Below are 57,671 nucleotides of genomic sequence, written 5' to 3'. Positions count from 1 at the left end.
CCAGGTCGCCGGCCAGCCAACTGCTGGTGGTCGGCGCCTTGAGGCTCAGCAAGTACACCGGCGAACCGCTGCTGTCCGGGTTGAGTAGCTCTCGATGTGCCAGGATCCAGTTGTCGTAGCTCGGTGCTTGCCAGGTGTTCGCCGGCATTTGCCCGGTCAACTGACCGAGTTGTTGCTGCCAGTGACGTAAGGCGTAAGGGTCACCGCTGTCGACTTCCACCGGGGCGAACAAAGTCTTGCCGCCGTGCTCGCCGAGCCAGGTGTGCAAGCGCCGGGCGAAACCGCAGAAGTGTTGATACTGCCGATCACCGAGGCCGAGTACGGCGTAGTTCAGGCTTTCCAGGCTCAGCGCGCGACCCAATACCTTGCGTTCAAAACCACGGGCGCTGTCCGGTGCTTCGCCGTCGCCGAAAGTGCTGACTACGAATAGCGCGTTGTTCGAATCACGCAGGTCCTGCTCGCTGACCGTCGCCAGTGCCTGAACTTTCACCGGCAGGCCGGCCGCCTGCAATTGACCGGCGGTTTGCCACGCCAGTTGTTCGGCAAAGCCGCTCTGGCTGGCGAAACCGATCAGCCACGCCGGGGCGTCGCTGCCCGATTGGGTGAGGCCTTGGCGGGCGTCCTTGATCTGGCGTTTTTTGCGTCGGCGATCGAGGTACAGCAGCCAGCCAGTGATGAAAAACAGCGGCATGGTCAGGGCGCTGATGGTCAGGATAATCCGCCCGGCGATGCCGAAGTAACTGCCGACGTGCAGCGCATAGATGCTGGTCAACAACTGCGCTTTGAAGCTCTTGTCGCTGTAGCGTTCATGCCGTTTGATCGCGCCGGTGACGGGATCGAGGGTGAGCTGGTTCAGCGCGCGGTCGTGGGGTGAATCTTTGAGCAGGTAGAAAACGGTCGCCGGTTGTCCGGCCACCGCAGGCATGCGGGTGTTGTAGAAACTCAGGTCGGGACCGGCAGCGCTGTAGATGCTGCTCCACATCGCCGAGTAATCGACGGTCGGTGCCGGACCACTTGGCGCAGGGCCTCGACCGCCGCGAACGCGTTCGTTCTGCGGCGAATCGGAGAGCAATCGGGTCAGGCCTTTGTTGTACCACTCGTAGGACCAGGACAGCCCGGTCAGTGCCGCCAGGAGGTAGAACACCAGGCACCAGGTGCCGGCGACCGAGTGCAAATCCCAGTTGAAGCTGCGACCTTTTTTCTTCCAGTCGAGGGTCAGCCAGGCACGCCAGCTTTTCCACTGGCGCGGCCAGCGCAGGTACAGGCCCGACAGGCAGAAAAACACCAGGATCAGCGTGCACGCACCGGTGATTTGTCGACCGGTATCGCCCATGGCGAGGAAGCGGTGCAGTTGCAGCATAAAGCCGAAGAAGCCCTGGCCGGTGGCGTCGCCCATGAGTTCAGCGGTGTACGGGTCGAAGAAACGCATCTGCCCGCGCCGCTCGCCCGGTGGCGGGGTGAAGAACACTTTGGCGGCAATGTCGCTGTCGATGCCGACCGAGAGCATCGCCACTTTTTTGCCCGTGGCCGCTTCGATTTTCTCCACCAGTTCGGCAGGCGGCAAAACACCGGCGACCTGTTTCTCGACCTGCAACACCGAAGGGTTCAGGGCGTACAGGATCTCATCCTGAAACGATACCGTCGCCCCGGTGATGCCCATCAGGGCCAGGACCAGTCCGGCGCTGATGCCAAAAAACCAGTGCAACTGGAACAGGGTTTTCTTCAACACGTCGCTCGCCTTGTTCGTTCAAAAGTGGTCATCACGGCGCGCATTATGCCGTGGGTTGTCGAGAAACATTCTGTTTACACACAAAAGCCCCATTCACCTGGATGAACGGGGCCTACCTCTGTAGGAGCTGCCGCAGGCTGCGATCTTTTGATCTTTTAAAAGCAAGATCAAAAGATCGCAGCCTGCGGCAGCTCCTACAGGTTTGTGTTCACGCTTGTGTCATCAGAAGTGGAAGTTGGTACTCAGCAAGGCAGTACGGCCCGCCGCCTGGTTGGCGAAGTGAGTCGAGAAGGCTTTGTCGTAGTAGGTTTCGTCGGTCAGGTTCTGTACGTTCAGTTGCAGGTCGACGTTTTTGGTCAGCTTGTAGGCGGCCATCGCATCGTAACGAACGTAGGAATCAACCATGGTGGTGTTGGCCGCGCTACCGAACACGTCGTCGACATAGAACGCGCCACCGCCGATGGTCAGCTTCGGCGTGACCTGGTAAGTCGTCCACAGGCTGGCGCTGTTTTTCGGTGTGTTCGGCAGTTCGTTGCCATCGTTGGCTTTGTTGGCCGGCAGGTCGCCGCCATCAACCTGCTCGCTGTCCATGTAGGCGTAACCGGCGAACACCTGCCATTTGTCAGTGAGCTTGCCGGTGGCCGACAGTTCGAAACCTTGAACGCGGGTTTTGCCGACGTTTTCGTAGGTGGTGGTGTTGGTTTGCACACGAGCGTTGTCTTTCTCGGTGCGGAAGATGTCTGCCGTCAGCGACAGGCGATCGTTCAGCAGATCCCACTTGGTGCCGATTTCGTAGTTCTTGGTGGTTTCCGGCTCCATGTCGCTGCTCAGCAGGTTGCCGCTGCGATCAGGGGTGCCGCCCAGCGGGTTGCCATCCTGGCCTTCGCCGAGGGTAGCGCCCGGTGGCGTTGCCGAGGTTGCGTAGGACGCATAGATGCTGCCGTTTTCCGCCGGCTTGTAGACCACACCGAACTGACCGGTCACGAACTCGCTGACATCATCGCCCTTGGCGGTGGTGGTGCCGGCTGCGTTGTAGGTTTTGTAGTCGGTGTCGAAATGGTCGTAGCGCAGGCCCATGTTCACCAGCCACTGCTCGGACAGCGTCAGGGTGTCGAACACGTAGAGCGCGTAGGTTTTGCCCGTGGTGTCGGTGCCGGCATAGTTGCGCGAGATGGCACCGTTCCATGGATCGCTCGGGGTCGGGTTGGACAACGAGGTGCAGTTGTAGCCGCTTGGCGCGCCGATCATCGCCGGGGTGCAGTTGGTGCTCGAAGCCGGCACCGTCGTCAGTGGAGTGGTGTCGGAGTTGACGGTGTACGAGGATTTCTGGCTTTCCTCACGGCTCAACTCGATACCGGTGGCGAAGCTGTTCTTGAAGCCGGCGATGTACACGTCACCAAACAGGTCGGTCTGGTTGGTGGTGGTCTCGGTGTTGCTGACACGGCTGTTGGGCCGGCGCCAGACGCTGCCATTGTTGACGTTGCCCTTGCTGTCGTCCGGCTGGGTCAGGATGTAGTCCTGCATGCTGTTGCCATGACGCAGGGTGTTCTTGATGGTCAGCGCGTCGCTCAGGTCGTGCTCGATGGCGATGGTCGCGGTATCGGTGCGGCCCTTGCGGAAGTCGCGGCCATCGAGGCCGTAGAAGTTGCTGCTGTCGCCGCCGTCGTCAGGCTTGTCCGGGTTGGACTTGGTACGGGCAGCGGAGCCAGCGGTCGGGATCGAATACGGAATGCCCGAGTCCGGCGTGTCGTTACTTTCCAGATGGTAGTAGTCGAGGTTGACGCGGGTATCTGTGCCCAGGCCGAAGGCCAGCGATGGCGCAATGCCCCAGCGATCGTAATCGACGCTGTCACGCCCGGCGACGTTGCTCTCGTGGCTCATCAGGTTCAGACGGCCAGCGGCGGTGTCAGTGAACTGATAGTTGCCATCCAGGGTGTAACGCTGGGTGTGATCGGAGCCCCAGGTGAAACCACCGTCGAACGAGTTGCCCAGGTGCGCTTTCTTGCTCACCAGGTTGATGCTGCCGCCAGCCGCGCCACGGCCGCCGATGGCCGAGTTCGGGCCTTTGCTGACTTCGATCGATTCTACGGCGAAAATCTCGCGGCTCTGCGAACCGGTGTCGCGCACGCCGTCGAGATAGGTGTCGCCCTGGGCATCGAAGCCGCGAATGAATGGACGGTCGCCCTGCGGGTTACCGCCTTCACCGGCACCGAAGGTGATGCCGGGAACAGTACGCAGCGCGTCCTGCATGTTCATCGCGCCAGTGTCTTTTAGCACTTGCTGCGGGATAACGGTGACCGAGCGTGGTGTGTCGACCAGCGGTGCGGTGTACTTGGGAGAGGACGCTTTTTCGACGTTGTACGAGGTTTCGTCCTGAGCTTCGCCGGTGATGGCAGTGGCACCGAGGGAGATGGTGTTGCTCGGTGCTTTTTCGTCGGTCTTTTCAGCCGCGAAAACCATGTGGCCCGCGGAGCCGGCAGTGATCGCCACGCCAATTGCAGAAGCGAGCAAACGCGGTGAACTGACAGGTAATTGTGCTTGTTGGCGTGACATTTTAATTCCCCTCCCCAAGGATTTGAGGCCGCGGAATATAGGGTAAACACGTATTCGTATCAATTGCGAAACATTACTATTCGCACTGAATTTACAATCTTTACAATTTAACCTTACGGTTTTTGCTGTTTCGTTCGTCCCGTGGGTTTTACACAGTCAATAAGAATCAATACCATTGGCACCCCTTTGCTCCCAGGTGTCTCTGCCATGCTGCTGCACATCCCCGGCTTGTTCGATAAAGAAGAAGTGCAGCGCGTTCGCGAGGCTCTGGAGCAGGCCGATTGGGCCGATGGCAAGATCACCGCCGGTTATCAGTCGGCCAAGGCCAAGCACAATCTGCAATTGCCCGAAGGTCATCCGCTGGCCAAGGAGATTGGCGCGGCCATGCTGGAACGGTTGTGGAAAAATCCGCAGTTCATGTCAGCGGCGTTACCTCACAAAGTCTTTCCACCGCTGCTGAACTGTTACACGGCCGGCGGCAGTTTCGACTTCCACATCGACAACGCCGTGCGTCAGCCCAAGGGCAGTATGGAGCGGGTGCGCACCGATCTGTCGGCTACCTTGTTTTTCAGTGAGCCGGAGGATTACGACGGCGGTGAGCTGGAAATCCAGGACACCTACGGCACCCAGCGCGTGAAGCTGCCGGCCGGTGACATGGTTCTTTACCCCGGCACCAGCCTGCACAAGGTCAACGCGGTCACTCGCGGGACGCGCTACGCCTCGTTTTTCTGGACCCAAAGCCTGGTGCGCGAAGACAGTCAGCGCGCCTTGCTGTTCGAGATGGACGGCGCGATCCGGCAACTGACGCAGGATGTGCCGGATCACCCTTCGCTGATCCGCCTGACGGGCACCTATCACAATCTGTTGCGCCGCTGGGTCGAGGTATGAGTTTTCAATTGCGACGCGAGGAAGTCCTTGACGGCGATGCGCTCAAATCCATGCTCGAAGAAAGCCCGGCCCGTGCCGCCCAGGCGATTCTGATGGCCGCGCGCGAGGACGTTCTCGATGCGCAGGCGCTACTCGGGCAGATTCTGCTGGACGGGCAGGGCATCGCTCAGGATCAGCTGCTGGCGGTGCGCTGGTTCGACATCGCGGCGCGGCGCGGGCATTTGATGGCGCGCAACATGCTGGGGCGTTGCCATGAGCATGGGTGGGGGTGTGAGGCCGATGCTGCGCTGGCCGCACGGCATTATCAGGTTGCAGCCGAGGCTGGGCTGGATTGGGCGATGTACAACTACGCCAACCTGTTGGCGACCGGGCGCGGAGTGGTTGAGGATCAGCTCAAGGCATTGAGTTTTTATCAACAGGCCGCCGACATGGGCCATGCGAAATCGATGAACCTGCTGGGCCGATATCTGGAAGAAGGGCGCGTTTGCCCGGCAGATCCGGCAGCCGCCCGTGACTGGTATCGGCGTTCCGCCGAGGGCGGGGACTTTCGTGGGCAGTTCAGCTTTGCGGCGGTGTTGGCTGATGAAGGCAATGTCGATGGCGCGTTGGACTGGCTGCGCAAGGCGTTGGTCGCCGGAAATCTTAATTTCCTGCGGGTGGCGAGCGAGGCGCTAAAGAGCGCCACCGACCCACGTATTCAAATGCTGGCGAACGATTACCACCGCCGCTGCACCGAACTCACGTCGACCCTGTAGCGGCCGCAGGCTGCGATCTTTTAAAAGCAAGATCAAAAGATCGCAGCCTGCGGCAGCGCCTACAGGGGGATGGTGTACAGGCATTCGAACTTCTGTAGGAGCCGGCTTGCTGGCGATCCAGGCGCTCCGGTCAACCAGATACACCGCGTGACCGTTGATCGCCAGCAAGCCGGCTCCTACAGGATTGTAATCAGCCACAAAAAAGCCCATGACTCGTCATGGGCTTTTTACTTGCAGCTTGTGGCTGCTCTTACACGTAGAACGACTTCAGCGGCGGGAAGCCATTGAACTCAACCGCGCTGTAGCTGGTGGTGTACGCACCGGTCGACAGCCAGTACAGGCGATCACCGATGGCCAGGTTCAGTGGCAGGCCGTACTTGTAGTTTTCGTACATGATGTCGGCGCTGTCGCAGGTTGGGCCGGCGATCACGACTTCTTCCATCTCGCCTTTCTTTTCGGTCCAGATCGGGAACTTGATGGCTTCGTCCATGGTTTCGATCAGGCCGGAGAACTTGCCCACATCCGTGTACACCCAACGCTCAACGGCGGTACGGGATTTACGCGCGACCAGCACCACTTCACTGACCAGGATGCCGGCGTTGGCGATCAACGAACGGCCTGGCTCCAGGATGATTTCCGGCAAGTCGTCACCGAAGTCTTCCTTGAGGAAACGGATGATTTCTTCAGCGTAGGTTTCCAGGCTGTTGGTACGGGTGATGTAGTTGGCCGGGAAGCCACCGCCCATGTTGATCAGTTTCAGCTCGATGCCGTCTTCTTCTTTCAGACGCTCGAAAATCACTTTGACCTTGGCGATCGCCGCGTCCCAGACGCTGATGTCGCGCTGTTGCGAACCCACGTGGAACGAGATGCCGTACGGCACCAGGCCCAGGTCGCGAGCGAGGATCAGCAGGTCCATGGCCATGTCGGTCTGGCAGCCGAATTTGCGCGACAACGGCCAGTCAGCGGTGGTCGAGCCTTCGGTCAGGATGCGTACGTAGACTTTCGCGCCCGGCGCAGCCTTGGCGATGTTGCGCAGGTCGGCTTCGGAGTCGGTGGCATACAGGCGCACGCCCTTCTCGTAGAAGTAGCGGATGTCCTTGGATTTCTTGATGGTGTTGCCGTAGCTGATCCGGTCGGCGCTGACGCCGCGGCCCAGCACTTTGTCCAGCTCGTAGATCGAGGCGATGTCGAAGCTCGAGCCTTTCTCTTTGAGCAGGTCGATAATTTCCACGGCCGGGTTGGCCTTGACCGCGTAGTAGACCTTGGCGAATTCGAAACCGGCGCGCAGGTCGTCATAGGCCTGGCTGATCATCGCGGTGTCGATCACCACGAACGGGGTTTCTTGCTTGTCGGCGAACGCCTTCATTTTCTGGAAGGTTTCACGCGCGAAATAGTCTTCGACCTGGATCGACATACCTGGGAGCTCCTACTGGCAAACGTTAATAATCAATGGGTGCAAATGAACGTCCTCCGTATCCCCACTTTGGTTCGCCTACTTCCCAAGGCATGTCGCCGAAAGCAAAAAGGCCATGGGAAGTGCAGCTTTCCCTTGGCCTTGCTGTCTCGTCGTCAGTACTTGAGCCGGATGGATCGTTTCCAGCATGGACGTTCGGCGCGAACTTTAGGGCGTGAGGGGCTTGAGATCAACAAAAAATGTCGCGTTTTTGCACGCTTCCGTCGTGTGGTCCCTGACAGCTACTGATGTAACCGACCTGTGTGACGGTGTGATGTTCCCCGGATGGAGAGTTTTGGCGGGATTTGTATTGCCTTTGTGGCGAGGGAGCTTGCTCCCGCTGGGCCGCGCAGCGGCCCCAAATTTGCGGCTGCTGCGCAACCGAGCGGGAGCAAGCTCCCTCGCCACAGGGTCAGGTCAGGCGATGGCAGTCTCAGCTGGGGAAACGATGCTGGTCTTGCCGCCACGGGACTTGCCCGAGCTCAAATACTCAGCAATCGATTCCTGGGTCACTTCCCCAAGGAACACCCGCTCCGCATCCATCACCGGCAACCACGAGCGATTGAACTCGTACATCCGCGACAACAGGATGCGCAAATGCTCGTCGTAGGCCGCCGTGGCATTGAACTCGCGCAGGTATTGCCCGCAAGTGCCGGTCTGACGGTGCAGGTCGCGGCGGCGCACGTAGCCCAGCGCCTTGTTCTCGGTGCAGGTCACCACCACGTAGCGGCGGTCGTGCTCATCCATCAATTCCAAAGCATCGGCTACCGGGGTTTCCGGACTGACGGACGGCGCGTTGTCCGCTGCGTCTTCGGCCTTCACCAGCAACAGGCGTTTCAACGTGCTGTCCTGGCCGACGAAGTTACTGACAAAGTCGTCCGCCGGATGCGCGAGCAAGGTGTCTGGATGGTCGATCTGCAGCAGCTTGCCGGCGCGGAAGATCGCGATCTTGTCGCCCAGCTTGATGGCTTCGTCGATGTCGTGGCTGACCATGATCACGGTCTTGTTCAGCGCCCGCTGCATCTCGAAAAACTCGTTCTGGATCATCTCGCGGTTGATCGGGTCGACCGCGCCGAACGGTTCGTCCATCAACAGCAGCGGTGCATCCGCTGCCAGCGCCCGAATCACGCCGATCCGTTGCTGCTGGCCACCGGACAATTCCCGCGGATAGCGATGCAGGTACTGCTTGGGCTCAAGCTTGATCATGCTCATCAACTCGCGGGCGCGGTCGTGGCATTTCTGTTTGTCCCAGCCCAGCAGGCGCGGGACCACGGTGATGTTTTCCTCGATGGTCATGTTCGGGAACAGGCCGATCTGCTGGATCACATAACCGATGTTGCGCCGCAGGGTCACTTCGTCGAGGCCGGTGGTGTCTTCGCCGTTGATCAGGATCTTGCCCGAGGTCGGCTTGATCAGGCGGTTGATCATTTTCAGCGTGGTGCTTTTGCCGCAACCCGATGGCCCGAGGAACACGCAGATTTCGCCTTCATTGACGGTCAGGCTCACCGAGTCCACGGCTTTCACATCTTTGCCGTTGCTTTGGAAGGTCTTGCTGAGGTTTTGAAGTTCGATCATTTGAGCAGTCCTTTTGGAGTCAGCGAACGTTGCAGCCATTGCAGAAGCAGGTCAGCGAAGATGGCCAGAAGACTGACCAGCACGGCGCCGACGATCAGCATCGACATGTCGCTGCGGCTGATGGAAGCGAGGATGAGCACGCCCAGACCACCGGCGCCGATGGTCGCGGCGATGGTCATGACGCCGATGTTCATCACCACGGCGGTGCGCACACCGGCGAGGATCACCGGCACGGCGATGGGCAGTTCGACCATGCGCAGGCGCTGGCCGAAGGTCATGCCGATGCCGCGTGCGGCTTCGCGTATGCCCGGTTCGACGCCGGTCAACGCGAGGTAGGTGTTACGCATGATCGGCAGCAGCGAGTAGAGGAACACAGCGGTGATCGCCGGCATGGGGCCAAGGCCCTGACCGAACTTGGAATAGAACGGCAGCAGCAGGCCGAACAGCGCAATCGATGGCACGGTCAGCAGCACCGTGGCGCTGGCCTGCAAGGGGCCGGCGAGGGCCGGAAAGCGCGTCATCAGGATGCCCAGCGGCACGCCGACCACAATCGCCAGCGTCACCGCGATGCCGACCAGGGTGATGTGCTGCCAGGTCAGGTGTATTACCTGCTGCCAGTCGAGGTGGGAAAAGGCGTTGAGAAATTCCATGACTTTTCCTCCTTACTTGATTGGATGCTGGCGCAGGAAATCTGCGGCAACGGATGAAGGGCTTTCGTGATCGACATCGACCCGCGCATTGAGCTGGCGCATGGTCTCGTCGTCGAACAGTTCCGCCAGGGGCTTGAGCTGTTCCGCCAATTGCGGGTGTGCATCGAGGTAGGCCTGACGCACCACGGGAGCGGCGGTGTAGTCCGGGAAGTAGTACTTGTCGTCTTCCAGCAGCTTGAGTTTGAAGGCGTTGAGGCGACCGTCAGTGGTGTAGACCAGACCGGCAAACACCTGGCCGTTGCGCAGCGCTGTGTAGACCAGCCCGGCGTCCATCTGACGGATGTTTTTGCGGGTCAGGTTCATGTCGTAGAGCTTGACCATGCCGTCGAGACCGTCGGAGCGGTTGGCGAACTCGGTGTCCAAGGCCACCAGGTTGTTGGTCTTGGCCTCGTCGCGCAGCACTCTGTTCAGATCGCTGATGTTGTTGATCTGTGGGTATTGGTCAGCGACGTTTTTCGGCAGGGCGAGTGCGTAGGTGTTGCTGAATTTCGACGGGGTGAGCCAGACCAGTCCTTTCTTCGCGTCGAGTTCTTTCACCCGGGCGTAGGACTGTTCGCTGTCGAGTTTTTCCGTCACATGGTTGTAGGCCACCAGCGATACGCCGGTGTATTCCCAGAGCATGTCCAGTTGGCCGCTCTCATGAGCGCTACGGGCCAGGTTACTGCCGAGTCCGCCGGTCACTTGGGCGTCGTAGCCCTTGGCACGCAGGTATTGCGAGGTGATTTCCGCCAGCAGGGTTTGTTCGGTGAACACCCGGGCGCCGATGCGGATTACCGGTTTTTCGGCGGCTTGGGCAAATCCTGCGAACAGCAGGACGCAGCCCAGTAAAAAGCTTGATGTCTTCATGAGTATTCCTTTGCCGAGGCTTAAGACGGGCGCAAGCCGCGTTCGAGCCAGAGGCGGCTGGCGATCGTCACCAGGCCGTCCAGCAACAAGGCCAGCAGCGCCGTGCAGGCCGCGCCGAGCAATAGTTGCGGCTGATTGTTCAGGGCGATGCCGGGGAAAATCAGGCTGCCGAGACTGTTGGCGCCGATCAGGAACGCCAGCGGCGCCGTGCCGACGTTGATCGCCAGTGCGACGCGCACGCCACCGATGATGATCGGCACGGCGTTGGGCAATTCGACTTTCCACAGCACCTGGCGCGGGGTCATGCCGATGCCGACGGCGGCTTCCTTGAGCGAGCCCTGGACGTTTTTCAGACCTTCATAGGTGTTGCGCACAATGGGCAACAAAGAGGCGAGGAACAGGGCGAAAATCGCCGGGCCGCTGCCGATCCCGAGAATGCCCAGGGCGATGGCCAGCACGGCCAGCGGTGGAATGGTGTTGCCGATGTTGAAGATTTGCATGAAGCGTTCAGCACGGTCGACCCGGGTCGGACGGCTGAGGAAGATGCCGGCGGGAATGCCCACGACAAGGGCGGCCAGCATGGAAGCGAGGACGAGAATCAGATGAGCTTGCAGGTAAAACAACAAATCGTCGCGGTAGTGTTCGATCGTGTTGATGCCGATCCAGTGGATCAGCAGGGCCAGGAGGGCGATTACCAGCGCGCCTCCCATCAGCCCTTTGCCATAGCGAATAGCCACAGGCGGACTCCTTTTTTCTTTGTCGGCGAACGCAGTCCCGTGTGGCAGTGCCATACATGGCTGCCGGGATCGAAACGTTCGCGAGAAGCAGCTCTTCATGCTGATGAAACCGCATGAGATCGAGCCATAAGCGCAGCCTCGTCAGGCTAACTTGCTGATTTTTCAGCCCCTGACGAGTGGTCGTAGCAGGGGAGTGGACGCCTCCACCTTTTAAAAGGTTCCATAATTAGCAGCCTTTGGCCACCCTTGATTACCAATTGCGTCCCCGTAGGAGCCGGCTTGCGGGCGATAGCATTCCCGTGGTCTGCCAGATACACCGAGGTGATGTTATCGCCAGCAAGCCGGCTCCTACGAAGGGGTCTATTGGTCGCCGCGGTGGTCCGGGACGGTCGCTTTGCGCTATACTCGCCGCCCTTTTTTGAATCACCTGCCAGGCGATTTCCCATGACCAAACAGGCCGCCGAAGTCGCGAAACGCCGCACTTTCGCCATTATTTCCCACCCCGATGCCGGTAAGACCACCATCACCGAGAAGCTCTTGCTGATGGGCAAGGCGATTGCGGTAGCCGGCACGGTGAAATCTCGTAAATCCGACCGCCATGCCACCTCCGACTGGATGGAAATGGAAAAACAACGTGGTATTTCCATTACCACGTCGGTCATGCAGTTCCCGTATCGCGAGCATATGATCAACCTGCTCGACACCCCGGGCCACGAAGACTTCTCCGAAGATACCTACCGCACCCTGACGGCGGTGGACTCGGCGTTGATGGTTCTCGACGGCGGTAAAGGTGTTGAGCCACGGACCATCGCCCTGATGGACGTCTGCCGTCTGCGTGACACGCCGATCGTCAGCTTCATCAACAAACTCGACCGTGACATCCGCGACCCGATCGAACTGCTCGACGAAATTGAAGCGGTCCTGAAGATCAAGGCCGCGCCGATCACCTGGCCGATCGGTTGCTACCGCGATTTCAAAGGCGTGTATCACCTCGCCGACGACTACATCATCGTCTACACCGCCGGTCACGGCCACGAGCGCACCGAAACCAAGATCATCGAGAAGCTGGACTCCGATGAAGCGCGCGCGCACTTGGGTGACGAGTACGAGCGTTTCATCGAACAGCTGGAACTGGTGCAGGGTGCCTGCCACGAGTTCAACCAGCAGGAATTCCTCGACGGTCAACTGACCCCGGTGTTCTTCGGTACGGCACTGGGCAACTTCGGTGTCGATCACGTACTCGACGCCGTTGTCGACTGGGCGCCGCGCCCACTGGCACGCGTGGCTAACGAGCGCACCGTGGAGCCGGTGGAAGAGAAGTTCTCGGGCTTCATCTTCAAGATCCAGGCGAACATGGACCCGAAACACCGCGACCGCATCGCCTTCATGCGTATCTGCTCCGGCAAGTACGAAAAAGGCATGAAGATGCGCCACGTGCGCACCGGCAAGGACGTGCGGATCGGCGACGCGCTGACGTTCTTCTCCTCCGAGCGTGAGCAACTGGAAGAAGCCTTCGCCGGCGACATCATCGGCCTGCACAACCACGGCACCATCCAGATCGGCGACACCTTCAGCGAAGGCGAAGTCCTGGGCTTCACCGGCATCCCGCACTTCGCCCCGGAACTGTTCCGTCGCGTGCGCCTGCGTGATCCGCTGAAATCCAAGCAACTGCGTCAGGGCCTGCAGCAACTCGCCGAAGAAGGCGCGACCCAGGTGTTCTTCCCGGAACGCAGCAACGACATCATCCTCGGCGCCGTTGGTGTGCTGCAGTTCGATGTGGTCGCGAGCCGCCTCAAAGAGGAATACAAGGTCGAGTGCTCCTACGAGCCGATCACCGTCTATTCCGCGCGCTGGATCGAGTGCGACGACAAGAAGAAACTCGAGGAATTCTCCAACAAGGCGGTGGAAAACCTGGCACTGGACGGCGGCGGTCACCTGACCTACCTCGCACCGACCCGGGTCAACCTGGCGTTGATGGAAGAGCGCTGGCCGGACGTGAAATTCCGTGCGACGCGTGAGCATCACTAAGCATCAAGTGTTCGGGTACAGAAAAGCGAAGCTTCGGGCTTCGCTTTTTTTTTGAAGATCAAAAGATCGTCCGAACGCGGCCCGAGCCTTCGGCAGCTCCTACACAATCTCTGTAGGAGCTGCCGCAGACTGCGATCTTTTTATCTTTTCGGCATAACGGTTATTCAAAACCAGTCTCTACATCCATGGCATTTCCCTCCCATCATTAGCGTCCTATCTGGAGAACCCCGCTGATCGGAACTAGATTTCATTCAGCGCCAGACAGGCACTCTTCGAAAGGATGGATTCGGCCATGAACAGATTGTTACGCGTTTTACTGATGATGAAGGTGTTGGTGATGTTGACGCTCGGCAGCTCGGCGGTCTGGGCTGAGTGTGAGCAACATGAGACTCAGGCTTCGAGCGGGCAGTCGGGGCAGGGTGATCTGATGATTGCCAGGTCCGAATCGGAACCGGGCGACAAGGGGCAGGGCGGGGCTGAGGGTGACGACGACTCGACCACCGATGATCCGGATGCCGACGAAGGCGATAGCCAGACGTAAATCACAGGCAAAGGAAAACCCCTTTTACGCCGACTGATAATCAGTCGAAGTAGAAGGGGCTGGTTCACTCAACCCTTGTGGGAGCGGGCTTGCCCGCGATAGCTGCGTAACATTCAAAATTGAAGTTGGCTGTTACATCGTCATCGCGGGCAAGCCCGCTCCCACAGTGTTTTGTGGACGCTTTTAACCGAGGAACTGCTCGGCGTAGTGGCAGGCCACTTGGCGGCTGTCGAGCAGGCGCAGGGCCGGCTCTTCAGTGCTGCAACGCTCGGTCGCGTACGGGCAGCGCTTGTGGAACGCGCAGCCGGACGGTGGGTTCAGCGGGTTGGGCAGTTCGCCGACGATCTTGATTTTCGGTTTGTCCGGGTCCGGGTGGATGGTCGGAGTCGCCGACAATAGCGCCTGGGTATACGGGTGCAGAGGGCGAGTGTAGATGTCCTCTTTCGGGCCCATTTCCACCGGACGACCGAGGTACATCACCATCACGTGGTCAGCCACGTGACGCACCACCGCCAGGTTGTGCGAGATGAACACGTAGGCGGTGTTGAACTCTTGCTGCAGGTCCATGAACAGGTTCAACACCTGCGCCTGGATCGACACGTCCAGCGCCGAGGTCGGTTCGTCCGCCACCAGCACTTTCGGTTGCAGCATCATGGCGCGGGCGAGGGCGATCCGTTGGCGCTGACCGCCGGAGAACATGTGCGGATAACGCTGGTAGTGCTCGGGACGCAAGCCCACCTGCTTCATCATCGCCTGGACTTTCTCGCGGCGTTCCGAGGCGGACAGGTTGGTGTTGATCAGCAGCGGTTCGGCCAGCTGATCACCGACTTTCTGCCGTGGGTTCAACGAAGCGTACGGGCTCTGGAACACCATCTGCACGTCTTTGCGCAGTTGCTTGCGCTGGGCCTTGTCGGCACCGGCGACTTCCTGGCCGGCGATTTTCAAGGAGCCCGAGGATGGCTCTTCGATCAGCGTCAGGGCGCGGGCCAGGGTGGATTTGCCGCAACCGGATTCGCCTACAACCGCGAGGGTCTTGCCGGCTTCCAGCTCGAACGACACGCCGTTGAGGGCGCGCACGGTGGCGTGACCCTTGAACAGGCCACGGGACACTTCGTAGTGACGGGTCAGGTCGCGGGCGGTAAGAACGACGGCCATTACGCCACCTCCTGGTTCAGCGGGTAGAAGCAGCGGGCGAGGCTGTTGCTTTTCGGGTCAAGGGCTGGGCGCTGCGTGCGGCAGTTTTCCTGCACGTACGGGCAGCGCGGCGACAGCAGGCAACCCTGCGGCCGGTCGTAGCGGCCCGGCACGATGCCTGGCAGGGTCGACAGGCGTGAGGCGCCGAGGCTGTGTTCCGGAATCGCCTTGAGCAGCGCTTCGCTGTACGGGTGCGCGGGGATGTCGAACAGTTGCGGAACCTGACCGACTTCGACGGCTTGGCCGGCATACATCACGCACACGCGCTGGGCAGTTTCGGCCACGACCGCAAGGTCGTGGGTGATCAGCACCAGGCCCATGTTCTGCTCTTTCTGCAACGCCAGCAGCAGGTCCATGATCTGTGCCTGAATCGTCACGTCCAGCGCTGTGGTCGGTTCGTCGGCGATCAGCAGTTTCGGCTCGCCGGCAATCGCCATGGCGATTGCGACACGCTGACTCATACCGCCAGACAGTTGATGCGGGTAGGCGTCCATGCGACTGGACGCGCCCGGGATCTCAACTTTTTCCAGCAGTTCGATGGCACGCTTGCGCGCAGCTTTGCCGGACATTTTCAGGTGCAGGCGCAGCACTTCTTCGATCTGGAAACCGACGGTGTAGCTCGGGTTGAGCGCGGTCATCGGGTCCTGGAAGACCATCGACAGGTCTTTGCCGACGATTTGCCGACGCTGACGGTTGCTGAGCTTGAGCATGTCCTTGCCGTCGAAGCTGAGCGAGTCGGCGGTGACGATGCCGGGATGCTCGATCAGGCCCATCAGCGCCATCATGGTCACGGATTTACCCGAACCCGACTCGCCAACGATGGCCAGCACTTCGCCTTTGTCGACTTTCAGGTCGAGGCCGTCGACCACAGGCGTAGCGTTTTTGTCGCCGAAGCGAACGTTGAGATTCTTGATTTCTAACAGTGACATTGGAATCTCCTCAGGCGGCGTTCTTGAGTTTCGGGTCCAGCGCATCGCGCAGGCCGTCACCCATCAAGTTGATTGCCAGCACGCTGAGCAAAATGGTCAAGCCAGGCAGACTGACTACCCACCAGGCGCGTTCGATGTAGTCGCGGGCCGAGGCCAGCATGGTGCCCCACTCAGGGGTTGGCGGTTGTACGCCAAGGCCGAGGAAGCCCAGTGCGGCGGCATCGAGAATCGCCGAGGAGAAGCTCAGGGTTGCCTGAACGATCAGTGGTGCCATGCAGTTAGGCAACACGGTCACGAACATCAGACGTGGCAGGCCGGCACCGGCCAGGCGCGCGGCGGTCACGTAGTCGCGGTTCAACTCGCCCATCACCGCGGCGCGGGTCAGACGAACGTAGGACGGCAGGGACACCACGGCGATCGCGATTACGGTGTTGATCAGGCCAGGGCCGAGGATGGCGACAATCGCCACGGCCAGCAGCAGGGACGGCAAGGCCAGCATGATGTCCATCAGGCGCATGATGGTCGGGCCGAGCACGCGCGGGAAGAACCCGGCGAACAGACCCAGCAGGATCCCCGGGATCAGCGACATCACCACCGACGACAGGCCGATCAGCAACGACAGGCGCGAGCCCTGGATCAGGCGCGACAGCAAGTCACGACCCAGTTCATCGGTACCGAGCAGGAATTGTATCTGCCCACCTTCCAGCCAGGCTGGCGGGGTCAGCAGGAAATCACGGTATTGCTCGCTCGGGTCATGGGGTGCGACCCACGGGGCGAAGATGGCGCAGAAAATCACCAGCAGCATGAACAACAGGCCGGCAACGGCGCCCTTGTTCTTGGAGAACGCTTGCCAGAATTCTTTGTACGGCGACGGGTACAGCAGGCTTTGATCCACGGCGGACGCGGCGGTGGCTACTGAGGATGTTGGAGTGCTCATGGGTAATGACCTCAGCGCTGATGACGGATGCGTGGGTTGGCAAAGCCGTAGAGGATGTCCACTACGAAGTTGACCAGAATCACCAGGCAGGCGATTAACAGGATGCCGTTTTGCACAACCGGATAGTCCCGGGCGCCAATGGCTTCGATCAGCCATTTGCCGATGCCCGGCCACGAGAAGATGGTTTCGGTCAGGACCGCACCGGCCAGCAGGGTGCCGACTTGCAGACCGACTACGGTCAGGACCGGAATCAGCGCGTTACGCAGACCATGCACGAACACCACGCGCGACGGCGAAAGGCCTTTGGCGCGGGCGGTACGGATATAGTCCTCACGCAGCACTTCGAGCATCGACGAACGGGTCATCCGCGCGATCACCGCCAGCGGGATGGTGCCGAGTACGATGGCCGGCAGGATCAAGTGATGCAGGGCATCGACGAACGCTCCGACATCATCGGCCAGCAGCGTATCGATCAGCATGAAACCGGTGCGTGGCTCGATGTCATAGAGCAGGTCGATCCGCCCGGATACCGGGGTCCAGCCCAGGGATACCGAGAAGAACATGATCAGAATCAGGCCCCACCAGAAGATCGGCATCGAGTACCCCGCGAGGGAGATGCCCATCACCCCGTGGTCGAACAGGGATCCTCGCTTGAGTGCCGCGATCACCCCGGCCAGAAGGCCCAGGATGCCGGCGAACAACAGCGCGGCCATGGACAGTTCCAGGGTCGCGGGGAAGAGGGAGGTGAACTCGCTCCAGACGCTTTCACGGGTACGCAGGGATTCCCCGAGATCGCCGTGGGCCAGTTTGCCGATGTAATCCAGGTACTGGGCATACAGGGGTTTGTTCAGACCTAGGCGTTCCATTGCCTGAGCGTGCATTTCAGGGTCAACCCTGCGTTCTCCCATCATGACTTCCACGGGGTCGCCTGGGATCATGCGAATCAACGCGAAAGTCAGCAAGGTGATGCCGAAGAACGTAGGGATCAGTAACCCCAGTCGGCGGGCAATAAAACTAAACATCGTGTGTTGTACCTCATCAGCCGGTTAGGCGTGCCCGGCATGCCTGGGTTCAGGAATGCCGGGAGTTTTCTTATTACTTCACCTGGGTGGTGGCGAAGTTATTAGTGGTGAGGGGGCTAATGTGATAGCCCTCTACGTTGTTGCGCATTGCAGTGAACATTCTAGTGTGTGCCATGCTGATCCACGGCTGGTCCTGATTAAAAATAACCTGAGCCTGCTCATAGAGCGCTGCACGTTCAGCCGGATCGGTCTTCTCGCGGGCCTGGTCGATCAGCGTCTGGAACTTGGCATTGCACCAGCGCGCGTAGTTTTCGCCGTTCTTCGCCGCTTCGCAACTGAGCATAGGCGTCAGGAAGTTATCCGGATCGCCGTTATCGCCCGCCCATCCGGCGGAAACCATATCGTGCTCGCCGTTTTTAGCGCGTTTGAGCATTTCGCCCCATTCCATCACGCGGATGTCGATCTTGATGCCGACCTTGGCCAAATCGGCCTGCATCATCTGCGCGCCGAGCATCGGGTTCGGGTTGGTTGGCCCGCCACCGTTGCGGGTGAACAGGGTGAAAGTGGTGCCTTCCGGTACGCCGGCTTCCTTGAGCAGGGCACGCGCCTTGTCCAGATCGCGAGTCGGATTCTTCAGGCTGTGGTTGTAGCCCAGCAGGGTGTCAGGATACGGGTTGACCGCCACTGTCGCATTGCCTTTGCCAAACAGCGCGTTGACGTAGGCTTCCTTATCGAACGCGATGTCGATGGCTTTGCGCACCCGCACATCACTCATGTACTTGTGTGTGGTGTTCATGGCGACGTACGAAACGGTCATCGCGTTCAGTTCATCGACCTTCAGGTTCGGGTCTTTCTTGATGCTCGGGATGTCATCCGGTTTCGGATACAGCGCGATCTGGCACTCGTTGGCCTTGAGCTTTTGCAGGCGCACATTGTTGTCGGTGCCGATGGCCAGGATCAGCGCCTCGGCGGGTGGCTTGCCACGGAAGTAGTCCGGGTTGGCCTTGAAGCGAACCTGAGCGTCCTTGTTGTAGCGCTGGAAGACGAACGGACCGGTGCCGACCGGTTTGTTGTTCAGGTCGGCAGCTTTGTTTGCCTTGAGCAACTGATCGGCGTACTCGGCGGAGTAGATCGACGAGAAGGCCATGGCGATGTCGGCCAGGAACGGCGCCTCGCGACGGGTCAGGGTGAACTTGACCGTGTTGTCGTCGACTTTCTCGACGCTTTTCAGCAGTTCCTTGAAGCCCATGCTTTCAAAGTACGGGAAGCCCACGCTCGACAGTTTGTGCCATGGGTGGTTCGGGTCCAGCTGGCGCTGGAAGCTCCAGACCACGTCGTCGGCATTCATGTCGCGCGTCGGTTTGAAGTATTCGGTGGTGTGAAACTTGACGCCTTTGCGCAAGTGGAACGTGTAGGTCAGGCCGTCCTCGCTGATGTCCCAGGAGTCGGCCAGGGCCGGAATCACATCAGTGGTGCCGGGCTTGAAGTCCGCCAGTCGATTGAAGATGGTTTCAGCCACGGCATCGGCGGTGACTGCAGTCGTGTACTGGACCATGTCGAAGCCTTCCGGGCTGGCTTCGGTACAGACCACCAGCGGTTTGGCCGATACGCCCACCGCGACACTCAGCAACGCGGCCGCGATGGCCGCACGTAGGGGAAGCATTTTCATCAAGAACCCTCTGCAATCGGTTAGCAGGACAAAGCCTGACGGCCGATTCATCGCTGAATCAGCCGTTCGGCCGGTGTTTTACAGAATGTTGAACGGGATAGTGGTCACGAGACGGAACTCGTTGATGCTGCCATCAGACTGGTTTTCACTGGCGCGGTGGGCAGTGTAGGTACCACGGATTGTGGTGGCCTTGAGCGGGCCGCTTTGAACAGCGTAAGTCGCACCGATACCGTATTCGTAGTGGTGTTCGCCATCCTGTTCCTGGACGCCGTCGTAGCCTTTGCCCACCACACCTTTGTTGCCGGTGTAGTGCGTGCCGTCGATGCCCCAGCCGCGCGCCTGATAGATGTTGAACTTCAGGCCCGGCACGCCGTATTCGGCCATGTTCAGACCATAGGCCACCTGGAAGGATTTCTCGTTCGGGCCGTTGAAGTCCGACAGCAGGGAGTTGGCCAGGTAGATGCCGTTGGTTTCGTGCAGGTAGTCGAAGTACTCGTTACCGTTCACTTCCTGGTACGAGAAGGTCAGGCTGTGCGCCTGGTGAGTCAGGCCGAACGACAGGGAGTAGGTGTCGTTGTCGATGTCGCCGATCAGCGCCTTACCTTCTTCCTGGGTTTTGTAGTAGTTCAGGCCGGTGGTCAGGCTCAGGACCTGGCTGTCACCCAGCACGTGGGTGGCGCCGAAGTAGTACTGGTTCCAGATGTCTTCGGCCTGGGTCGCCCAGAGGCTGGTGGTCAGGCTGGAGAATGGGGTGTAGGTGATGCCGCCAGTGTAGATGTGGTCGGACTCTTCCCGGCCGTTGGCGTATTCGGTGCGGAATTTCTGCTGGCTTTGTTCCATACGCGGGGACACGCGGTCGAAGGTCGCGAGGTCGAAAGTCAGGTTTTCCAGTTCGGCGACGTTCAGGCTCACACCCTGGAAGCTAGAAGGCAGGGCGCGGTTGCCGATCGTATCGACTTGCGGGCTGCTGTAGCTCTGGCGGCCGGCAGTCAGGGTGCTGTTGGAGTAACGCGCCTTGACATTGGCCAGGCCCAGTTTGCTCCACTGGCCGACGGCGTCACCGCCTTTTTCGGTCAGGGTACGGTTGTTACCCGAGAACGGACCGGTCTTCGGTGCGCCACCGTTGCCGGCGGCCAGGTTCTCGCGATCCCGCTCCAGCGCGATGGCGTTGTACGCCGCGACTTCAGTGCTGAAACCTACCGCACCTTCGGTGAAGCCCGAGTTGTATTTGAGGATGGTGCCCTGCACCCAGTTGATACGGCGATCGGTTTCCGGCAACGCGCCATCTTTGCTGTAGCGGAATTTGCCCCCACGCTTGAGCTGTTCGTTGGCGTACCAGTTACGGGTCGTGCCGCTGATGGACTGGCCTTCGACAAAACCGGTGGCTTCGCTCTGGGCGCTTTTTTCTTTCACAGTAACCGGGGTGAACGCCTGGCTCTGGGTCTCCGCGTAAGCCGTGGCGGTTACGCTGCTGATGGCCAGGGCCAATAATGCGGTGCTGCTCAGTTTCATGGGTGAAGCTCCTTACTTTCTTTTTTTTATACCGGTCTTTTTTGGGTGATCCGGCTATTGGTTTGGAACTCTTGCACGCATCGCAAACGTTTGCTGTGCGCCGTTTGGGCGAATTACGGCAATACGCTTGCGTGAGGGCGCAATGCGCCCCCAGCGTTCTAGCTACACGGTTTTATTTTTCGATGCTGACACCCGAGAACACGTTGCGACCGAAAGGGCTGACTTTGAACCCTTCGATTTTGGCGCTTAACGGCTGGTTGACCGTCGAGTGGGCGACTGGCGTGATCGGCACTTGCTGCTTGAGCAATTGCTGCGCCTGTTTGTAAAGCACGGTGCGCTGCTCGCGGTCGGTCACGACCTTGGCCTGCTTGATCAGCTTGTCGTAAGCCGGATCACACCACATGGAATAGTTGTTGCCGCCAATGGCGTCGCAGCTGTACAGCGTGCCGAGCCAGTTGTCCGGGTCACCATTGTCACCGGTCCAGCCAATCAGGCTGATGTCGTGCTCGCCATTCTTGGTGCGCTTGATGTACTCGCCCCATTCGTAGCTGACGATCTTGACCTTGAGGCCGATCTTCGCCCAGTCAGCCTGGAGCATCTCGGCCATCAACTTGGCGTTGGGGTTGTACGGACGCTGCACGGGCATGGCCCAGAGGGTGATTTCGGTGCCTTCCTTGACGCCGGCAGCCTTGAGCAATTCCTTGGCTTTTTCCGGGTTGTAGGCGGCATCCTTGATGGTTTCGTCGTAGGACCACTGGGTCGGTGGCATGGCGTTGACCGCCAGTTGCCCCGCACCTTGGTAGACGGCGTGGAGAATGCCTTGCTTGTTCACCGCCATGTCCAGCGCCTGACGCACTTCGAGCTGGTCGAACGGTTTGTGGCGCACGTTGTAGGCGATGTAGCCGAGGTTGAAGCCAGGCTTCTCGATCAGCTTCAGTGCCGGGTCATTTTTCAGCGCGGTGACGTCGGCAGGGCGCGGGTGCAGGGTGATCTGGCACTCGTTGGCCTTGAGCTTCTGCACACGGACCGATGCGTCGGTGTTGATGGCGAAGATCAGGTTGTCGAGCTTGACCCGGTCAGGGGCCCAGTACTGCTTATTGCCGGTGTAACGGATGTTCGAGTCTTTCTGGTAGCTCTTGAACACGAACGGCCCGGTGCCGATCGGCTTCTGGTTGATGTCGCTCGGCTTGCCTTCGGCCAGCAGCTTGTCGGCGTACTCGGCGGAGAGGATCGCGGCGAAGCTCATGGCGAGGTTCTGGATGAACGCGGCGTCCACACTGTTGAGCGTGAACTCCACGGTCAGCGGCCCGGTCTTCTCGACCTTGGCGATGTTCTTGTTCAGGCTCATTCCGTTGAAATACGGGAATTCGGTCGGGTAGGCCTTACGGAAAGGTTGTTGCGGATCGAGCATGCGGTTGAACGTGAACAGCACGTCATCGGCATTGAAATCGCGTGTCGGTGTGAAGTATTTGGTCGTGTGAAATTTCACCCCGGGACGCAGGTGAAAGGTGTACTTGAGGCCGTCCTCGGAAATATCCCAGCTCGTGGCCAGGCCCGGTACGACATTGGTCGCGCCTTTTTCAAACTCTGCCAGGCGGTTGTACAACGGTTCGGCGGCGTCGTTGTCGGTCGCGGTCGTGTACTGCGCGGTATCGAAACCAGCGGGGCTGCCTTCGGAGCAGAACACCAGGCTGTTATTGGCGGCCTGGCTCATGGAAGTGGCGGCCAACAGGCCGGTACCCAGCAATGCGGATAAAACCAAGGTATGGCGCATGACGCTCTCTCTTGTTCAGTGTTTTAGCAATGAGCCCTCGGCCGTCCGGGGACGTGGAGGTCTCACTCGTTACCAGCCATGACGTTCAGCAAAAAACGATGACCCACGCATGAGCTGGTCGGATCTCGACGGTATGGAACCGTGAGTCCGGCAGTAAATGCGTAGAGTCCGAAAGACTCGTGGGAAAAGTCGACGCGTCCTAAACCTCTGCTGTATTACGCAGCGGGTTTGGATGTAGGCAAATTCCTGCTTTCTCGATAGATAAAGCAATGGCGACGTCAAAGACGTCGCCATTGCAATACCTTACTTGCTGACGCTGACGCTGACGCCGTAGAAGGAGTTCAAGCCAAACGGGCTGATCTTGAAGTCCTGCACATTAGCGCGCATGGGTTGGAACACCGTCGAGTGAGCGATAGGTGTCATTGGCACCGCGTCTTTGAGGACGTGTTGCGCTTGTTTGTACAGCTCGGTGCGCTTGCCTTGGTCCGAAGTACGCTTGGCTTGTTTGACGATGTCGTCAAACTTCTTGTCGCACCACTTGGAGAAGTTGTTGCCTTCCAGCGAGTCGCAACCGAACAGCACGTTCAGCCAGTTGTCCGGATCACCATTGTCACCGCTCCAGCCAATCAGCATCGCCTGGTTCTCGCCACCTTTGGAGCGCTTGATGTACTCGCCCCACTCGTAGCTCTGGATCTTGACCTTGAGGCCGACCTTCGCCCAGTCGGACTGCAGCATTTCTGCCATCAGCTTGGCGTTCGGGTTGTATGGACGCTGTACCGGCATCGCCCACAGAACGATCTCGGTGCCTTCTTTAACGCCCGCTTCCTTGAGCAGCTCTTTGGCTTTCTCAGGGTTGTACGGAGCATCTTTGATGGTGGTGTCGTAGGACCACTGGGTCGGCGGCATGGCGTTGACGGCCAGTTGGCCAGCGCCCTGATACACGGAGTCGATGATCTGCTGCTTGTTGACCGCCATGTCCAGTGCCTGACGCACTTTCAGTTGGGCCAACGGATTTGGCTCGTTGCTGCCCTTGACCTTGTCCATCACGTTGTAGGCGATGTAGCCCAGGTTGAAACCGGCCTGGTCAGGCAGCTTCAGGGTTTTGTCTTCGCGCAGCGCTTTCAGGTCGGCCGGACGTGGGAACAGAGTGACCTGGCACTCGTTCTTCTTCAGCTTCTGGATGCGAACCGACGGGTCGGTGGTGATGGCGAAGATCAGGTTGTCGATCTTGACGTCATCCGGCTTCCAGTAGTCCTTGTTCCCGGTGTAGCGGATGTTGGAGTCTTTCTGGTAGCTCTTGAACACGAACGGACCAGTGCCGACCGGCTTCTGGTTGATGTCGGCGGCCTTGCCTTCCTTGAGCAGCTGGGCAGCGTACTCGGCGGACTGGATCGAGGCGAAGCTCATGGCCATGTTCTGGATGAACGCGGCATCGACGTCTTTGAGGGTGAACTTGACGGTGTTGTCGTCGACTTTATCGATCTTGGTGATGTTGGTATCCATCCCCATGTCGGTGAAGTACGGGAATTCGGTCGGGTACGCTTTGCGGAACGGGTCATCCTTGTTAATCATGCGATTAAAGGTGAACAACACGTCGTCGGCGTTAAAGGTACGCGTCGGCTTGAAGTACGGGGTGGTGTGGAACTTGACGCCTTCACGCAGGTGGAAGGTGTAAGTCAGGCCGTCATCGGAGACGTCCCAGCTGGTTGCCAGGCCAGGAATAACGGCAGTGCCGCCGCGCTCGAACTGCGTCAGGCGGTTGAACATGGTTTCTGCAGAGGCGTCGAAGTCGGTTCCGGTGGTGTATTGACCTGGATCGAAACCGGCCGGGCTCCCTTCGGAGCAGAACACCAGGTTAGTCGCAGCTTGGGCGAACGGTGCGCTAGCTAGCAAGCTGGCACCTAATAAAAACGGAATGACCGCTTGTTTAAGCATGGTGGCCTCATGATTTGTTGTCATTTTTTGATTTTGAGGACGACCTCGTGAGTCGTGCCTGCGGATACTTATGCAGGGGCTATACCCAAAGCAAGATCCAGAGTGACTACAAGCCTTAAACGGTGGCACGAACGTACCTTAATGTCGCATATGTATAAAATTTGACGCAGTTGACCGTTTGCGCGGCATTTTTGCAGTGCATCTGGCGCACTTTTCTGGTGCGAGAAAGCCTCGGGACGCCCGTGGGTGGGGCGAGGTGTTACCTATTTATACCCCGTCCTTAAGGGGTGGGTAGGGGTTAATCGGAGTGGTTCTCGTTGCACTGGTAATGGTCGAGTTATACCAAGTGCAACTTAACCTTCAAAACAGAACACCGACCTTGTAGGCGCTGCCGGAGGCTGCGATCTTTTCAGTGACCACCAGAAGGTCTGGAGAGCATAGATCAAGATCAAAAGATCGTCCGAACGCGGCCCGAGCCTTCGGCAGCTTCTACAGGGAGATGAAAAAAAACGGCGATCATTTGGGTGATCGCCGTTTTTTGTTCAGAGGTTATCGGTTCAAGGCATAAGCACTTCAATCGAACCGTCAGCCGTCATGCTGACCTGGCTGGTGCCCGCTTCCACTTCCGGCGTCACCGGAGCGGCGTCCATGCTGGCGGCTTTCATCATCATCGGCCCGCGCATGTACGGTTGTGGATAACCGTTGCTGTTGAGGTTCAGGTTGACGATTTTGTAGCCCTTGCCGCCGAGTGCATCGGTGGCCAGTTGCGCGCGGGCCTTGAAAGCGGTCACGGCATCCTTGAGCAGGGCGTCTTCACTGGCCTTGCGGGTTGGTGTAGCGATGGCGAAGTCCATGCCGCCCATCTTCAGGTCGGTGAGCAGCTCGCCGGTCAGTTTCGACAGGGCGGCGAAGTCTGAGCTTTCGAGACGCAGTTCGGCGCGTTCACGCCAGCCGGTGATCTTCTGACCCTTGGTGTCGTAGATCGGGTAGCTGTTGCGGCTGCCCTGGCGCAAGGTGATGTCCTTGACCTGCTTGGCCTGGGCCAGCGCCTTGTTCATGGTGGTGCTGACGTCGGCGGCGAGTTTGGCCGGGTCGGCGTTTTGTTCTTCGGTGTAGAGGGTCACGATCATCAGGTCGCGGGCCACTTCCTGACTGACTTCGGCGCGCAGGGAAATCTGGTTGTAATGAAGTTCGTCGGCAGCCAGGGCCGGGAGGCTGGCGATCGCGCCAACACTCAGGGCGAGGAGGGCGGCGCTGCGGCGGAATGTGTGCATGAAAGCTCCTAGGGTGATGCGCAGGGATATGTTCCGGGCCTGCGTGAAACCATCAGACTCTAGCGCCTATGATCCGGTTCGCACAGTTACAACTTCTATACAGATGTATGAGAAACCTGTGGCGAGGGAGCTTGCTCCCGCTCGGCTGCGTAGCAGTCGTCGAATCGGTATTCGCCATTTCCCAGTGAATGGTTGGGGCCTGCTTCGCAGTCCAGCGGGAGCAAGCTCCCTCGCCACAAAAGCGTTCCCTTACAACATCGAGCCTGGCTGTGGCCGTTTGCCGCACTTTCGCCTGCCAGGCCCCGCGCTTGGTTATACTCCCTGCGATCCGCCTGGAGCGCTCATCAGGAGAGCTCATGCTCGCCCCCGTTCAAATCACTTCCGCCACGCGCCAGAATCTCTGGCGGCTGACTTTCATCCGCACGTTGGTGCTGGCTGCCCAGGCCGGTTCCGTGGGCCTGGCCTACTGGCTCGAGTTGCTGCCGCTGCCCTGGTTTCAACTGGCCGCGACCCTCGCTTGCTCGATGCTGCTGTGCGCGTTCACGGCGATTCGCCTGCGCACTTCGTGGCCGGTGACCGAGCTCGAATACGCCGTGCAACTGGCCTGCGACCTGTTTATCCACAGTGCCCTGCTGTATTTCTCCGGCGGTTCGACCAACCCGTTCGTCTCTTATTACCTGGTGCCGCTGACCATCGCTGCCGTGACTTTGCCATGGCGCTATTCGGTGATTCTGTCGGGTATCGCGCTGACGATGTACACGCTATTGCTGGCGCGTTTCTATCCGCTGCAAACCTTCCCGATCGCCCGGGAAAACCTGCAGGTGTACGGGATGTGGTTGAGCTTCGCCCTGGCGGCGGCAGTCATCACCTTCTTCGCCGCGCGCATGGCCGAAGAGTTGCGCCGGCAGGAAGAATTGCGCGCCATCCGCCGCGAAGAAGGCCTGCGCGATCAGCAATTGCTGGCCGTGGCCACGCAAGCCGCCGGTGCCGCCCATGAACTGGGTACGCCGTTGGCGACCATGAGCGTGCTGCTCAAGGAAATGCGCCAGGACCATCACGACCCGATGTTGCAGGACGACCTGAGCGTGCTGCAGGATCAGGTCAAGCTGTGCAAGGAGACCTTGCAGCAACTGGTGCGCGCCGCCGAGGCCAATCGCCGTTTGGCCGTGGAGATGCAGGACGTCACCGACTGGCTCGACGAGGCGCTGAACCGCTGGCACCTGATGCGCCCGGAAGCCAGTTATCGCTTCCAGCGTCTTGGCCAAGGCACCGTGCCACGCATGGCACCGCCGCCGGACCTGACCCAGGCGCTGCTGAATTTGCTCAACAACGCGGCAGATGCATGCCCCGAAGGTCTGCAAGTGACACTGGACTGGGATGATGAAAACCTCACCATCAGCATTCGCGACCACGGCGCCGGCGTGCCGCTGGCCATCGCCGAGCAGATCGGCAAACCATTTTTTACCACCAAGGGCAAAGGTTTCGGCCTGGGCCTGTTTTTGAGCAAGGCCAGCGTGACACGCGCCGGCGGCTCAGTGAAACTCTACAGTCATGAGGAAGGTGGCACGCTCACCGAGCTGCGCCTGCCCCGTGTCGCCCGAGGAGACCAACATGAGTGACGAAATCCAAGTCGAAGGCGAAGAGCTGCCGCATTTGCTGCTGGTCGATGACGACGCAACGTTTACCCGCGTCATGGCTCGCGCCATGGCCCGCCGTGGTTTTCGCGTCAGCACCGCCGGTTCCGCCGAAGAGGGCCTGGAACTGGCCAAGGCCGATCTGCCGGACTACGCCGCCCTGGACCTGAAAATGGACGGCGATTCGGGCCTGGTGCTGCTGCCCAAGTTGCTGGAAATGGACCCGGAAATGCGCGTAGTCATCCTCACCGGTTATTCGAGCATTGCCACCGCCGTCGAGGCGATCAAGCGTGGCGCCTGCAACTACCTGTGCAAACCGGCCGACGCCGACGACGTGCTGGCTGCATTGCTTTCCGAGCATGCCGACCTCGACAGCCTGGTACCGGAAAACCCGATGTCCGTGGACCGCTTGCAGTGGGAACACATCCAGCGCGTGTTGACCGAACACGAAGGCAACATCTCCGCCACTGCCCGTGCCCTGGGCATGCACCGCCGCACGCTGCAGCGCAAACTGCAGAAGCGTCCCGTCCGTCGCTGAACCTGCGCTGAACGAATGCGGGCCGCTCCTCGCGACAAACCGAACCGATCATCTATGATCGGTTCGTGCATGTTTTTTTCTTTATCGAGCCTTATCCATGAATCAGAACGCTGAGTATTCCGCGGTCAACGATACTGTGCGCGGGCAGTTTTTTAGCAAAGTGTGGGCGATGATCACGCCTTACTGGCGCAGTGAAGAGAAGGTCAAGGCCTGGACGTTGCTGATCGCCGTAATTGCGCTGTCGCTGATCAGCGTGGGGATCTCGGTGTGGTTCAACACCTGGTACAAGGATTTCTACAACGCGTTGCAACAAAAGGACGAGGAGGCGTTCTGGCGGCTGATCCTGTATTTCTGCGGCATTGCCGCGGTGGCGATTGTCGGTGCGGTGTACCGTCTGTACCTGACGCAGATGCTGACGATTCGCTGGCGGGCGTGGCTCACTGAAAAGCATTTCAACCGTTGGCTCGGCAACAAGAATTACTACCAGTTGGAGCAGGGTGGTTACACCGATAACCCGGACCAGCGGATTTCCGAAGACCTCAACAGCTTCACCTCTGACACCTTGAGTCTGGGCATTGGCCTGCTGCGCAATATCGTCAGCCTGGTGTCGTTCTCGATCATCCTCTGGGGTGTGTCGGGCAGCATCGAAGTGTTCGGTGTGACCATTCCTGGCTACATGTTCTGGTGCGTGCTGGTTTATGCAGTGGTGGGGAGCTGGCTGACGCATTTGATCGGTCGTCGCTTGATTGGCCTGAACAACCGGCAACAACGCTTCGAAGCCGACTTGCGTTTCTCCATGGTGCGGATTCGTGAGAATGCCGAAAGCATCGCGTTGTACAACGGCGAACCGAACGAAAACCGTCGTTTGAGCAGCCGCTTCGGCATGGTCTGGCACAACTTCTGGGACATCATGAAGGTGTCCAAGCGTCTGACGTTCTTCACCTCCGGGTATGAACAAGCCGCCGTTATCTTCCCGTTCATGGTGGCCGCGCCGCGTTACCTCGCCGGCAAGATCGAACTCGGTGAGCTGATGCAAATCAGCTCGGCGTTCGGCAATGTCCAGGACAGTTTCAGCTGGTTCATTACCGCGTACCAGAGCCTCGCCTCATGGCGCGCCACCTGCGATCGTCTGCTCAGTTTCCGTCAGGCCATGACTGACATCGAACAACGGCCGCCGGCCATTGATGTGCAAAACACCGGTTCAGTGTTGAAGGTGCACGACCTTGGCCTGGACCTGGCTGACGGCCGTCACCTGTTGACCAACGCCGACATGACCGTGGAGGAGGGCGAGCGCGTGATGCTCAGCGGCCGCTCCGGCAGCGGCAAGTCGACCCTGCTGCGGGCGATGGGGCATTTGTGGCCGGCGGGTCACGGCAGTATTCGCCTGCCAGCGGCGCGTTACCTGTTCTTGCCGCAGAAACCGTATCTGCCGATTGGCACATTGCGTGAGGCGCTGAGTTATCCACAGCCTGGCGAAACCTATCCGCAAGAGCGCTACGCCCAAGTGCTGGAAACCTGCCGTTTGCCGCATCTGGTGGCGCGTCTGGATGAAGCCAATCACTGGCAGCGCATGCTGTCGCCGGGCGAGCAGCAACGCCTGGCCTTCGCCCGCGCGCTGCTTTATGCGCCGCAATGGCTGTACATGGACGAAGCGACTTCAGCGATGGACGAGGAGGATGAAGCGTCGCTGTATCAGGCGCTGATTGATGAGTTGCCGGGGTTGAGCATTGTCAGCGTCGGGCATCGCAGCAGCTTGAAACGATTCCACCCACGGCACATTCGTATAGAGAATGGCCACCTGGTGGATCAAACCGTGCCCGCATAAACACCCTGCCCCTTTAGGAGCTGGCTTGCCAGCGATGAACGATAGCGCAGTTCCATACACAAACCGCGTTATGGCCATCGCTGGCAAGCCAGCTCCTACAGGGCGGTGGTGATCGTACAACCGCGTTGAGCTATGATGCGGTTTCAGCCGAATTTTTCGAGACAGATGTTCACCATGGAAAACCCGAACGACGTACCACGCCTCCCTCGCAAGCGCCGCAGTCTCGCGCAGGAACTGGTGACGGTGCTGTCCGAGCAGATCCGCGACGGTCACCTCAAGCGGGGCGACAAGTTGCCCACCGAGTCGGCGATCATGGATGCCCATGGCGTCAGCCGCACGGTCGTGCGCGAGGCGATTTCCCGTTTGCAGGCGGCCGGGCAGGTGGAAACCCGCCACGGCATCGGCACCTTCGTCCTCGATACCCCGAGCCCGAGCGGTTTTCGCATCGACCCGGCGACCGTGGTCACGCTGCGTGACGTGCTGGCGATTCTGGAGTTGCGCATCAGCCTCGAAGTGGAATCCGCCGGCCTGGCCGCACAACGTCGCAGCCCTGAGCAGTTGGCGCTGATGCGCGCGGCACTGGATGCACTGAACGAAAGTGTTTCCCACGCCAGCGATGCGGTGGCCTCGGACTTCCAGTTCCACTTGCAGATCGCCCTGGCGACCGGCAACCGCTACTTCACCGACATCATGACGCACCTGGGCACCAGCATCATTCCGCGCACCCGCCTCAACTCCGCGCGGCTGGCCCATGACGATCAACAGCACTACATGAATCGCCTGAGCCGCGAGCACGAAGAGATCTTCGACGCGATCGCCCGCCAGGACTCCGACGCCGCGCGCGCGGCCATGCGCTTGCACCTGACCAACAGCCGTGAGCGGTTGCGTCATGCGCATGAAGAGGCTGAGGCGCAGCGGGTATAGGGACGTTCAGGATCTTCCACCGTTCGGTCAAGTAATCGGCATGCTCTTTGGTGTAGTCACCCTACACATAGAATTTTTGTTCGGATGACTTCCCAGGAGGACCCCGACAGCTGTTCAAATTCGACCCAATCGCCGATCTGCAGATGGAGGCCGAAGTCCATCGCGGTGATTGGGGTGTGAGCTACGGTTCGATGCGCAACGTCAGCGGCACACTGGTTTGTGGCTCGTTCTCGCCGCCGATCTCGTAACACAGCGTGACTGGCTTGTTCACGTATCTCTCCAGCTCTTCTCTCGCGACGTAAACTCTCAGGTTTGGCGTTCTTTCGACGTCGTCAGTTTCTTCGCTGTATTGTCCGGTAGGGGTCTTGTTACCCCGCCATTCCTGGTCGCCTTTGCCCAAGTTCAAGATTGCCAATGCTTCGTTTAATGGTGAGGAATAGGCGGAATCAGGAATGCCTACTTCCAGATCTCCTTTGAGCTTTGACAACGCCACGACAATCTCCTGATCGGCGTTTGGGGTTGGGAATTGTGTAAGCGTTGGGGCTTCAAGTGCCATGATGTGGCTCCTTTGAATGTCGAGCCTGGCGTAATGGGGTGCAGCTCAACCCAAGCTCACAGTCAGAGAGTTATCCCCTTCAGATGCGCCATCCGAAACTGATAGAAATTACAGTTTCGACGAATGGTTTCGCTGCGTTTTTAAATCCTAAGACGACGTACCACTCGGATTCGCATCAACTGAAGCTCCATCATTTTTCCAGCCTCCAGTAAATGCCTTGAAGCAGGGCGTTCACGAGTATTTGTCGAACAATTTTCACCCTCAGCGATGAAATGCAGTTGACGGTTATTTTTTAAGTTGTACGATGACCTACAACTTCGGCGAAGGCTGAACGGTTTTCTCACACATAAACGTTGCTACCCAGGGTGTTCGAATAATGAATCCACAAGAACTGAAGTCCATCCTCTCTTCCGGCCTGCTGTCTTTCCCGGTCACCGATTTCAATGCCCAGGGCGATTTCAACCGCGCTGGTTACATCAAGCGTCTCGAATGGCTGGCCCCATACGGCGCCTCGGCTCTGTTCGCCGCAGGCGGCACCGGTGAGTTCTTCTCTCTGGCGGCCAGCGAATATTCGGAAATCATCAAGACTGCCGTCGACACCTGCGCCACCAGCGTGCCAATCCTCGCCGGCGTGGGCGGTTCGACCCGTCAAGCCATCGAATACGCTCAGGAAGCCGAGCGTCTGGGTGCCAAAGGCCTGTTGCTGCTGCCGCACTACCTGACCGAAGCCAGCCAGGACGGCGTTGCCGCCCACGTTGAAGCCGTGTGCAAATCGGTCAACATCGGCGTAGTGGTTTACAACCGTAACGTCTGCCGCCTGACCGCGCCGCTGCTGGAGCGTCTGGCCGAGCGTTGCCCGAACCTGATCGGCTACAAGGATGGCCTGGGCGATATCGAGTTGATGGTGTCGATCCGTCGCCGCCTCGGTGATCGCTTCAGCTACCTGGGCGGTTTGCCGACCGCTGAAGTCTATGCCGCGGCCTACAAGGCGCTGGGCGTGCCGGTCTACTCCTCGGCAGTGTTCAACTTCATCCCGAAAACCGCGATGGACTTCTACCACGCGATCGCTCGTGAAGATCACGCCACCGTTGGCAAGATCATCGACGACTTCTTCCTGCCGTACCTGGACATCCGTAACCGCAAGGCTGGCTACGCGGTGAGCATCGTCAAGGCCGGGGCAAAAATTGCCGGCTACGACGCAGGTCCTGTGCGTGCACCGCTGACCGACCTGACCGGCGAAGAGTACGAAATGCTCGCCGCGTTGATCGACAAGCAGGGTGCGCAGTAACACATCCGATTAAGTAAGGCCGCTGAGCGATCAGCGGCCTTTTGCGTGAGGAGATCTTAAAGTGGCAGATGCAAAGCGTTTCGATAACTACATCAATGGCGAATGGGTTGCCGGTGGCGATTACTCGGCCAACATCAACCCGTCCGAACTGACCGACACCATCGGCGATTACGCCAAGGCTGACCTGGCTCAGGTCAACGCCGCCATCGACGCCGCCCGTGCCGCGTTCCCGGCATGGTCCACTTCCGGCATTCAGGCGCGTCACGATTCCCTGGATAAAGTCGGCACTGAAATTCTCGCCCGTCGCGAAGAGCTCGGCACCCTGCTGGCCCGGGAAGAGGGCAAGACCCTGCCCGAGGCCATTGGCGAAGTGACCCGCGCCGGCAACATCTTCAAGTTCTTCGCCGGCGAATGCCTGCGCCTGTCCGGCGACTATCTGCCGTCGGTGCGTCCGGGCGTCAACGTTGAAGTCACCCGCGAAGCTCTGGGCGTGGTCGGTCTGATCACCCCGTGGAACTTCCCGATTGCCATCCCGTCGTGGAAAATCGCCCCGGCCCTGGCCTACGGCAACTGCGTCGTGCTGAAACCTGCTGACCTGGTACCGGGTTGCGCCTGGGCCCTGGCCGAAATCATCTCCCGCGCGGGCTTCCCGGCCGGTGTGTTCAACCTGGTGATGGGCAGTGGTCGCGTGGTTGGCGATGCACTGGTCCATAGCCCGAAAGTCGACGGCATCAGCTTCACCGGTTCCGTGGGTGTTGGTCGTCAGATCGCTGTCAGCTGCGTGTCGCGTCAGGCCAAAGTTCAGCTGGAAATGGGCGGCAAGAACCCGCAGATCATTCTCGACGACGCCGACCTCAAGCAAGCGGTCGAGCTGTCGGTACAGAGCGCGTTCTACTCCACCGGCCAGCGTTGCACCGCCTCGAGCCGCTTCATCGTCACCGCCGGGATTCACGACAAATTCGTCGAAGCCATGGCCGAGCGCATGAAGTCGATCAAGGTCGGCCACGCGTTGAAAACCGGCACTGACATCGGTCCGGTGGTCTCGCAAGCGCAGCTTGAACAAGACATGAAGTACATCGACATCGGCCAGTCCGAAGGTGCACGTCTGGTCAGCGGCGGCGGTCTGGTGACTTGCGATACCGAAGGTTACTTCCTCGCGCCAACGCTGTTTGCCGACAGCGAAGCGTCGATGCGTATCAGCCGCGAAGAGATCTTCGGTCCGGTGGCCAACATCGTTCGCGTCGCCGATTACGAAGCTGCGCTGGCCATGGCCAACGACACCGAGTTCGGTCTGTCGGCGGGCATCGCCACCACTTCGTTGAAGTACGCGAACCACTTCAAGCGCCACTCCCAGGCCGGGATGGTAATGGTCAACCTGCCGACTGCCGGCGTCGATTACCACGTTCCGTTCGGTGGCCGTAAAGGTTCATCCTATGGCTCGCGTGAGCAAGGTCGCTATGCGCAAGAGTTCTACACGGTCGTGAAAACCTCCTACATCGGCTCCTGATCCACCCGGCACCACCTCGGTGGCGCCGGATACCGTGTAGGAGCTGCCGCAGGCTGCGATCTTTTAATCTTGTTTTTTAAGATCAAGATCAAAGGATCGCAGCCTGCGGCAGCTCCTACAGGGAAAAACAGATTCACCCGCGCATAAAAATAATTTGTGGGAGTACATCTACATGCAATCGACTCAGAAGCCGACTCACGTCCGCTATTTGATCCTGCTCATGCTTTTCCTGGTGACCACGATCAACTACGCCGACCGGGCGACCATCGCTATCGCCGGTTCCAGCCTGCAAAAAGACCTCGGCATCGACGCCGTTACCCTCGGCTACATCTTCTCCGCATTCGGTTGGGCCTACGTGGCCGGGCAAATTCCCGGTGGCTGGTTGCTGGACCGTTTCGGCTCGAAAAAAATCTACGCTCTGAGCATCTTCACCTGGTCGCTGTTCACCGTGCTGCAGGGTTATGTCGGCGAGTTCGGCATGTCCACCGCAGTGGTCGCGCTCTTCATGCTGCGCTTCCTGGTGGGCCTGGCCGAAGCGCCATCCTTCCCCGGCAACGCGCGCATTGTCGCGGCCTGGTTCCCGACGGCTGAACGTGGCACCGCTTCGGCGATCTTCAACTCGGCGCAATACTTTGCCACCGTGTTGTTCGCACCGCTGATGGGCTGGATCGTCTACAGCTTCGGCTGGCAGCACGTGTTCATCGTCATGGGCGTGATCGGCATTATCTTCTCCGGCATCTGGCTGAAGGTGATCTACAGCCCGCGCCAACACCCGATGATCAATGACGCCGAGTTCAAGCACATCGCCGATAACGGCGGCATGGTCGACATGGACCAGGACAAAGGCAAAGGCAAAAAGGGCGACGGTCCGAAGTGGGATTACATTCGCCAACTGCTGACCAACCGCATGATGCTCGGCGTGTATCTGGGCCAATACTGCATCAACGGCATCACCTACTTCTTCCTGACCTGGTTCCCGGTGTACCTGGTTCAAGAGCGCGGCATGACCATCCTCAAGGCCGGTTTCATTGCCTCGTTGCCAGCTATCTGCGGCTTTATCGGCGGCGTCCTCGGCGGAGTGATTTCCGATTACCTGCTGCGCAAAGGCCATTCCCTGACCTTCGCCCGCAAGGCACCGATCATTGCCGGCCTGCTGGTGTCCAGCAGCATCGTGGCCTGCAACTATGTCGATGTTGAGTGGATGGTCGTTGGCTTCATGGCTTTGGCTTTCTTCGGCAAAGGCGTAGGCGCACTGGGTTGGGCCGTTGTGTCCGACACTTCGCCGAAACAGATTGCCGGTCTCAGCGGTGGCCTGTTCAACACCTTCGGTAACATCGCTTCGATCACCACTCCAATCGTGATCGGCTACATCATCAGCTCCACCGGTTCGTTCAAATGGGCGTTGGTATTCGTCGGTTGCAACGCACTGGTCGCGGTGTTCAGCTATCTGGTCATCGTAGGTCCGATCAAGCGTGTGGTGCTCAAAGAGCCACCGGTCAGCGGTCCTGAAACTCACAACAAATTGTCTCAAGCGCATTCCTGAGGAGCGGCGTCATGCAGTTGATTGAACATTCCGACTCGCCGCGCTACATCCGCCTGCACGAGCGGGACAACGTGGTGATCGTGGTCAACGATCAGGGCGTACCGGCCGGCACCGCATTTGCGGACGGCCTGGTCACCGTGGACTTCGTGCCACAGAGCCACAAGGTCACCCTGGAAGACATTCCTGAGGGTGGCCAGGTGATTCGTTACGGCCAGACCATTGGCTACGCCTTGCAGCCGATTCCACGCGGCAGTTGGGTCAAGGAAGATCAACTGCGCATGCCGACCGCGCCACCGCTGGACAGCCTGCCGCTGTCCACCGAAGTGCCGGCCGCGCAGGCACCGCTGGAAGGCTTCACCTTCGAGGGTTATCGCAACGCCGACGGCACCGTCGGCACGCGCAACATTCTTGGTATCACCACCACTGTGCAATGCGTGACCGGTGTGCTGGATCATGCGGTCAAGCGCATCAAGGACGAATTGCTGCCCAAGTACCCACACGTCGATGACGTTGTAGCGCTGACCCACAGCTACGGCTGTGGCGTGGCCATCACCGCCACCGACGCCTACATCCCGATTCGCACCGTGCGCAACCTGGCGCGCAATCCGAACCTGGGCGGCGAGGCGTTGGTGATCAGCCTCGGTTGCGAGAAATTGCAGGCCGGGCAGGTGATGCACGAGAACGACAGTTCGGTGGATTTGAGCGAGCCGTGGCTCTATCGCTTGCAGGATTCCAGCCACGGTTTTACCGAAATGATCGAGCAGATCATGGAACTGGCGGAAACCCGTTTGAAGAAGCTCGATCAACGCCGTCGGGAAACCGTGCCGGCGTCCGAGCTGATCCTCGGCATGCAGTGCGGTGGCAGTGATGCGTTTTCCGGGATCACCGCCAACCCGGCCTTGGGCTATGCCTCGGATTTGTTGTTGCGCGCCGGTGCGACGGTGATGTTCTCCGAAGTTACCGAAGTGCGCGACGCGATCTACCTGCTGACCTCCCGCGCGCAGACCAAGGAAGTCGCCCAGGAACTGGTGCGGGAGATGGACTGGTACGACCGCTACCTGGCCAAGGGTGAAGCGGATCGCAGCGCCAACACCACGCCGGGCAACAAAAAGGGTGGGTTGTCGAACATTGTCGAGAAGTCCTTGGGCTCGATCGTCAAGTCCGGCAGCAGTGCGATCACTGGCGTGCTCGGCCCTGGCGAGCGGGTCAAGGACAAAGGCCTGATCTTCTGCGCGACCCCGGCCAGCGACTTTGTCTGCGGGACGTTGCAACTGGCGGCGGGGATGAACCTGCATGTATTCACCACCGGTCGTGGCACGCCTTACGGTTTGGCCATGGCGCCGGTGGTAAAGGTGTCGACCCGAACCGAGCTGGCGCAGCGCTGGCCCGACCTGATCGACATCGATGCCGGACGCATCGCCACCGGACGCGCGTCCATCGAGGACCTCGGCTGGGAGTTGTTCCACTACTACCTGGACGTGGCCAGCGGCAAGAAAAAGACGTGGGCCGAAAAGCACAAGCTGCATAACGACATCACCTTGTTCAACCCGGCGCCTATTACTTAAGACTGTGGCGAGGGAGCTTGCTCCCGCTGGACTGCGCAGCAGTCCCCTGTTTTGAAGTGAGGAGGGGGCCGCTTCGCGACCCAGCGGGAGCAAGCTCCCTCGCCACAGGTTACTCATCGCCTGCCAGCGAAGACTTTCTCCCAGACGCCAACGTCGTCAGTGGCTTATCATTAGCCCCCTAACGACGCCCACCTCAAGGTCCTCTCCGGCATGCTGGCAATTTTCCTCGAAACCCTGAACATCACCGCCCCGGTGTTCGCCATGCTGTTTCTTGGGGTGCTGCTCAAACGCATCGACTGGATCAACGACAATTTCATCCACACCGCATCGTCCCTGGTGTTCAACGTCACCATGCCGGCGTTGCTGTTTCTGGGCATCCTGCATGCCGACCTGCACGCCGCGCTGCAACCGGCGCTGCTGATCTACTTCTCCCTCGCGACCCTGGTGTGCTTTGCCATTGCCTGGGGCTGGGCGATTTTCAAGTGTCCGCGGGAAGACCGAGGGATCTACACCCAAGGCGCATTTCGCGGTAACAACGGCGTGATCGGCCTGGCGCTGGCCGCGAGCATGTACGGCGACTACGGGATTTCCCTCGGGGCGATTCTCGCGGCGCTGGTGATCCTGTTCTACAACACGCTCTCGACCATCGTCCTGGCGGTCTACAGCCCGGTGATCAAGTCCGACCCGTGGAGCATTTGCAAAAGCGTGATGATCAACCCGCTGATCATCAGCGTGTTTGCGGCGGCGCCCTTTGCGTACTTCAAAATCAGCCTGCCGGGATGGCTGGAGACGTCCGGCCAGTATCTGGCGCAAACCACTTTGCCATTGGCGTTGATTTGCATCGGCGGCACGCTGTCGCTGGCGGCAATGCGCAAAAGCGGCTCGATGGCGCTCAGTTCAAGCCTGGTGAAAATGCTCGGCCTGCCGATTCTGGCGACACTCGGCGCGTGGCTTTGGGGCTTTCGTGGGGCGGAGTTGGGGATTCTGTTTCTGTACTTCGGCAGCCCGACAGCAGCGGCCAGTTTCGTCATGGCCCGGGCGGCGGATGGCAATCATGAACTGGCGGCGGCGATTATCGTCATCACCACGTTGATGGCGGCGGTGACCACCAATATCGGGATCTTTTTGTTGCAGTGGGGTGGGTGGATCTAATTCTTGAATCTGCGGTGTTGTAGTGGGCCTCACCGCGGGCAAGCCCGCTCCCACAGGTTTCTCAGTTGTTGATGACATTTCCTTCGCAACGAAAAACCTTGTGGGGGCGGGCTTGCCCGCGATGAGGCCAGATCAGGCAACCCGAATTTCAATGACTCACGCTGGTCGCTGATAAGTATCAATCACTTCCTGCGCCGCCCGAAACGCATCGATTGCCGCCGGCACGCCCGCATACACCGCGCAATGCAGCAGCGCTTCGCGAATCTCATCCACGGTGCAGCCGTTGTTCAGCGCGCCGCGCACGTGACCTTTCAATTCCTGCGGGCACTTTAATGCGGTCAGCGCGGCCAGCGTGATCAGGCTGCGGGTTTTCAGCGGCAGTCCTTCGCGGCTCCAGACGCTGCCCCATGCGTGATCGTTAACGAAATCCTGCAACGGCTGGGTGAACTCGGTGGCGTTACCCAGCGCGCGGTCGACGAAGGCGTCGCCCATCACTTGGCGACGTACTTCAACGCCGGATTTTTTATTCTCGGTCATGGCAATTCCCTCTTGTGGTGTTGGCGACGCCAGGCGCGCAGCGACGTGAACAGCAAGAACGCAACCAGCGCCGGCAGGACGAAAAACAGCATCAGGTGTTCAAGCTTGCCCGCCAGCGGCATGCCGGTGGTGAACGACACCACGTGCAGCCCGTAAGCCAGGTACAAACCCAAAAACAGCAGGCCTTCGGCGCGGGTCACGCGGTAGCCGGAATAAAACATCGGCAGGCACAGCACGGCCACGCCAAGCATCACCGGCAGGTCGAAATCCAGGGCATTGGGCGAAACCGACAATGGCGACGGTGCAATCAACGCCGTGATGCCCAGCACACCCAGCAGGTTGAAGAGGTTGCTACCGATCACGTTGCCCACGGCAATTTCCCGTTCGCCGCGCAATGCAGCGATCAACGAGGTAGCGAGTTCCGGCAGGGACGTGCTGACGGCGACGATGGTCAGGCCGATGATCCGCTCGGAAAGCCCCAGATCGGTCGCGACCGCCACCGCAGCGCCCAACAGCAAATGCCCGGCATACACCAGCATCGCCAGGCCGGCGACGATCATCAGCAGGCTTTTCAACCATGGCGCATGCCGAGGCTCATGACTCGACTGCGGACGCGCTGAATGCCGTGACTGGCGCAGCAACAGGCCCAGATACAGCAGCAGTGCCGTCAGCAGGATCACGCCATCGGCGCGGGTCAGCTCTTCATTCCAGGCCAGGATGAACACCAGCAGGCTGGCGCCGATCATCAGCGGAATATCCAGGCGCACCAGTTGCCGTGATACCCGCAGGGGGATGATCAGTGCCGACAACCCGAGGGTCACGAGGATGTTGAAGATGCTGCTGCCGATCACGCTGCCGACGGCGATGTCGGCGTTGTGCGCCAGTGTGGCTTGCAGGCTGACGGCCATTTGCGGTGCGCTGCTGCCGAGGGCAACGATGGTCAGGCCGATGATCAAGGGTCGAACATGCAGGCGTGCGGCCAGGCGCACAGCGGCGCGTACCATCAGTTCGGCACCAACAATCAGCAGCACCAGCCCGGCGAGCAATTCGATCACGTTGATCAGGGGTATATCGGCTAGTCCGAGAATGGTCGGGGCTCCGTCTGTCAGTCGAGGGCTTGCACGCGAACCCGTGCGGTGCCGCTCTTGAGCATGCCCAGCCGTTCGGCGGCTTCATGGGACAGGTCGATCAGGCGTCCACGGGTGTGCGGTCCACGATCGTTGATGCGGACCACGCAGGATTTGTCGTTGTTCAGGTTGGTGACCTTTACCCGCGTACCGAAGGGTAGCTGGCGGTGGGCGGCGGTCATGGAATTCTTGTTGAAACGCTCGCCACTGGCGGTGCGTTTACCTTGGTGTTTGGCGCCGTAATAGGAAGCAACGCCGGTCTTGTCGTAGCCGTGCGGGTCGACGGTATCGGTGCTGGCGCAACCGGCGAGCAGTGAGAGCAGGGCGCAGGCGCCGAGTAGACGTTTCATTGGAAGGCTCCCAAAAAATTGTGGCGAGGGAGCTTGCTCCCGCTCGACCGCGAAGCGGTCGCAAACTCAGACAACACATTTTCTGAAAAAATGCGGTGACCTGTTTGGGTCTGCTTCGCAGACCAGCGGGAGCGAGCTCTCTCGCCACAGGGAATGGAGCCAGTGTGTTGGGCTGGCTCCATTCTCATCAGCCTTCGAGTTTGCTTTTCAGCAGTTCGTTGACCTGTTGCGGGTTGGCCTTGCCTTTGGAGGCTTTCATGGCCTGGCCGACGAAGAAGCCGAACATCTTGCCGCGCTTGGCTTCGTCTGCCGCGCGGTATTGCTCGACCTGCTCGGCGTTCGCCGCAAGCATTTCATCCAGCACCGCCGAGATGGCGCCGGTGTCGGTTACTTGCTTGAGGCCGCGCTTGTCGATGATTTCGTCTGCACTGCCTTCGCCGTTGGCCATCGCTTCAAACACCACCTTGGCGATCTTGCCGGAGATGGTGTTGTCCTTGATGCGCTGCAGCATGCCGCCCAGTTGCTCGGCGGATACCGGCGACTCTTCGATGTCCAGGCCTTGCTTGTTGAGCAAGCTGCCCAACTCGACCATCACCCAGTTCGCCGCCAGTTTGGCGTCGCCGCCGATGCTCGCGACTTTCTCGAAGTAATCGGCTTGTTCGCGGCTGGTGGCCAAAACGCTGGCGTCGTAGACCGAAAGACCGAACTGCTCCTGGAAGCGCTCGCGTTTCTGCGGCGGTAACTCCGGCAGGGTGGCGCGTACGTCGTCGAGGAACGAGTTCTCGATGACCACCGGCAGCAGGTCCGGATCGGGGAAGTAACGGTAGTCGTTGGCTTCCTCTTTGCTACGCATCGGACGGGTTTCGTCTTTGTTCGGATCGTACAGGCGAGTCTGCTGGATCACCTTGCCGCCGTCTTCGATCAGTTCGATCTGGCGCTGGATTTCGCTGTTGATCGCCTTCTCGATGAAGCGGAACGAGTTGACGTTCTTGATCTCGCAGCGGGTGCCGAACTCGACCTGGCCTTTTGGACGGATCGAAACGTTGCAGTCGCAACGCAGCGAACCTTCGGCCATGTTGCCGTCGCAAATCCCCAGGTAACGCACCAGCGCATGGATCGCCTTGACGTAAGCCACGGCTTCCTTGGCACTGCGCATGTCCGGCTCGGAAACGATTTCCAGCAACGGCGTGCCGGCACGGTTCAGGTCGATGCCGCTGGCACCGTTGAACTCTTCGTGCAGGCTTTTGCCGGCGTCTTCTTCCAGGTGCGCGCGGGTGATGCCGACACGTTTGACCGTGCCGTCCTCGAGGGCGATGTCCAGGTGGCCCTTGCCGACGATCGGCAATTCCATCTGGCTGATCTGGTAGCCCTTGGGCAGGTCCGGGTAGAAGTAGTTTTTGCGGGCGAACACGTTGTGCTGGCCGATCTCGGCGTCAATCGCCAGACCGAACATCACCGCCATGCGCACCGCTTCCTGGTTCAGCACCGGCAATACGCCGGGCATGCCCAGGTCGATCAGGCTGGCCTGGGTGTTCGGCTCGGAACCGAAGGTGGTGGAACTACCGGAAAAGATTTTCGACCGGGTGGTGAGCTGGGTATGAATCTCCAGCCCGATCACGACTTCCCATTGCATGTGTGTCTCCTCAGAAGCCGGTTGGGGTGCGAGTGTGCCAGTCAGTGTGTAACTGATACTGGTGCGCAACGTTGAGCAAGCGGCCTTCCTGGAAATACGGAGCGAGCAATTGCACGCCGACCGGCAGACCATCGACAAAACCGGCCGGCATCGACAGACCTGGCAGGCCCGCGAGGTTGGCGGTGATGGTGTAGACGTCTTCCAGGTACGCGGCGACCGGGTCGCTGTTCTTGGCGCCGAGCTTCCAGGCCGGGTTCGGCGTGGTTGGGCCGAGGATGATGTCGACCTCGTTGAAGGCCGCCATGAAGTCGTTCTTGATCAAGCGACGGATCTTCTGCGCCTTCAGGTAGTAGGCGTCGTAGTAACCGGCGGACAGCGCGTAGGCACCGACCATGATCCGGCGCTGCACTTCCGGGCCGAAGCCTTCGCCACGGGAGCGCTTGTACAGGTCGATCAGGTTGACCGGGTTTTCGCAGCGGTAGCCGAAACGCACGCCGTCAAAACGCGACAGGTTGGACGAGGCTTCCGCCGGGGCGATCACGTAGTACGCAGGGATCGCGTGCTGCATGTTTGGCAGGCTGATTTCCTTGACCACGGCGCCGAGCTTTTCCAGCTCCTTGACGCTGTTGTGGATCAGCTCGGCGATGCGCGGGTCGAGACCGGCGCTGAAATACTCTTTCGGCACGCCGATGCGCAGGCCTTGCAGCGAGCCGTTGAGGCTGGCGCTGTAGTCCGGCACGGGCTCATCGATGCTGGTGGAGTCGTTCGGATCGAAGCCGGCCATACCTTGCAACAAAATCGCGCAGTCTTCGGCGGTGCGTGCCATCGGTCCGCCCTGATCGAGGCTGGAGGCGTAGGCAATCATGCCCCAGCGCGAAACACGACCGTACGTCGGTTTCAGGCCAGTCAGGTTGGTCAACGCAGCGGGCTGACGAATGGAGCCGCCGGTGTCGGTGCCGGTAGCGGCAGGCAACAGACGAGCGGCAACGGCTGCCGCCGAACCGCCGGACGAACCGCCCGGGACGTGTTCCAGGTTCCACGGGTTTTTCACCGCGCCGTAGTAGCTCGACTCGTTGGCCGAACCCATGGCGAATTCGTCCATGTTGGTCTTGCCCAGGGTCACGGCGCCGGCAGCAGCCAGCTTGGCGACGACGGTGGCGTCGTACGGAGCCTTGAAGTTGTCGAGCATCTTCGAGCCGCAGCTGGTGCGAATGCCCTGGGTGCAGAACAGGTCTTTGTGGGCGATCGGCGCGCCGAGCAGGGCGCCGCTCTCACCATTGGCCCGGCGGGCGTCAGCGGCTTTCGCCTGCGACAGCGCCAGGTCTTCGGTGAGGCTGATGAAACTGTTGAGCTGTGGATCGAGCTGGGCGATGCGCGCCAGCAGGACTTTGGTCAGCTCTTCGGAGGAAAACTTTTTATCGGCGAGTCCGCGGGCGATCTCGGCCAGAGTCAATTGATGCATTGCAGGCTCTTTCCCTTTAGTCGATGACTTTCGGAACCAGGTACAGGCCGTTTTCGACCGCTGGTGCGATGGACTGGTAAGCCTCGCGGTGATTGGTCTCGGTCACGACGTCTGCACGCAGGCGCTGGCTGGCTTCCAGTGGGTGGGCGAGCGGCTCGATACCGTCGGTATTGACCGCCTGCATTTCGTCGACCAGCCCGAGAATGCTGTTTAGGGCCGAAGTGATGTGTGGAAGATCGGCATCATTGAGGCCCAGACAGGCCAGATGAGCGATTTTTTCCACGTCGGAGCGTTCAAGCGCCATTGGGATTCTCCAGTGGAAAACAGAACGGACGGCGTCCGTGTGTTAGATTGTCGGAACACTACCGCACTTCTACGGTCATAAGGCCGCGATTGTGGGGCTTGGTGCACAGAAAAGCGGCCAATTTAACATATTGGCGCCTTGCCCAAAATCCCTGTCGTTGTTAGAGTTTGCCGCACTTTTTTACCCACGCGTTGCCTAGGGTCCCTTTCCCATGTTCAAGAAACTGCGTGGCATGTTTTCCAGCGATCTTTCCATTGACCTGGGCACTGCCAACACCCTTATTTACGTGCGCGAGCGCGGTATCGTCCTGAATGAGCCCTCCGTTGTGGCCATTCGGACACACGGTAACCAGAAAAGTGTCGTCGCTGTCGGCACCGAAGCGAAGCGCATGTTGGGCCGAACGCCGGGCAACATTGCTGCCATTCGTCCGATGAAGGACGGCGTGATTGCCGACTTCAGCGTCTGCGAAAAGATGCTGCAGTACTTCATCAACAAGGTTCACGAAAATAGTTTCCTGCAGCCTAGCCCTCGCGTGTTGATCTGCGTTCCGTGCAAATCCACCCAGGTTGAGCGTCGTGCCATCCGTGAATCGGCCCTCGGTGCCGGTGCCCGTGAAGTATTCCTGATCGAAGAGCCGATGGCCGCTGCGATCGGTGCCGGCCTGCCGGTTGAAGAAGCTCGCGGCTCGATGGTTGTGGATATCGGTGGCGGTACCACCGAAATCGCGCTGATCTCCCTGAACGGTGTGGTTTACGCCGAATCCGTACGGGTTGGCGGCGACCGCTTCGACGAAGCGATCATCACCTACGTGCGTCGCAACTACGGCAGCCTGATCGGCGAGTCGACTGCAGAGCGCATCAAGCAGGAAATCGGTACAGCCTACCCGGGCGGCGAAGTTCGCGAAGTCGACGTTCGTGGCCGTAACCTGGCCGAAGGCGTTCCACGCGCATTCACCCTGAACTCCAACGAAGTGCTGGAAGCTCTGCAAGAGTCCCTGGCTACCATCGTTCAGGCCGTGAAGAGCGCCCTGGAGCAATCGCCTCCGGAACTGGCTTCCGACATCGCCGAACGTGGCCTGGTGCTGACCGGTGGTGGCGCCTTGCTGCGTGACCTCGACAAGTTGCTGGCCCAGGAAACCGGCCTGCCGGTGATCGTCGCCGAAGACCCGTTGACCTGCGTTGCTCGCGGCGGTGGCCGTGCTCTGGAAATGATGGATAAACACACCATGGACCTGCTCTCCAGCGAATAAGTCGCCGGATTGCCTCTATGCTGTTGAGCGCGCAGGCGGCACTTTGCAGTGCTGCCTGTTCGCGTTTATCTTCTGTCGTCTGCATCCAGGCCGGTTTGATGCCGTATGAATAAAGAGAACATTTGCCTGGGAGGAGCGGCTTATTAAACCGCTTTTCACCAAGGGTCCCTCACTGGGCGTGCGCTTGTTGGTGCTGGTCGTGCTTTCGGTCGCGCTGATGGTGGTCGATGCCCGCTTCACACTGCTCAAGCCAGTGCGTAGCCAAATGTCGCTGGTGCTGATGCAGTCGTACTGGATCACCGACCTGCCGCAGCGGCTATGGCAAGGTGTGGCCAGCCAGTTTGGCAGCCGGACCGAACTCGTCGCCGAAAACGAAAAACTCAAGACTGAAAACCTGCTGTTGCAGGGCCGCATGCAAAAACTTGCCGCCCTCACCGAGCAGAACGTTCGGCTGCGCGAGTTGCTCAACTCTTCAGCCCTGGTCAACGAGAAGGTCGAAGTGGCCGAGTTGATCGGCATGGACCCCAACCCCTTCACCCATCGCATTATCATCAACAAAGGTGAGCGCGACGGTGTGGTTCTCGGTCAGCCGGTGCTTGATGCCCGCGGGCTGATGGGCCAGGTGGTCGAATTGATGCCGTACACCTCGCGCGTGCTGCTGTTGACCGATACCACCCACAGCATTCCAGTGCAGGTCAACCGCAACGGCCTGCGGGCGATTGCCAGCGGCACCGGCAACCCGGAACGCCTGGAATTGCGTCACGTGGCGGACACTGCCGACATCAAGGAGGGTGATCTGCTGGTCAGTTCCGGCCTGGGTCAGCGTTTCCCTGCAGGTTATCCGGTGGCCACGGTCAAGGAAGTGATTCACGACTCCGGCCAGCCGTTTGCCATTGTCCGTGCCGTACCGACTGCTGCACTGAACCGCAGCCGTTACCTGCTGCTGGTATTCAGCGACACCCGTACTCCGGAAGAACGCGCCAACGATGCCGCCCAGGCTCAGGAGAGTCTGGATGCGCAAGGTGGTGGGCCGATGATGCCGGCGACCGTGCCGAAACCGGCCATCGTCCCGGCGGCCATTGCAGCCCCGGCAGCCCCGGCGGTTCCAGCAAGCACACCGGCTGCGGCCACACCGGCCAAGCCAACTGCCACACATCCCGCCGCTGCCAAGCCGCCAGCCTCCGCACCTGCAGCCGCCAAGCCACCGGCCGCTCAACCTGCTGCCGTTAAACCGGCTGCCAAACCGCCTGTCTCCGCGCCGGCTAATACTGGGGGACGAGAATAATGGTCGGTGTCAAAGCCTCCCGAAACGGCTGGATGGTCTGGCTGACATTCGCCGTCGGCATGTTGCTCAGTGTTTCGCCGTTGCCGCAATTCATGGAAATCCTGCGCCCGCTGTGGCTCGCCTTGCTGCTGGCATTCTGGGCCTTGGCCCTGCCACAGAAGGTCGGGATGGTCACCGCGTGGTGCCTGGGCCTGGCGGAAGATGTGCTTTACGGCACGTTGCTGGGCCAGAACGCCTTGATCCTGACGCTGATCACCTACCTCGTGCTGGCATTGCAACAACGCCTGCGGATGTTCCCGATGTGGCAACAGAGCCTGGTGATCCTGGTGATCTTCGGTCTGGCGCAACTGGTTCAGTTGTGGCTCAGCGCCCTGACCGGCAATCGTCAGCCGACGCTGGCACTGGTGTTGCCGGCACTGGTCAGTGCCTTGCTCTGGCCGTGGATCAGCTTCGGTTTGCGCGGATTGCGTCGACGCTACAAAATCAACTGATTCGGTCAGGCATTTGCCCACACCACGACAAGGGAGATGTCTTGATGAAAATGCTTTACCTCGCTTCAGGCTCGCCGCGTCGGCGTGAACTGCTCACGCAGATCGGCGTGCCGTTCTCCGCGATCAGTGCGGACATCGATGAAACCCCTCTATCGCATGAATCCCCCTCGGCCTATGTCGAACGCCTCGCGCGCGGCAAGGCCGAAGCCGGGCGCGGTACGGTCGTGTCCGACGCAGAATTTTGCGTGCTGGGCGCCGACACCGCCGTAGTGCTGAACGGGAAAATTCTCGGCAAGCCGGTTGATGAAGCTGACGCTTGCGCCATGCTTATGATGTTGGCGGGACAAGAACATGAAGTGCTGACAGCCATTGCCGTGCTTGACGGCGAGCGCTGCGAGTCACGGGTGGTGCGCAGTCTGGTGCGTTTTCGCCCTGTCGGTCGCGATGAGGCGGCCGCCTACTGGGCCAGCGGCGAGCCGCAGGACAAGGCGGGTGGTTATGGAATTCAAGGACTGGGTGCGGTGTTTGTCGCCGGGCTCAATGGAAGTTACTCGGCGGTGGTTGGACTGCCGCTGTGCGAAACCGCAGAACTGCTCGGCCATTTCGGCATACCCTGTTGGCAAACCCATAACGCGCGTTAAGCGTCGTACTGACGAGATGCGGCCATTATCGTGAACATGCCTGAACGAGACCCTGCCATGAGTGAAGAGATCCTGATCAACATCACGCCGATGGAATCGCGTGTGGCGGTGGTTGAAAACGGTGTCCTGCAAGAGGTCCACGTCGAGCGCACGCAAAAGCGCGGGATCGTCGGCAACATCTATAAAGGCAAGGTCGTGCGGGTATTGCCCGGCATGCAGGCCGCTTTCGTCGATATCGGTCTGGACCGCGCCGCGTTCATCCATGCTTCGGAAATCTCCCTGCGCGAAGGCCCGGCGGTGGAGAGCATCAGCGCGCTGGTGCACGAAGGCCAGAGCCTGGTGGTGCAGGTCACCAAGGACCCGATCGGCTCCAAAGGTGCGCGGCTGACTACGCAGCTGTCGATCCCGTCGCGCTATCTGGTGTACATGCCGCGCACCGCGCATGTTGGCATTTCGCTGAAAATCGAAGACGAAGCCGAGCGCGAGCGCCTCAAGCAGGTGGTCACCGATTGCGTCGCCAAAGAAGGCATCAAGGAGGCGGGTGGTTTCATCCTGCGTACCGCGGCTGAAGGTGCCGGGGCCGATGAGATCCTCATGGACATCCGCTACCTGCGGCGGCTCTGGGATCAGATCAACGAACAAATCAAAACCATCAGCGCGCCAAGCGTGATCTACGAAGACCTCGGTCTGGCGCTGCGCACCTTGCGTGACCTGGTGAGCCCGAAGATCGAGAAAATCCGCATCGATTCGCGGGAAACCTTCCAGAAAACCACGCAGTTCGTCGCGGAGCTGATGCCGGAAATCGCCGATCGTCTGGAGCACTACCCGGGCGAGCGGCCGATTTTCGACCTGTATGGCGTCGAAGACGAAATCCAGAAAGCCCTGGAGCGCAAAGTCCCGCTGAAGTCCGGTGGTTACCTGGTGGTGGATCCGGCGGAAGCCATGAGCACCATCGACGTCAACACCGGGGCGTTCGTCGGGCATCGCAATCTCGAAGAAACCATCTTCAAGACCAACCTCGAAGCGGCGACCGCGATTGCTCGTCAGCTGCGCCTGCGCAATCTCGGCGGGATCATCATCATCGATTTCATCGACATGGAAGATGAAGAGCACCAGCGCCAGGTACTGCGCACCCTTGAGAAGCAACTGGAACGCGATCACGCCAAGACCAACATCATCGGCATCACCGAGTTGGGCCTGGTGCAGATGACGCGCAAGCGCACCCGCGAAAGTCTCGAACAGGTGCTGTGCGAACCGTGCAGCAGCTGTCAGGGTCGCGGCAAGTTGAAGACTCCGGAAACCGTTTGCTACGAAATCTTCCGCGAAATCCTTCGGGAGGCTCGCGCCTATCAGGCGGAAGGCTATCGTGTATTGGCGAACCAGAAAGTCGTCGATCGACTGCTCGATGAAGAATCGGGCAACGTCGCCGAACTTGAAGGGTTTATCGGGCGCACCATTCGGTTCCAGGTGGAAACCATGTATTCCCAGGAACAATACGACGTGGTGTTGCTCTGATTCGCTGGGTTTCAACTTTTCCTGAACGGCTGGCCTCAGCTTTTTGCAACACTTTTGCCATGGGAGCCAACTGACATGGACCGTCTGACACGCATTTTGGCCGCGCTGACCCGTTGGGGTCTGGGCCTGTGCGCGTTGGTTTTGGTGTTGATGGCGTTGTACGTCAGCCTTGGCCGGGAACTGGCGCCGTTGGTGGCGGAGTATCGCGGCGAAATCGAAACCAAGGCCAGCGAGGCCTTGGGCATGCCGCTGCAAATCGGCGAGTTGAAAGGCGACTGGAGTGGCTTTGCGCCCATTTTGTCGGCGCACGACGTGACGGTCGGCGAGGGTGCCAACGCGCTGCACCTGGAAAAAGTACGCGCGGTACCGGACCTTTGGGACAGTCTGCTGGCACGTGAAGTACGCATTGCCCATCTGGAACTCAATGGTCTGAAGATCAGCCTGAAACAAGGCGATGATGGTAATTGGGCACTGGAAGGCTTGCCGGTAAAGGACGATCAGCCCCTCGACCCGGAGCAGTTGCTCAATCGCATGCAAATGATTCAACAGTTGTCGGTACTCGACAGCCAGATCACGTTGCAGCCGTGGGGCGAATCGCCGCTGACCTTGACGTACGTCGGCCTGAATCTGAAGACCGGTCCTTCCCGTCAGCGACTCGATGCGCGCTTGACCCTGCCCGATGGCCAGCCATTGTCTGTGAGCCTGCGTAGCCGTATTCGCGCCAGCCAATGGAAAGAGGGCGAAGCGGATGTTTATGTGAGTCTGCCGCAAAGCGACTGGTCGAAATGGCTGCCTGAAACCCTGACCCAGCAATGGAATTTCGCCGAGATCAAGGCCGGGGGCGAGTTGTGGGCAACCTGGGGCAAGGGCGCCTTGCAGAGCGCAGCCGTGCGGTTGAATGCGCCGCAACTCAAGGGTGCCTATTCCGAGCGCAAGCCGATCCAGATCAACAATCTGGCGCTCAACGGCTATTTCCAGCGCAGCGCCGAGGGAATGTTGGTAACAGTCGACTCGCTGGCCATGAACCTTGGTGAAACACGCTGGGAATCGCGCCTGCAACTCAGGCAAACCGCTGCCTCGGACAAGTCCGAAGAACTCTGGCATCTGCAAGCCGACCGCCTCGACCTCACACCGCTGACACCCGTGCTCAATGCGCTGGCGCCATTGCCTGAGGGTTTCGCCAAGACCGTCGAGAAACTGAAGGTCATCGGCGGCCTGCGTAACGTGTTGATCGACGTGCGGCCCAATGCCACCGACGACAGCAAGTTCAGCTTTGCCGCTAACCTCGACCGGGTCGGTTTTGATGCCTATCACGGCGCTCCGGCGGCGCGCAATGTCACAGGCAGCATCAGCGGCGACCTGGGCCATGGCGAATTGCGCATGGACAGCAAGGATTTCATGCTGCACCTGGACCCGATATTCGCCAAGCCATGGCAATACATTCAGGCCAACGCAACATTGACCTGGAAGCTCGATAAACAAGCCTTCACCCTGATCGCGCCGTACCTGAAGGTGTTGGGCGAGGAAGGCAAGATCGCCGGCGACTTCCTGATCCGCCTGTTTTTCGATGAGTCCCAGGAAGACTACATGGACCTGCGGGTCGGCCTGGTTGACGGTGACGGTCGCTACACCGCCAAGTACCTGCCGACGATGCTCAGCCCGGGGCTGGATGAATGGCTGCGCACGGCGATTCTCAAAGGTGCGGTGGATCAAGGGTTCTTCCAATACCAAGGTTCCTTGAACCACGGCGCGGCTGAGACCGCCCGCAGCATCAGCCTGTTTTTCAAGGTTCACGATGCCGAGCTGGCGTTCCAGCCTGGCTGGCCGCATGTCAGCAAGGTCACCGGTGATGTGTTCGTTGAGGACAGCGGCGTGCGGATTCTGGCAAGTCAGGGGCAGTTGCTCGATACCCAGGTCCGCGATATTTACGTCAATATCCCCCACGTGCCTGCTGGGCAGAACAGTCATCTGTTTCTCGATGGCGCGTTCGCTGGCGGTTTGGGCGATGGCCTGAAAATTCTCAAGGAAGCGCCGATCGGCACGGCCGAAACGTTTGCCGGCTGGGAAGGCGAGGGTGATCTGCAAGGCAAACTGAAGCTGGACATCCCGCTGGCCAAAGGCGAGCAGCCGAAGATCCTGGTCGACTTCAAAACGGCAAAGGCCCGTTTGAAACTGCCTGAGCCTCCGCTTGAACTAACGCAGATCAAAGGTGATTTCCGTTTCGACAGCAGCAAAGGGTTGAGTGGTCAGAACATCAGCGCGCGAGCCTTCGATAAACCGGTGACGGCGCAGATTTTTGCCGAGGGGCGCGAGGGCAAGCTCAATACCCGGGTCACCGCTTCGGGGCAGGTCGAAGTCAAGAAGCTCACTGACTGGCTGAACGTGACCCAGCCGCTGCCGGTGAGCGGTTTGATCCCGTATCAACTGCAACTGACCCTGGACGGCGCCGACAGCCAGTTGATGGTCAACTCCAATCTCAGAGGCGTTGCGATTGATTTGCCGGCGCCTTTTGGGATCGCGGCGGATGTGGGGCGTGATACGACGTTCCGCATGACCTTGCAGGGACCGGAGCGGCGCTACTGGGTGAACTACGGCGAGTTGGCGAATTTCACATTTGCCGCGCCAAAGGACAATTTTGCCGGCGGTCGTGGTGAGCTGTTCCTGGGCAGCGGCAATGCCATGTTGCCGGATACCAAAGGCCTGCGGGTACGCGGCGAGCTCTCGGAGCTGGATGTCGGACCGTGGCAGGAGCTGATGAGCAAATATGCCGGGCAGGATCCGGGTGGCAGTGCCAAGCAATTGCTCAGTGGTGTGGACGTCAAGGTCGGCAAACTCAAAGCTTTCGGCACCACGCTGGATCAGGCATCGGTGCAGTTGACACGCAAACCGTCCGCCTGGGCCTTGCAACTCGACAGTCAGCAGGTCAAGGGCAACGCAAGCATCCCTGATGCGAAAGCCGCGCCGATGGTGATCAATCTGCAAACCGTGCGTCTGCCGGCTCCTGACCCCAAAGTCCTGGCCGACGAAAACACTCCGGATCCTTTGGCCTCGGTGGACCCGACAAAGATTCCTGCGTTGGATATCACCATCAATCAGCTGTACCAGGGTAATGACCTGGTCGGCGCCTGGTCATTGAAGATTCGACCGACGGCTAAAGGGATTGCCTTCAATTCGCTGGACATGGGCCTGAAGGGCATTTTGTTGCAGGGCAGTGGTGGCTGGGAAGGCGTACCCGGTTCCAGCACGAGCTTCTTCAAGGGCCGGGTCAGCGGCAAGAACCTCGCGGATGTGCTCAAGGGATGGGGTTTTGCGCCGAGTGTCACCAGCCGGGAGTTCCATATGGATGTCGATGGGCGCTGGCCGGGATCGCCGGCATGGCTGGCTACCAAGCGTTTCTCGGGCACCCTGGATGCGTCGCTCAACGAAGGCCAGTTTGTCGAGGTAGAAGGCAGTGCCCAGGCCTTGCGTGTGTTCGGCCTGCTCAACTTCAACTCCATTGGCCGCCGCTTGCGCCTGGACTTCTCCGACCTGTTCGGCAAAGGCCTGAGCTATGACCGGGTCAAAGGCCTGCTGGTAGCCAACAACGGCGTCTATGTCACCCGTGAACCGATCCGCCTGACAGGCCCGTCGAGCACCATCGAACTCGACGGCACCCTGAACATGGTGGCCGATCAGATTGACGCGAAACTGCTGGTGACCTTGCCGGTGACCAACAACCTGCCGATTGCCGCACTGATCGTCGGCGCGCCGGCCGTTGGCGGGGCGCTGTTCCTGATCGACAAGCTGATCGGTGACCGCGTGTCCCGTTTCGCCAGCGTGAAGTACACCGTCAAGGGACCTTGGAAAGAACCGCAAATCACTTACGACAAACCTTTTTGAAAAGCCATGGAGTAGCATGACCGTAACTCCCTTGTAGGAGCTGCCGCAGGCTGCGATCTTTTGGGTTTTTAAACAAGATCAAAAGATCGTCCGAACGCGGCCCGAGCCTGCGGCAGCTCCTACAGTTATGCGTTGATCCGATCAGGAAAAGGCTATGTCTGTAGCGGTGATTCAAATGGTCAGCCAGAGCGATGTGCTGGCCAATCTGGCCCAGGCCCGACGCTTGCTTGAGCAGGCGGCGGCGGGTGGAGCGAAGCTTGCCGTGCTGCCGGAAAACTTCGCCGCCATGGGCCGGCGTGATGTCGCCGACATCGGCCGCGCCGAAGCACTGGGCGAAGGCCCGATTCTGCCCTGGTTGAAACAGACCGCACGCGACCTCAAGTTATGGATAGTGGCCGGCACGTTGCCGTTGCCGCCGGTTGGTCAACCGACGGCCAAGGTGCATGCCTGCTCGTTGCTGGTCGATGATCGCGGCGAAACGGTGGCGCGTTACGACAAGCTGCACCTGTTCGACGTGGACGTGGCCGACAATCGCGGGCGTTATCGCGAATCCGATGACTATGCTTATGGCAGTGGCGTCGTGGTAGCGGATACGCCGGTGGGCCGAGTTGGCTTGACGGTTTGTTATGACCTGCGCTTTCCGGAGCTGTACAGCGAATTGCGTGCTGCCGGTGCGCAGCTGATTACCGCACCGTCGGCCTTTACCGCGGTGACCGGCGCGGCGCACTGGGATGTGCTGATTCGCGCGCGAGCCATCGAGACACAATGTTATGTGCTCGCAGCCGCCCAGGGCGGAACCCATCCGGGCCCCCGGGAAACCTGGGGTCACGCGGCAATCATCGATCCGTGGGGCCGGGTGCTGGCGCAACAGGATCAAGGCGAGGCCGTGCTGCTGGCCGAAGTAGACAGCAGCGAACAGGCGTCCATCCGGGCGCGGATGCCGGTGTCCACTCACCGGCGCTTTTTCTCGCAGGGCGCCCAGCGACCTGCATCAGAACGATGAATTTAAGGCGTAAAGCATATGAGCGAGTTGTTGTCCTCAGTCAGTGAACACCTCCTGGCGCCTGGCGGCGTAACGATCGAGAGCCTGCAAGGTGTGCTCGGCGATCTGGCCGGCCCGGGCATCGATGCCGCCGACCTGTATTTCCAGGGGCAGATTTCCGAGTCCTGGGCGCTGGAAGACGGCATCGTCAAGGAAGGCAGCTTCAACCTCGACCAAGGGGTGGGCGTTCGCGCGCAATCCGGTGAGAAGACCGGTTTCGCCTACAGCAATGCCATCACCCTGGAAGCCTTGGGCGCAGCGGCCCGTGCCGCGCGTTCGATCTCCCGCGCCGGACAGAACGGCACCGTGCAAGCGTTCACCACTCAGGATGTGGCGCAGTTGTACGGGCCGGACAACCCACTCGAAGTGCTGACCCGCGCCGAGAAAGTCGATTTGCTCAAGCGCATTGATGCTGCCACACGCGCCCTGGATCCGCGTATCCAGCAAGTCACCGTGAGCATGGCCGGTGTCTGGGAACGGATTCTGGTGGCATCCACCGATGGTGGTCTGGCGGCGGACGTGCGCCCGCTGGTGCGCTTCAACGTCAGCGTGATCGTCGAGCAGAATGGCCGTCGCGAACGCGGTGGCCATGGCGGTGGCGGTCGTACCGATTACCGTTATTTCCTCGCTGAAGACCGTGCCATGAGCTATGCCCGTGAGGCGCTGCGTCAGGCACTGGTCAACCTCGAAGCCATTCCGGCGCCGGCCGGTACGTTGCCGGTGGTACTCGGTTCCGGTTGGTCCGGCGTGCTGTTGCACGAAGCGGTCGGCCACGGTCTGGAAGGCGACTTCAACCGCAAGGGCAGTTCGGCTTACAGCGGACGCATGGGCGAGATGGTCGCGTCCAAGCTCTGCACCATTGTCGATGATGGCACTCTGGCCGGTCGTCGTGGTTCTTTGAGCGTTGACGACGAAGGCACCCCGACCGAGTGCACCACGCTGATCGAAAACGGCGTACTCAAAGGCTACATGCAGGACAAGCTCAACGCCCGCCTGATGGGTGTGGCGCGTACCGGTAACGGTCGTCGCGAATCCTACGCGCACCTGCCAATGCCGCGTATGACCAACACTTACATGCTCGGCGGTGAAAGCGATCCAGCAGAAATCATTGCTTCGGTGAAGCGCGGCATCTACTGCGCCAACCTCGGCGGCGGTCAGGTGGACATCACCAGCGGCAAGTTCGTGTTCTCCACCAGCGAGGCGTACCTGATCGAAGACGGCAAGATTACTGCGCCGGTCAAAGGCGCGACGCTGATCGGCAACGGTCCGGAAGCCATGAGCAAAGTGTCGATGGTCGGCAACGATCTGGCGCTGGACAGCGGTGTGGGGACGTGTGGCAAGGATGGGCAGTCGGTGCCGGTGGGTGTCGGCCAGCCAACGCTGAAGATTGATGCGATCACCGTGGGTGGCACGGGCGCATAGGGACGTACACATCCCCTGTGTAGGAGCTGCCGCAGGCTGCGATCTTTTGATCTTTCTTTTGAAAATCCAAAGTCAAAAGATCGCAGCCTGCGGCAGCTCCTACAGGGGGCGAGACTTAGCGCAGACCGCGTTGAGTCTCGTCCAGCTCACGGATGTACTTGAAGATTTTACGGCTGGAAGCAGGAGGTTTGTTTTGCGCAACCTCGTGCTGGGCCTGACGGATCAGGGAGCGCAGTTGCTGGCGGTCCGCGTCCGGGTAGTCGACGACGAATTTTTCCAGTACGGCATCGTCGCCGGCAATCAGGCGATCGCGCCAACGCTCCAGGTTATGGAAGCGTTCGTTGTACTGGCGAGTGGAGGCATCGAGTTGATCGAGCAAAACCAGAATGGCGTCAGTGTCCTGATCGCGCATCAGTTTGCCGATGAACTGAAGGTGCCGTTTACGCGCGATATTCGCGGTGTGCTTAGGCGCATCGGCCAGAGCCCGGCGCATAGCGTCGGTCAACGGCAGTTTAGCCAGCAAGTCAGGCTTGAGTGTTGTAAGGCGCTCGCCGAGGTCAACCAGAGCATGCAGCTCGCGTTTAACCTGGGATTTGCTTTTTTCTCCCGTATCGAGGGAGTCGTCGTAAGAATCAACCATGGTGGCCGTCCGCAAAGAAACGCCGCCATGATAACCAGTCGGGGGCCGCTTGTCCGGCCCGGTCGCTCGATGACCGTTACCGAAAGCAGAATTTGAGTGGAGAACAGCATGAGTGCAGTTGAAAGCGTCGGCCCACAAGCGTTGCCGGCACTGCAAGAACAAGTCGAGCAGATCATCGCTGAAGCCAAGCGCCAGGGCGCGAGCGCCTGTGAAGTGGCGGTGTCCCTGGAGCAGGGCCTGTCGACCACGGTTCGCCAGCGCGAAGTCGAAACTGTCGAATTCAACCGCGATCAGGGCTTTGGCATCACCTTGTATGTGGGTCAGCGCAAGGGCTCGGCGAGCACGTCGGCCAGTGGCCCGGACGCCATTCGCGAAACCGTCGCCGCGGCACTGGCCATCGCCAAGCACACCTCGGAAGATGAAGCGTCGGGTCTGGCGGATGCTGCGCTGATGGCCAGGGACGTGCAGGATTACGACCTGTTCCATGAATGGGATATCACGCCAGAGCAGGCGATCGAGCAGGCACTGACCTGTGAAGCCGCCGCGTTTGCCGCCGACAGCCGAATCAAGAATGCCGATGGCACCACCTTGAGCACGCATCAGGGTTGCCGGGTCTATGGCAACAGTCACGGTTTTGTCGGCGGGTATGCGTCGACGCGCCACAGCCTGAGCTGCGTGATGATTGCCGAAGCCGACGGCCAGATGCAGCGCGATTACTGGTATGACGTAAACCGTCAGGGCAACTTGCTGGCCGACCCGGTGAGCATCGGCCAGCGTGCCGCTCAACGTGCTGCGAGCCGCCTGGGCGCGCGTCCGGTGCCGACCTGCGAAGTGCCGGTCCTGTTCTCGGCGGAGCTGGCGGGCGGTTTGTTCGGCAGTTTCCTGTCGGCCATTTCCGGTGGCAGCCTGTACCGCAAATCGTCGTTCCTTGAAGGCACGCTGGGGCAAAAGCTGTTTCCGGAATGGCTGACCATCGACGAGCGTCCGCACCTGATGCGGGCCATGGGCAGTGCCGGGTTCGATGGCGATGGCCTGGCGACTTACGCAAAACCGTTCGTCGAAAAAGGCGAGTTGGTGTCCTACATTCTCGGCACTTACTCGGGTCGCAAACTCGGCATGCCGAGCACCGCCAACGCTGGCGGCGTGCACAACCTGTTCGTCACCCATGGCGATGAAGACCAGGTTGCCTTGCTGCGGCGCATGGGGCGTGGTCTGCTGGTAACTGAGCTGATGGGGCAGGGCCTCAACATGGTCACCGGTGATTATTCCCGTGGTGCGGCGGGTTACTGGGTCGAGAACGGCGAGATCCAGTTCGCAGTGCAGGAAGTGACCATCGCCGGCAACATGCGCGACATGTTCAAGCAGATCGTCGCCGTCGGTAATGACCTGGAACTGCGCAGCAACATTCGCACGGGCTCGGTGCTTATCGAGCGGATGACGGTGGCGGGTAGCTAACCGTCCCCCCGCCTTACACAAAGGCGCGCCACCCATCGGGTGGCGC

The 57,671-nt window shown here is 59.9% G+C and carries 46 protein-coding genes (1 of these 46 running past the window's edge); 22 read left to right on the top strand and 24 right to left on the bottom strand.

Annotated features, from left to right (window positions below; translation table 11 throughout):
- Both NL64_RS12120 and NL64_RS12115 read right to left on the bottom strand, forming a co-directional pair.
- Window positions 1–1,729: the 5' portion of a PepSY domain-containing protein gene (locus NL64_RS12120; protein ID WP_034148317.1), read on the bottom strand. 800 nt of this gene lie to the left of the window's left edge; 1,729 of the gene's 2,529 nt are visible here — the first part of the coding sequence; its start codon is at window positions 1,727–1,729; its stop codon lies beyond the left edge, outside the window.
- Window positions 1,730–1,951: 222 nt separating this feature from the next.
- Window positions 1,952–4,282 (bottom strand): TonB-dependent receptor, encoded by a 2,331-nt coding sequence (locus NL64_RS12115; RefSeq protein ID WP_034148316.1) that lies wholly within the window; start codon window positions 4,280–4,282, stop codon window positions 1,952–1,954.
- 207 nt (window positions 4,283–4,489) lie between these two features.
- On the opposite strand from NL64_RS12115, the gene NL64_RS12110 reads away from it, so the two are divergent.
- Window positions 4,490–5,170: a Fe2+-dependent dioxygenase gene (locus NL64_RS12110; protein WP_034148315.1), complete on the top strand. Its 681-nt coding sequence runs from the start codon at window positions 4,490–4,492 to the stop codon at window positions 5,168–5,170.
- Complete coding sequence (locus tag NL64_RS12105; RefSeq protein WP_034148314.1) at window positions 5,167–5,925, top strand: tetratricopeptide repeat protein; 759 nt, start codon at window positions 5,167–5,169, stop codon at window positions 5,923–5,925. The genes NL64_RS12110 and NL64_RS12105 overlap by 4 nt, the downstream gene beginning before the upstream one ends.
- A 250-nt stretch (window positions 5,926–6,175) precedes the next feature.
- On the opposite strand, the gene NL64_RS12100 is transcribed toward NL64_RS12105, so the two are convergent.
- From NL64_RS12100 to NL64_RS12080, 5 genes are all read right to left on the bottom strand, one after another.
- Window positions 6,176–7,339: a type III PLP-dependent enzyme gene (locus NL64_RS12100; protein WP_034148313.1), complete on the bottom strand. Its 1,164-nt coding sequence runs from the start codon at window positions 7,337–7,339 to the stop codon at window positions 6,176–6,178.
- Window positions 7,340–7,795: 456 nt separating this feature from the next.
- Complete coding sequence (locus NL64_RS12095; protein ID WP_034148312.1) at window positions 7,796–8,953, bottom strand: osmoprotectant ABC transporter ATP-binding protein OsmV; 1,158 nt, start codon at window positions 8,951–8,953, stop codon at window positions 7,796–7,798.
- Window positions 8,950–9,603 carry an ABC transporter permease gene (locus NL64_RS12090; protein WP_034148311.1) on the bottom strand — a complete coding sequence of 218 codons (654 nt, stop codon included), beginning with the start codon at window positions 9,601–9,603 and terminating at the stop codon, window positions 8,950–8,952. The genes NL64_RS12095 and NL64_RS12090 overlap by 4 nt, the downstream gene beginning before the upstream one ends.
- 12 nt (window positions 9,604–9,615) lie before the next feature.
- Window positions 9,616–10,509, bottom strand: coding sequence for a glycine betaine ABC transporter substrate-binding protein (locus tag NL64_RS12085; protein WP_034148310.1), 894 nt, complete (start codon window positions 10,507–10,509; stop codon window positions 9,616–9,618).
- A 20-nt stretch (window positions 10,510–10,529) separates the two neighbouring features.
- Window positions 10,530–11,219, bottom strand: coding sequence for an ABC transporter permease (locus NL64_RS12080; protein WP_172668668.1), 690 nt, complete (start codon window positions 11,217–11,219; stop codon window positions 10,530–10,532).
- Window positions 11,220–11,690: 471 nt separating this feature from the next.
- Here NL64_RS12080 and NL64_RS12075 point away from each other — a divergent pair, with 471 nt between their 5' ends.
- Together NL64_RS12075 and NL64_RS12070 are read left to right on the top strand one after the other, a co-directional pair.
- The gene (locus NL64_RS12075; protein ID WP_034148308.1) at window positions 11,691–13,274 is read left to right on the top strand and encodes a peptide chain release factor 3; all 1,584 of its coding nucleotides are present in this window, start codon (window positions 11,691–11,693) and stop codon (window positions 13,272–13,274) included.
- Window positions 13,275–13,566: 292 nt separating this feature from the next.
- Window positions 13,567–13,815, top strand: coding sequence for a hypothetical protein (locus tag NL64_RS12070; RefSeq protein WP_034148307.1), 249 nt, complete (start codon window positions 13,567–13,569; stop codon window positions 13,813–13,815).
- 183 nt (window positions 13,816–13,998) lie between these two features.
- On the opposite strand, the gene NL64_RS12065 is transcribed toward NL64_RS12070, so the two are convergent.
- From NL64_RS12065 to NL64_RS12025, 9 genes are all read right to left on the bottom strand, one after another.
- Window positions 13,999–14,970, bottom strand: a complete 972-nt coding sequence (locus NL64_RS12065) for a peptide ABC transporter ATP-binding protein (RefSeq protein ID WP_034148306.1) — start codon at window positions 14,968–14,970, stop codon at window positions 13,999–14,001.
- Window positions 14,970–15,938, bottom strand: coding sequence for an ABC transporter ATP-binding protein (locus NL64_RS12060; protein ID WP_034148305.1), 969 nt, complete (start codon window positions 15,936–15,938; stop codon window positions 14,970–14,972). Before NL64_RS12060 ends, NL64_RS12065 begins: the two co-directional genes overlap by 1 nt.
- 10 nt (window positions 15,939–15,948) lie before the next feature.
- Window positions 15,949–16,875, bottom strand: coding sequence for an ABC transporter permease subunit (locus NL64_RS12055; protein WP_034148304.1), 927 nt, complete (start codon window positions 16,873–16,875; stop codon window positions 15,949–15,951).
- Between the two features lie 11 nt (window positions 16,876–16,886).
- Window positions 16,887–17,897, bottom strand: a complete 1,011-nt coding sequence (locus NL64_RS12050) for an ABC transporter permease subunit (protein WP_034148303.1) — start codon at window positions 17,895–17,897, stop codon at window positions 16,887–16,889.
- Window positions 17,898–17,970: 73 nt separating this feature from the next.
- Window positions 17,971–19,566 carry an ABC transporter substrate-binding protein gene (locus tag NL64_RS12045; RefSeq protein WP_034148302.1) on the bottom strand — a complete coding sequence of 532 codons (1,596 nt, stop codon included), beginning with the start codon at window positions 19,564–19,566 and terminating at the stop codon, window positions 17,971–17,973.
- 78 nt (window positions 19,567–19,644) lie between these two features.
- Window positions 19,645–21,078, bottom strand: coding sequence for an OprD family porin (locus NL64_RS12040; protein WP_034148301.1), 1,434 nt, complete (start codon window positions 21,076–21,078; stop codon window positions 19,645–19,647).
- Window positions 21,079–21,250: 172 nt separating this feature from the next.
- Window positions 21,251–22,852 carry an ABC transporter substrate-binding protein gene (locus tag NL64_RS12035; protein ID WP_034148300.1) on the bottom strand — a complete coding sequence of 534 codons (1,602 nt, stop codon included), beginning with the start codon at window positions 22,850–22,852 and terminating at the stop codon, window positions 21,251–21,253.
- A 303-nt stretch (window positions 22,853–23,155) separates the two neighbouring features.
- Window positions 23,156–24,787 (bottom strand): ABC transporter substrate-binding protein, encoded by a 1,632-nt coding sequence (locus tag NL64_RS12030; RefSeq protein WP_034148299.1) that lies wholly within the window; start codon window positions 24,785–24,787, stop codon window positions 23,156–23,158.
- 557 nt (window positions 24,788–25,344) lie between these two features.
- Window positions 25,345–26,061 (bottom strand): SIMPL domain-containing protein, encoded by a 717-nt coding sequence (locus NL64_RS12025; protein ID WP_034148298.1) that lies wholly within the window; start codon window positions 26,059–26,061, stop codon window positions 25,345–25,347.
- Window positions 26,062–26,417: 356 nt separating this feature from the next.
- Between NL64_RS12025 and NL64_RS12020 the strand changes: the two genes are divergently transcribed.
- From NL64_RS12020 to NL64_RS12005, 4 genes are all read left to right on the top strand, one after another.
- On the top strand, window positions 26,418–27,680 hold the full coding sequence (locus tag NL64_RS12020; RefSeq protein WP_034148297.1) for an ATP-binding protein: 1,263 nt from the start codon (window positions 26,418–26,420) through the stop codon (window positions 27,678–27,680).
- On the top strand, window positions 27,673–28,233 hold the full coding sequence (locus tag NL64_RS12015) for a response regulator transcription factor (RefSeq protein ID WP_034148296.1): 561 nt from the start codon (window positions 27,673–27,675) through the stop codon (window positions 28,231–28,233). Before NL64_RS12020 ends, NL64_RS12015 begins: the two co-directional genes overlap by 8 nt.
- A gap of 97 nt (window positions 28,234–28,330) precedes the next feature.
- Window positions 28,331–30,058: an ABC transporter ATP-binding protein/permease gene (locus tag NL64_RS12010; protein ID WP_034148295.1), complete on the top strand. Its 1,728-nt coding sequence runs from the start codon at window positions 28,331–28,333 to the stop codon at window positions 30,056–30,058.
- A 174-nt stretch (window positions 30,059–30,232) separates the two neighbouring features.
- A complete protein-coding gene (locus tag NL64_RS12005; RefSeq protein WP_216594568.1) occupies window positions 30,233–30,982 on the top strand; it encodes a FadR/GntR family transcriptional regulator in 750 nt (249 codons plus the stop codon).
- A gap of 181 nt (window positions 30,983–31,163) precedes the next feature.
- Here the strand turns inward: NL64_RS12005 and NL64_RS12000 are convergent, their stop codons facing one another.
- Window positions 31,164–31,538 carry a hypothetical protein gene (locus tag NL64_RS12000; RefSeq protein WP_034148294.1) on the bottom strand — a complete coding sequence of 125 codons (375 nt, stop codon included), beginning with the start codon at window positions 31,536–31,538 and terminating at the stop codon, window positions 31,164–31,166.
- Window positions 31,539–31,914: 376 nt separating this feature from the next.
- On the opposite strand from NL64_RS12000, the gene kdgD reads away from it, so the two are divergent.
- From kdgD to NL64_RS11975, 5 genes are all read left to right on the top strand, one after another.
- Window positions 31,915–32,826 carry a 5-dehydro-4-deoxyglucarate dehydratase gene (kdgD, locus tag NL64_RS11995; protein ID WP_007976489.1) on the top strand — a complete coding sequence of 304 codons (912 nt, stop codon included), beginning with the start codon at window positions 31,915–31,917 and terminating at the stop codon, window positions 32,824–32,826.
- 61 nt (window positions 32,827–32,887) lie between these two features.
- Window positions 32,888–34,333, top strand: coding sequence for an aldehyde dehydrogenase family protein (locus tag NL64_RS11990; RefSeq protein WP_034148293.1), 1,446 nt, complete (start codon window positions 32,888–32,890; stop codon window positions 34,331–34,333).
- 172 nt (window positions 34,334–34,505) lie between these two features.
- Window positions 34,506–35,876, top strand: coding sequence for an MFS transporter (locus tag NL64_RS11985; RefSeq protein ID WP_034148292.1), 1,371 nt, complete (start codon window positions 34,506–34,508; stop codon window positions 35,874–35,876).
- Window positions 35,877–35,887: 11 nt separating this feature from the next.
- On the top strand, window positions 35,888–37,441 hold the full coding sequence (gene garD / locus NL64_RS11980) for a galactarate dehydratase (protein WP_034148291.1): 1,554 nt from the start codon (window positions 35,888–35,890) through the stop codon (window positions 37,439–37,441).
- Between the two features lie 210 nt (window positions 37,442–37,651).
- Window positions 37,652–38,593, top strand: a complete 942-nt coding sequence (locus NL64_RS11975) for an AEC family transporter (RefSeq protein ID WP_034148290.1) — start codon at window positions 37,652–37,654, stop codon at window positions 38,591–38,593.
- A gap of 156 nt (window positions 38,594–38,749) precedes the next feature.
- Here NL64_RS11975 and NL64_RS11970 read toward each other — a convergent pair whose 3' ends face one another.
- The 6 genes from NL64_RS11970 to gatC form a co-directional block, all read right to left on the bottom strand.
- Window positions 38,750–39,130 (bottom strand): carboxymuconolactone decarboxylase family protein, encoded by a 381-nt coding sequence (locus NL64_RS11970; RefSeq protein WP_034148289.1) that lies wholly within the window; start codon window positions 39,128–39,130, stop codon window positions 38,750–38,752.
- Window positions 39,127–40,185: a calcium/sodium antiporter gene (locus tag NL64_RS11965; RefSeq protein ID WP_034148288.1), complete on the bottom strand. Its 1,059-nt coding sequence runs from the start codon at window positions 40,183–40,185 to the stop codon at window positions 39,127–39,129. Before NL64_RS11965 ends, NL64_RS11970 begins: the two co-directional genes overlap by 4 nt.
- 50 nt (window positions 40,186–40,235) lie before the next feature.
- Window positions 40,236–40,607, bottom strand: coding sequence for a septal ring lytic transglycosylase RlpA family protein (locus NL64_RS11960; RefSeq protein ID WP_034148287.1), 372 nt, complete (start codon window positions 40,605–40,607; stop codon window positions 40,236–40,238).
- 187 nt (window positions 40,608–40,794) lie between these two features.
- Entirely contained in the window at window positions 40,795–42,240 is a 1,446-nt protein-coding gene (gene gatB / locus NL64_RS11955) for an Asp-tRNA(Asn)/Glu-tRNA(Gln) amidotransferase subunit GatB (RefSeq protein ID WP_034148286.1), read from the bottom strand.
- A gap of 10 nt (window positions 42,241–42,250) precedes the next feature.
- The gene (gatA, locus tag NL64_RS11950; protein WP_034148285.1) at window positions 42,251–43,702 is read right to left on the bottom strand and encodes an Asp-tRNA(Asn)/Glu-tRNA(Gln) amidotransferase subunit GatA; all 1,452 of its coding nucleotides are present in this window, start codon (window positions 43,700–43,702) and stop codon (window positions 42,251–42,253) included.
- Window positions 43,703–43,718: 16 nt separating this feature from the next.
- Entirely contained in the window at window positions 43,719–44,006 is a 288-nt protein-coding gene (gene gatC / locus NL64_RS11945; RefSeq protein WP_007901429.1) for an Asp-tRNA(Asn)/Glu-tRNA(Gln) amidotransferase subunit GatC, read from the bottom strand.
- Between the two features lie 211 nt (window positions 44,007–44,217).
- Here gatC and mreB point away from each other — a divergent pair, with 211 nt between their 5' ends.
- From mreB to tldD, 8 genes are all read left to right on the top strand, one after another.
- The gene (gene mreB, locus NL64_RS11940; protein WP_002555108.1) at window positions 44,218–45,255 is read left to right on the top strand and encodes a rod shape-determining protein MreB; all 1,038 of its coding nucleotides are present in this window, start codon (window positions 44,218–44,220) and stop codon (window positions 45,253–45,255) included.
- A gap of 142 nt (window positions 45,256–45,397) precedes the next feature.
- The gene (gene mreC / locus NL64_RS11935; RefSeq protein WP_080757955.1) at window positions 45,398–46,540 is read left to right on the top strand and encodes a rod shape-determining protein MreC; all 1,143 of its coding nucleotides are present in this window, start codon (window positions 45,398–45,400) and stop codon (window positions 46,538–46,540) included.
- Window positions 46,540–47,031 carry a rod shape-determining protein MreD gene (gene mreD, locus NL64_RS11930; protein ID WP_034148283.1) on the top strand — a complete coding sequence of 164 codons (492 nt, stop codon included), beginning with the start codon at window positions 46,540–46,542 and terminating at the stop codon, window positions 47,029–47,031. The genes mreC and mreD overlap by 1 nt, the downstream gene beginning before the upstream one ends.
- A 44-nt stretch (window positions 47,032–47,075) precedes the next feature.
- Window positions 47,076–47,672 (top strand): Maf family protein, encoded by a 597-nt coding sequence (locus NL64_RS11925; RefSeq protein WP_034148282.1) that lies wholly within the window; start codon window positions 47,076–47,078, stop codon window positions 47,670–47,672.
- A 57-nt stretch (window positions 47,673–47,729) separates the two neighbouring features.
- The gene (gene rng / locus NL64_RS11920) at window positions 47,730–49,187 is read left to right on the top strand and encodes a ribonuclease G (protein WP_008008603.1); all 1,458 of its coding nucleotides are present in this window, start codon (window positions 47,730–47,732) and stop codon (window positions 49,185–49,187) included.
- Window positions 49,188–49,262: 75 nt separating this feature from the next.
- Window positions 49,263–53,066 (top strand): YhdP family protein, encoded by a 3,804-nt coding sequence (locus tag NL64_RS11915; RefSeq protein ID WP_034148281.1) that lies wholly within the window; start codon window positions 49,263–49,265, stop codon window positions 53,064–53,066.
- Window positions 53,067–53,220: 154 nt separating this feature from the next.
- Window positions 53,221–54,069 (top strand): carbon-nitrogen hydrolase family protein, encoded by an 849-nt coding sequence (locus NL64_RS11910; RefSeq protein WP_034148280.1) that lies wholly within the window; start codon window positions 53,221–53,223, stop codon window positions 54,067–54,069.
- 18 nt (window positions 54,070–54,087) lie between these two features.
- Window positions 54,088–55,530: a metalloprotease TldD gene (tldD, locus tag NL64_RS11905; protein WP_034148279.1), complete on the top strand. Its 1,443-nt coding sequence runs from the start codon at window positions 54,088–54,090 to the stop codon at window positions 55,528–55,530.
- A 115-nt stretch (window positions 55,531–55,645) separates the two neighbouring features.
- Here the strand turns inward: tldD and yjgA are convergent, their stop codons facing one another.
- Entirely contained in the window at window positions 55,646–56,170 is a 525-nt protein-coding gene (gene yjgA / locus NL64_RS11900) for a ribosome biogenesis factor YjgA (RefSeq protein ID WP_034148278.1), read from the bottom strand.
- 108 nt (window positions 56,171–56,278) lie between these two features.
- On the opposite strand from yjgA, the gene pmbA reads away from it, so the two are divergent.
- Window positions 56,279–57,625: a metalloprotease PmbA gene (gene pmbA, locus NL64_RS11895; RefSeq protein WP_034148277.1), complete on the top strand. Its 1,347-nt coding sequence runs from the start codon at window positions 56,279–56,281 to the stop codon at window positions 57,623–57,625.
- Window positions 57,626–57,671: the final 46 nt, after the last annotated feature.

The sequence above is a fragment of the Pseudomonas fluorescens genome, from assembly GCF_000802965.1.
In the GTDB taxonomy this organism is placed as follows: Bacteria; Pseudomonadota; Gammaproteobacteria; order Pseudomonadales; family Pseudomonadaceae; genus Aquipseudomonas; species Aquipseudomonas fluorescens_A.
Note: the sequence above shows the minus strand (reverse complement) of the source record. Positions and strands in the feature narration are given on the sequence as shown.

Coding starts and splice junctions, on each gene's coding strand:
- NL64_RS12030 (WP_034148299.1), bottom strand. CDS start 24,787: ATGCTTAAACAAGCGGTCATTCCGTTTTTATTAGGTGCCAGCTTGCTA.
- NL64_RS12000 (WP_034148294.1), bottom strand. CDS start 31,538: ATGGCACTTGAAGCCCCAACGCTTACACAATTCCCAACCCCAAACGCC.
- gatA (WP_034148285.1), bottom strand. CDS start 43,702: ATGCATCAATTGACTCTGGCCGAGATCGCCCGCGGACTCGCCGATAAA.
- gatC (WP_007901429.1), bottom strand. CDS start 44,006: ATGGCGCTTGAACGCTCCGACGTGGAAAAAATCGCTCATCTGGCCTGT.
- pmbA (WP_034148277.1), top strand. CDS start 56,279: ATGAGTGCAGTTGAAAGCGTCGGCCCACAAGCGTTGCCGGCACTGCAA.
- NL64_RS11975 (WP_034148290.1), top strand. CDS start 37,652: ATGCTGGCAATTTTCCTCGAAACCCTGAACATCACCGCCCCGGTGTTC.
- NL64_RS11910 (WP_034148280.1), top strand. CDS start 53,221: ATGTCTGTAGCGGTGATTCAAATGGTCAGCCAGAGCGATGTGCTGGCC.
- NL64_RS12040 (WP_034148301.1), bottom strand. CDS start 21,078: ATGAAACTGAGCAGCACCGCATTATTGGCCCTGGCCATCAGCAGCGTA.
- NL64_RS12085 (WP_034148310.1), bottom strand. CDS start 10,509: ATGAAGACATCAAGCTTTTTACTGGGCTGCGTCCTGCTGTTCGCAGGA.
- rng (WP_008008603.1), top strand. CDS start 47,730: ATGAGTGAAGAGATCCTGATCAACATCACGCCGATGGAATCGCGTGTG.
- NL64_RS12025 (WP_034148298.1), bottom strand. CDS start 26,061: ATGCACACATTCCGCCGCAGCGCCGCCCTCCTCGCCCTGAGTGTTGGC.
- mreD (WP_034148283.1), top strand. CDS start 46,540: ATGGTCGGTGTCAAAGCCTCCCGAAACGGCTGGATGGTCTGGCTGACA.
- NL64_RS11960 (WP_034148287.1), bottom strand. CDS start 40,607: ATGAAACGTCTACTCGGCGCCTGCGCCCTGCTCTCACTGCTCGCCGGT.
- tldD (WP_034148279.1), top strand. CDS start 54,088: ATGAGCGAGTTGTTGTCCTCAGTCAGTGAACACCTCCTGGCGCCTGGC.
- NL64_RS12020 (WP_034148297.1), top strand. CDS start 26,418: ATGCTCGCCCCCGTTCAAATCACTTCCGCCACGCGCCAGAATCTCTGG.
- NL64_RS12100 (WP_034148313.1), bottom strand. CDS start 7,339: ATGTCGATCCAGGTCGAAGACTATTTCGCGCGTGAAACCTTCCAGAAA.
- NL64_RS12080 (WP_172668668.1), bottom strand. CDS start 11,219: ATGGGAGGCGCGCTGGTAATCGCCCTCCTGGCCCTGCTGATCCACTGG.
- yjgA (WP_034148278.1), bottom strand. CDS start 56,170: ATGGTTGATTCTTACGACGACTCCCTCGATACGGGAGAAAAAAGCAAA.
- NL64_RS12055 (WP_034148304.1), bottom strand. CDS start 16,875: ATGAGCACTCCAACATCCTCAGTAGCCACCGCCGCGTCCGCCGTGGAT.
- NL64_RS12045 (WP_034148302.1), bottom strand. CDS start 19,566: ATGAAAATGCTTCCCCTACGTGCGGCCATCGCGGCCGCGTTGCTGAGT.
- NL64_RS12050 (WP_034148303.1), bottom strand. CDS start 17,897: ATGTTTAGTTTTATTGCCCGCCGACTGGGGTTACTGATCCCTACGTTC.
- NL64_RS12095 (WP_034148312.1), bottom strand. CDS start 8,953: ATGATCGAACTTCAAAACCTCAGCAAGACCTTCCAAAGCAACGGCAAA.
- NL64_RS12105 (WP_034148314.1), top strand. CDS start 5,167: ATGAGTTTTCAATTGCGACGCGAGGAAGTCCTTGACGGCGATGCGCTC.
- NL64_RS12065 (WP_034148306.1), bottom strand. CDS start 14,970: ATGGCCGTCGTTCTTACCGCCCGCGACCTGACCCGTCACTACGAAGTG.
- NL64_RS11985 (WP_034148292.1), top strand. CDS start 34,506: ATGCAATCGACTCAGAAGCCGACTCACGTCCGCTATTTGATCCTGCTC.
- NL64_RS12005 (WP_216594568.1), top strand. CDS start 30,233: ATGGAAAACCCGAACGACGTACCACGCCTCCCTCGCAAGCGCCGCAGT.
- mreB (WP_002555108.1), top strand. CDS start 44,218: ATGTTCAAGAAACTGCGTGGCATGTTTTCCAGCGATCTTTCCATTGAC.
- NL64_RS12115 (WP_034148316.1), bottom strand. CDS start 4,282: ATGTCACGCCAACAAGCACAATTACCTGTCAGTTCACCGCGTTTGCTC.
- NL64_RS12070 (WP_034148307.1), top strand. CDS start 13,567: ATGAACAGATTGTTACGCGTTTTACTGATGATGAAGGTGTTGGTGATG.
- NL64_RS12010 (WP_034148295.1), top strand. CDS start 28,331: ATGAATCAGAACGCTGAGTATTCCGCGGTCAACGATACTGTGCGCGGG.
- NL64_RS12090 (WP_034148311.1), bottom strand. CDS start 9,603: ATGGAATTTCTCAACGCCTTTTCCCACCTCGACTGGCAGCAGGTAATA.
- NL64_RS12060 (WP_034148305.1), bottom strand. CDS start 15,938: ATGTCACTGTTAGAAATCAAGAATCTCAACGTTCGCTTCGGCGACAAA.
- kdgD (WP_007976489.1), top strand. CDS start 31,915: ATGAATCCACAAGAACTGAAGTCCATCCTCTCTTCCGGCCTGCTGTCT.
- NL64_RS12035 (WP_034148300.1), bottom strand. CDS start 22,852: ATGCGCCATACCTTGGTTTTATCCGCATTGCTGGGTACCGGCCTGTTG.
- NL64_RS12015 (WP_034148296.1), top strand. CDS start 27,673: ATGAGTGACGAAATCCAAGTCGAAGGCGAAGAGCTGCCGCATTTGCTG.
- NL64_RS11925 (WP_034148282.1), top strand. CDS start 47,076: ATGAAAATGCTTTACCTCGCTTCAGGCTCGCCGCGTCGGCGTGAACTG.
- gatB (WP_034148286.1), bottom strand. CDS start 42,240: ATGCAATGGGAAGTCGTGATCGGGCTGGAGATTCATACCCAGCTCACC.
- NL64_RS11915 (WP_034148281.1), top strand. CDS start 49,263: ATGGACCGTCTGACACGCATTTTGGCCGCGCTGACCCGTTGGGGTCTG.
- NL64_RS12075 (WP_034148308.1), top strand. CDS start 11,691: ATGACCAAACAGGCCGCCGAAGTCGCGAAACGCCGCACTTTCGCCATT.
- NL64_RS12110 (WP_034148315.1), top strand. CDS start 4,490: ATGCTGCTGCACATCCCCGGCTTGTTCGATAAAGAAGAAGTGCAGCGC.
- garD (WP_034148291.1), top strand. CDS start 35,888: ATGCAGTTGATTGAACATTCCGACTCGCCGCGCTACATCCGCCTGCAC.
- NL64_RS11970 (WP_034148289.1), bottom strand. CDS start 39,130: ATGACCGAGAATAAAAAATCCGGCGTTGAAGTACGTCGCCAAGTGATG.